The sequence below is a fragment of the Paenirhizobium cremeum genome, assembly GCF_022884085.1.
Classification (GTDB): Bacteria; Pseudomonadota; Alphaproteobacteria; order Rhizobiales; family Rhizobiaceae; genus Allorhizobium; species Allorhizobium cremeum.
This window is the reverse complement of sequence record NZ_JAGGCS010000008.1, coordinates 170,442-228,112: the sequence shown is the minus strand read 5'-3', so window position 1 is coordinate 228,112 and position 57,671 is coordinate 170,442. Positions and strand designations below refer to the sequence as shown.

Annotated in this window: 51 protein-coding genes (2 of these 51 cut by a window edge); 33 read left to right on the top strand and 18 right to left on the bottom strand. The window is 61.7% G+C overall.

Features of this window, described 5'->3' with window-relative positions:
- The 4 genes from J5N58_RS16200 to J5N58_RS16185 all read left to right on the top strand — a co-directional run.
- Positions 1–154 carry the 3' portion of a fumarylacetoacetate hydrolase family protein gene (locus J5N58_RS16200; protein ID WP_244711629.1) on the top strand. 593 nt of this gene lie to the left of the window's left edge, so only the last 154 of its 747 coding nucleotides appear in the window; the start codon falls outside the window, past its left edge; it ends in the stop codon at positions 152–154.
- Between the two features lie 117 nt (positions 155–271).
- On the top strand, positions 272–622 hold the full coding sequence (locus tag J5N58_RS16195) for an MbcA/ParS/Xre antitoxin family protein (RefSeq protein ID WP_113339952.1): 351 nt from the start codon (positions 272–274) through the stop codon (positions 620–622).
- A gap of 2 nt (positions 623–624) precedes the next feature.
- A complete protein-coding gene (locus tag J5N58_RS16190; protein ID WP_112829864.1) occupies positions 625–1,134 on the top strand; it encodes an RES family NAD+ phosphorylase in 510 nt (169 codons plus the stop codon).
- 43 nt (positions 1,135–1,177) lie between these two features.
- Positions 1,178–2,122 (top strand): sugar kinase, encoded by a 945-nt coding sequence (locus J5N58_RS16185; protein WP_244711627.1) that lies wholly within the window; start codon positions 1,178–1,180, stop codon positions 2,120–2,122.
- Positions 2,123–2,261: 139 nt separating this feature from the next.
- On the opposite strand, the gene J5N58_RS16180 is transcribed toward J5N58_RS16185, so the two are convergent.
- The 4 genes from J5N58_RS16180 to cysP all read right to left on the bottom strand — a co-directional run bounded on the left by J5N58_RS16180 (position 2,262) and on the right by cysP (position 6,084).
- On the bottom strand, positions 2,262–3,305 hold the full coding sequence (locus J5N58_RS16180; protein ID WP_113444256.1) for a sulfate/molybdate ABC transporter ATP-binding protein: 1,044 nt from the start codon (positions 3,303–3,305) through the stop codon (positions 2,262–2,264).
- Positions 3,302–4,186: a sulfate ABC transporter permease subunit CysW gene (gene cysW / locus J5N58_RS16175; protein WP_113466085.1), complete on the bottom strand. Its 885-nt coding sequence runs from the start codon at positions 4,184–4,186 to the stop codon at positions 3,302–3,304. The genes J5N58_RS16180 and cysW overlap by 4 nt, the downstream gene beginning before the upstream one ends.
- Before the next feature lie 3 nt (positions 4,187–4,189).
- A complete protein-coding gene (gene cysT, locus J5N58_RS16170) occupies positions 4,190–5,011 on the bottom strand; it encodes a sulfate ABC transporter permease subunit CysT (protein WP_112829860.1) in 822 nt (273 codons plus the stop codon).
- Positions 5,012–5,082: 71 nt separating this feature from the next.
- Positions 5,083–6,084 carry a thiosulfate ABC transporter substrate-binding protein CysP gene (gene cysP / locus J5N58_RS16165; protein ID WP_113466086.1) on the bottom strand — a complete coding sequence of 334 codons (1,002 nt, stop codon included), beginning with the start codon at positions 6,082–6,084 and terminating at the stop codon, positions 5,083–5,085.
- A gap of 408 nt (positions 6,085–6,492) precedes the next feature.
- On the opposite strand from cysP, the gene J5N58_RS16160 reads away from it, so the two are divergent.
- The 9 genes from J5N58_RS16160 (at position 6,493) to J5N58_RS16120 (ending at position 16,531) form a co-directional block, all read left to right on the top strand.
- Positions 6,493–8,139, top strand: a complete 1,647-nt coding sequence (locus J5N58_RS16160; RefSeq protein WP_113425596.1) for an ABC transporter ATP-binding protein — start codon at positions 6,493–6,495, stop codon at positions 8,137–8,139.
- Between the two features lie 321 nt (positions 8,140–8,460).
- Positions 8,461–8,949, top strand: a complete 489-nt coding sequence (locus J5N58_RS16155) for a MarR family transcriptional regulator (RefSeq protein ID WP_112829858.1) — start codon at positions 8,461–8,463, stop codon at positions 8,947–8,949.
- Positions 8,946–9,665: an SDR family NAD(P)-dependent oxidoreductase gene (locus tag J5N58_RS16150; protein WP_113438688.1), complete on the top strand. Its 720-nt coding sequence runs from the start codon at positions 8,946–8,948 to the stop codon at positions 9,663–9,665. The genes J5N58_RS16155 and J5N58_RS16150 overlap by 4 nt, the downstream gene beginning before the upstream one ends.
- Position 9,666: 1 nt before the next feature.
- On the top strand, positions 9,667–10,998 hold the full coding sequence (locus J5N58_RS16145; protein ID WP_112829856.1) for an NAD(P)/FAD-dependent oxidoreductase: 1,332 nt from the start codon (positions 9,667–9,669) through the stop codon (positions 10,996–10,998).
- Positions 10,999–11,143: 145 nt separating this feature from the next.
- The gene (locus J5N58_RS16140) at positions 11,144–12,808 is read left to right on the top strand and encodes a peptide ABC transporter substrate-binding protein (protein ID WP_113444253.1); all 1,665 of its coding nucleotides are present in this window, start codon (positions 11,144–11,146) and stop codon (positions 12,806–12,808) included.
- 107 nt (positions 12,809–12,915) lie between these two features.
- The gene (locus tag J5N58_RS16135; RefSeq protein ID WP_113438690.1) at positions 12,916–13,866 is read left to right on the top strand and encodes an ABC transporter permease; all 951 of its coding nucleotides are present in this window, start codon (positions 12,916–12,918) and stop codon (positions 13,864–13,866) included.
- Positions 13,867–13,876: 10 nt separating this feature from the next.
- Entirely contained in the window at positions 13,877–14,767 is an 891-nt protein-coding gene (locus J5N58_RS16130) for an ABC transporter permease (protein ID WP_113339963.1), read from the top strand.
- A gap of 9 nt (positions 14,768–14,776) precedes the next feature.
- Positions 14,777–16,102: an NAD(P)/FAD-dependent oxidoreductase gene (locus J5N58_RS16125; RefSeq protein ID WP_244711623.1), complete on the top strand. Its 1,326-nt coding sequence runs from the start codon at positions 14,777–14,779 to the stop codon at positions 16,100–16,102.
- A gap of 81 nt (positions 16,103–16,183) precedes the next feature.
- Positions 16,184–16,531, top strand: a complete 348-nt coding sequence (locus J5N58_RS16120) for a cupin domain-containing protein (protein WP_112829851.1) — start codon at positions 16,184–16,186, stop codon at positions 16,529–16,531.
- Positions 16,532–16,623: 92 nt separating this feature from the next.
- Here the strand turns inward: J5N58_RS16120 and aptA are convergent, their stop codons facing one another.
- Entirely contained in the window at positions 16,624–17,958 is a 1,335-nt protein-coding gene (gene aptA, locus J5N58_RS16115) for an omega-aminotransferase AptA (protein WP_244711621.1), read from the bottom strand.
- 145 nt (positions 17,959–18,103) lie between these two features.
- Here aptA and J5N58_RS16110 point away from each other — a divergent pair, with 145 nt between their 5' ends.
- A complete protein-coding gene (locus J5N58_RS16110) occupies positions 18,104–18,652 on the top strand; it encodes a cupin domain-containing protein (RefSeq protein WP_099061186.1) in 549 nt (182 codons plus the stop codon).
- Between the two features lie 159 nt (positions 18,653–18,811).
- Here J5N58_RS16110 and J5N58_RS16105 read toward each other — a convergent pair whose 3' ends face one another.
- Both J5N58_RS16105 and J5N58_RS16100 read right to left on the bottom strand, forming a co-directional pair.
- Positions 18,812–19,807 (bottom strand): MDR family oxidoreductase, encoded by a 996-nt coding sequence (locus tag J5N58_RS16105; protein ID WP_244711619.1) that lies wholly within the window; start codon positions 19,805–19,807, stop codon positions 18,812–18,814.
- 41 nt (positions 19,808–19,848) lie between these two features.
- On the bottom strand, positions 19,849–20,610 hold the full coding sequence (locus tag J5N58_RS16100; protein WP_112829848.1) for a FadR/GntR family transcriptional regulator: 762 nt from the start codon (positions 20,608–20,610) through the stop codon (positions 19,849–19,851).
- Between the two features lie 133 nt (positions 20,611–20,743).
- Between J5N58_RS16100 and J5N58_RS16095 the strand changes: the two genes are divergently transcribed.
- The 3 genes from J5N58_RS16095 to J5N58_RS16085 are packed head-to-tail and all read left to right on the top strand — an operon-like array spanning position 20,744 to position 26,725.
- The gene (locus tag J5N58_RS16095) at positions 20,744–22,219 is read left to right on the top strand and encodes an FAD-binding oxidoreductase (protein ID WP_244711617.1); all 1,476 of its coding nucleotides are present in this window, start codon (positions 20,744–20,746) and stop codon (positions 22,217–22,219) included.
- Entirely contained in the window at positions 22,216–25,704 is a 3,489-nt protein-coding gene (locus J5N58_RS16090; RefSeq protein ID WP_244711615.1) for an indolepyruvate ferredoxin oxidoreductase family protein, read from the top strand. Before J5N58_RS16095 ends, J5N58_RS16090 begins: the two co-directional genes overlap by 4 nt.
- Positions 25,705–25,747: 43 nt before the next feature.
- Positions 25,748–26,725, top strand: coding sequence for a nucleoside hydrolase (locus tag J5N58_RS16085; protein WP_244711661.1), 978 nt, complete (start codon positions 25,748–25,750; stop codon positions 26,723–26,725).
- Positions 26,726–26,811: 86 nt separating this feature from the next.
- Here the strand turns inward: J5N58_RS16085 and J5N58_RS16080 are convergent, their stop codons facing one another.
- The 3 genes from J5N58_RS16080 to J5N58_RS16070 are packed head-to-tail and all read right to left on the bottom strand — an operon-like array spanning position 26,812 to position 29,754.
- Positions 26,812–27,636 (bottom strand): enoyl-CoA hydratase/isomerase family protein, encoded by an 825-nt coding sequence (locus J5N58_RS16080; protein ID WP_113446890.1) that lies wholly within the window; start codon positions 27,634–27,636, stop codon positions 26,812–26,814.
- Between the two features lie 24 nt (positions 27,637–27,660).
- The gene (locus tag J5N58_RS16075) at positions 27,661–28,602 is read right to left on the bottom strand and encodes a pseudouridine-5'-phosphate glycosidase (RefSeq protein WP_244711613.1); all 942 of its coding nucleotides are present in this window, start codon (positions 28,600–28,602) and stop codon (positions 27,661–27,663) included.
- A gap of 33 nt (positions 28,603–28,635) precedes the next feature.
- On the bottom strand, positions 28,636–29,754 hold the full coding sequence (locus J5N58_RS16070; RefSeq protein ID WP_113425608.1) for a carbohydrate kinase: 1,119 nt from the start codon (positions 29,752–29,754) through the stop codon (positions 28,636–28,638).
- A gap of 130 nt (positions 29,755–29,884) precedes the next feature.
- Here J5N58_RS16070 and J5N58_RS16065 point away from each other — a divergent pair, with 130 nt between their 5' ends.
- From J5N58_RS16065 to J5N58_RS16045, 5 genes are all read left to right on the top strand, one after another.
- Positions 29,885–30,853 (top strand): isopenicillin N synthase family dioxygenase, encoded by a 969-nt coding sequence (locus tag J5N58_RS16065; RefSeq protein WP_244711611.1) that lies wholly within the window; start codon positions 29,885–29,887, stop codon positions 30,851–30,853.
- Between the two features lie 65 nt (positions 30,854–30,918).
- Entirely contained in the window at positions 30,919–31,956 is a 1,038-nt protein-coding gene (locus tag J5N58_RS16060) for an ABC transporter substrate-binding protein (RefSeq protein WP_112829841.1), read from the top strand.
- 140 nt (positions 31,957–32,096) lie between these two features.
- The gene (locus J5N58_RS16055) at positions 32,097–33,155 is read left to right on the top strand and encodes an ABC transporter ATP-binding protein (protein ID WP_244711608.1); all 1,059 of its coding nucleotides are present in this window, start codon (positions 32,097–32,099) and stop codon (positions 33,153–33,155) included.
- On the top strand, positions 33,152–34,012 hold the full coding sequence (locus tag J5N58_RS16050; RefSeq protein WP_244711606.1) for an ABC transporter permease: 861 nt from the start codon (positions 33,152–33,154) through the stop codon (positions 34,010–34,012). The genes J5N58_RS16055 and J5N58_RS16050 overlap by 4 nt, the downstream gene beginning before the upstream one ends.
- Before the next feature lies 1 nt (position 34,013).
- The gene (locus J5N58_RS16045; RefSeq protein ID WP_113438697.1) at positions 34,014–34,796 is read left to right on the top strand and encodes an ABC transporter permease; all 783 of its coding nucleotides are present in this window, start codon (positions 34,014–34,016) and stop codon (positions 34,794–34,796) included.
- Between the two features lie 101 nt (positions 34,797–34,897).
- Here J5N58_RS16045 and J5N58_RS16040 read toward each other — a convergent pair whose 3' ends face one another.
- The 4 genes from J5N58_RS16040 to J5N58_RS16025 form a co-directional block, all read right to left on the bottom strand.
- The gene (locus tag J5N58_RS16040; protein ID WP_244711604.1) at positions 34,898–36,181 is read right to left on the bottom strand and encodes a dihydrolipoamide acetyltransferase family protein; all 1,284 of its coding nucleotides are present in this window, start codon (positions 36,179–36,181) and stop codon (positions 34,898–34,900) included.
- A gap of 3 nt (positions 36,182–36,184) precedes the next feature.
- Positions 36,185–37,198, bottom strand: coding sequence for an alpha-ketoacid dehydrogenase subunit beta (locus J5N58_RS16035; RefSeq protein ID WP_113339979.1), 1,014 nt, complete (start codon positions 37,196–37,198; stop codon positions 36,185–36,187).
- 1 nt (position 37,199) lies between these two features.
- Positions 37,200–38,432, bottom strand: coding sequence for a 3-methyl-2-oxobutanoate dehydrogenase (2-methylpropanoyl-transferring) subunit alpha (locus J5N58_RS16030; protein WP_244711602.1), 1,233 nt, complete (start codon positions 38,430–38,432; stop codon positions 37,200–37,202).
- A 63-nt stretch (positions 38,433–38,495) separates the two neighbouring features.
- Positions 38,496–39,683: an acetyl-CoA C-acyltransferase gene (locus J5N58_RS16025; RefSeq protein WP_244711600.1), complete on the bottom strand. Its 1,188-nt coding sequence runs from the start codon at positions 39,681–39,683 to the stop codon at positions 38,496–38,498.
- 213 nt (positions 39,684–39,896) lie between these two features.
- Here J5N58_RS16025 and J5N58_RS16020 point away from each other — a divergent pair, with 213 nt between their 5' ends.
- From J5N58_RS16020 to J5N58_RS15970, 11 genes are all read left to right on the top strand, one after another.
- Positions 39,897–40,370 carry an Lrp/AsnC family transcriptional regulator gene (locus J5N58_RS16020; RefSeq protein ID WP_113339982.1) on the top strand — a complete coding sequence of 158 codons (474 nt, stop codon included), beginning with the start codon at positions 39,897–39,899 and terminating at the stop codon, positions 40,368–40,370.
- 88 nt (positions 40,371–40,458) lie between these two features.
- Positions 40,459–41,631 (top strand): isovaleryl-CoA dehydrogenase, encoded by a 1,173-nt coding sequence (locus tag J5N58_RS16015; RefSeq protein WP_244711598.1) that lies wholly within the window; start codon positions 40,459–40,461, stop codon positions 41,629–41,631.
- A gap of 7 nt (positions 41,632–41,638) precedes the next feature.
- Positions 41,639–43,240 (top strand): carboxyl transferase domain-containing protein, encoded by a 1,602-nt coding sequence (locus J5N58_RS16010; RefSeq protein WP_280519991.1) that lies wholly within the window; start codon positions 41,639–41,641, stop codon positions 43,238–43,240.
- 7 nt (positions 43,241–43,247) lie between these two features.
- Complete coding sequence (locus tag J5N58_RS16005) at positions 43,248–45,236, top strand: acetyl-CoA carboxylase biotin carboxylase subunit (protein ID WP_244711595.1); 1,989 nt, start codon at positions 43,248–43,250, stop codon at positions 45,234–45,236.
- Between the two features lies 1 nt (position 45,237).
- Positions 45,238–46,164 (top strand): hydroxymethylglutaryl-CoA lyase, encoded by a 927-nt coding sequence (locus J5N58_RS16000; protein WP_244711593.1) that lies wholly within the window; start codon positions 45,238–45,240, stop codon positions 46,162–46,164.
- Positions 46,154–46,924 (top strand): enoyl-CoA hydratase-related protein, encoded by a 771-nt coding sequence (locus tag J5N58_RS15995; protein WP_113339986.1) that lies wholly within the window; start codon positions 46,154–46,156, stop codon positions 46,922–46,924. Before J5N58_RS16000 ends, J5N58_RS15995 begins: the two co-directional genes overlap by 11 nt.
- A gap of 247 nt (positions 46,925–47,171) precedes the next feature.
- On the top strand, positions 47,172–47,564 hold the full coding sequence (locus J5N58_RS15990) for a hypothetical protein (protein WP_162748329.1): 393 nt from the start codon (positions 47,172–47,174) through the stop codon (positions 47,562–47,564).
- A 99-nt stretch (positions 47,565–47,663) separates the two neighbouring features.
- A complete protein-coding gene (locus J5N58_RS15985; protein WP_112829826.1) occupies positions 47,664–48,359 on the top strand; it encodes a Crp/Fnr family transcriptional regulator in 696 nt (231 codons plus the stop codon).
- Between the two features lie 34 nt (positions 48,360–48,393).
- Positions 48,394–49,500, top strand: a complete 1,107-nt coding sequence (locus J5N58_RS15980) for an ABC transporter substrate-binding protein (protein WP_112829825.1) — start codon at positions 48,394–48,396, stop codon at positions 49,498–49,500.
- Between the two features lie 11 nt (positions 49,501–49,511).
- A complete protein-coding gene (locus J5N58_RS15975) occupies positions 49,512–50,561 on the top strand; it encodes a FecCD family ABC transporter permease (protein ID WP_244711591.1) in 1,050 nt (349 codons plus the stop codon).
- The gene (locus J5N58_RS15970) at positions 50,558–51,382 is read left to right on the top strand and encodes an ABC transporter ATP-binding protein (protein ID WP_113425609.1); all 825 of its coding nucleotides are present in this window, start codon (positions 50,558–50,560) and stop codon (positions 51,380–51,382) included. Before J5N58_RS15975 ends, J5N58_RS15970 begins: the two co-directional genes overlap by 4 nt.
- A gap of 131 nt (positions 51,383–51,513) precedes the next feature.
- Here J5N58_RS15970 and J5N58_RS15965 read toward each other — a convergent pair whose 3' ends face one another.
- The 4 genes from J5N58_RS15965 to J5N58_RS15950 form a co-directional block, all read right to left on the bottom strand.
- Positions 51,514–52,176, bottom strand: a complete 663-nt coding sequence (locus tag J5N58_RS15965) for a hypothetical protein (RefSeq protein ID WP_113425610.1) — start codon at positions 52,174–52,176, stop codon at positions 51,514–51,516.
- 549 nt (positions 52,177–52,725) lie between these two features.
- A complete protein-coding gene (locus tag J5N58_RS15960) occupies positions 52,726–53,286 on the bottom strand; it encodes a TetR/AcrR family transcriptional regulator (protein WP_244711589.1) in 561 nt (186 codons plus the stop codon).
- Positions 53,287–53,912: 626 nt separating this feature from the next.
- Positions 53,913–57,053: an efflux RND transporter permease subunit gene (locus J5N58_RS15955; protein WP_113444234.1), complete on the bottom strand. Its 3,141-nt coding sequence runs from the start codon at positions 57,051–57,053 to the stop codon at positions 53,913–53,915.
- A gap of 2 nt (positions 57,054–57,055) precedes the next feature.
- Positions 57,056–57,671: the 3' portion of an efflux RND transporter periplasmic adaptor subunit gene (locus J5N58_RS15950; RefSeq protein ID WP_244711587.1), read on the bottom strand. It continues 536 nt past the right edge of the window; the window shows 616 of its 1,152 coding nt (coding positions 537–1,152); its start codon lies beyond the right edge, outside the window — the gene reads right to left on this strand; the stop codon is at positions 57,056–57,058.

The window sequence follows — 57,671 nt, the reverse complement described above, 5'->3', positions numbered from 1 at the left end:
GGCCAATCGGACGGACCGGCCGGAAAATTCGCTTGCTGCGGGAGAAATCATCACGACCGGCAGTCTTTGTGGCGCCGTCCCTCTTGCCAGGGCCGCCGCACTGACCATCGTGCTCGACGCCACCCACCGCCTGACGGCGGATTTCGCGGCGTAAACGAATGGTCGCGTCGTTCCGACGAAATCCCACCATTTTTTCCCGACTATTGAACAACTCTTTTCTTGACGCTATATTGCGTCAAAATTAGAGGCTTATTCTGTCGAGATCGATATCATGGGGCTGGCACAGTATTCGGATAACGGGATGTTCGCACCACGGAAGATCGCCGACACGCTACGGACGACAAGCGAGGAAGTTGCCCGCACCGTAGGGCTGGGCAGGGATGCTGTTCAGCGCAAGGATCGTGTGCGTTCGGACAGGACGCAGCGTCGTCTTCGCGAGATGGTCGAGATCCTCAACAAGGTCGAGCCGCGCTTCGGCTCCGCCCTGATGGCGTATGCCTGGTATCGTTCCGAACCTCTGCCTGGTTTTTCCGGCCAGACCGCCATGCAGCTTGTGCGCAATGGCAGGGCCGAGGACGTACTCGACTATATCGACGCGATCGATGCCGGCGTTCACGCCTGACCATGCCGTTATCCTTTAGCGGCAAGCTCTATCGCGCCCTCAACCCGATCTACGCCCGCGAACCGCTGTCAGGCCGCGGCGCGGAACTCTATGGTGGACGCTTCAATCCAAAAGGCATGCAGGCGCTCTACGCATCGCTCTCCATCATGACAGCATTGCGGGAAGCGAACCAGGTCGGCAATCTCCAGCCGACCACGCTCGTTTCCTATGACGCCGAGATCGACAGGGTTCTGGACGGCCGCGAGGCCTCGGAACTGGCGGCATTCGGAATGGATGCCGCGGCCTTGGCTGCTTCAACCTGGCGTGACGAAATGAAAGCCCATGGCGAGGCAAGAACGCAGGCATTCGCCAGGCAGGCGACGGCCGCAGGCTATCATGCCCTGCTGGTCCGCAGCTTCGCGCCAGGCGCAACGGACGACGATTTCAATCTGGTCCTGTGGCAATGGGGCGATAAGGCACCTTCCAGGCTGAACCTTATCGATGACGAACACAGGCTCTCCCGGTTGCCATAGAAGGCACGGCCAAGCGGACAGCTAAATACGACAGGACGGCAATATGAAGCGAATGCTATCGATCGGCGAATGCATGGTGGAACTCCGCCAAGCGGAGGGAGGGCTTCTGAGCAAGGGATATGCGGGGGATACCTTCAACACCGCCTATTACGCCCGTCTCGAGGCCCCCGATGACTGGGTGGTCAGCTATCTGAGCGCCGTCGGAACGGACAAGATATCCGAGGAGATGCTGTCCTTCATTGAAGGCACCGGTGTCGAGACCGCTTTTATAAGGCGCGTCACCGGCCGCACGCCCGGCCTCTACATGATCCATCTCGATAATGGCGAACGCAGCTTCTCCTATTGGCGCTCGGCATCCGCGGCGAAGACCCTTGCGGACGATCCGAACCATCTGCGGGCCGCGATTGAACAATCGGATGTGCTCTTCTTCTCGGGCATCACGCTCGCAATATTGAGCCTCAATGCCGCCGGTACCCTGATCTCTGAGCTTCGGGCAGCAAGGGCGGAGGGCAAGACCGTGGTCTTCGATCCGAACATCCGTCCCCATCTCTGGCAGGACAAGACCGCCATGCTGGAAACCGTCACCGAAGGGGCTTCAGCCGCGAACCTCGTCATGCCGAGCTTCGACGACGAAGCCACACATTTCGGCGACGCCGATCCGGAAGCGACGATTGCCCGATACAGGGCGCTTGGCGCCGACGGCGTGGTGGTCAAGGACGGCGCGAACGGGATCACTCTTGGCTTTGCGGGTAAACCCGTGGAGTTCATCCCTGCCGCCCGGGTCGAAAAGATCGTCGACACCACAAGCGCCGGCGACAGCTTCAACGGCACCTTTCTCGCCCACTACATTCAGGACGGCGACGCCCGGACGGCAGCCCACGCCGCAGCCCGGATCGCCGCCGCCGTCATCGGACATCACGGCGCGCTCGTCCCGCGGAATGCACTCCTTGCAGCGACAGGCGAGACAGTTGTTCCGCCATCGGCCTGACCGCGAAGTGCCCCACAGTTTAGGGGCAAACTGCGCGCTGATCCTGACTTTGCAACAAGCCCGGCGAAGGTCGTGGCTGCATGGCCCGCACCATAGAATAGCACCGGTACTTCGTGGGTGAGGTTATGTAGTCGATAGCTTACGCTGCGGAGCGCGCGTTCAGGGAAAAAATCCGGTAGTTGCGAATGCCGATCGATCCGGAAGCCCCTGATACGACTTCAGTCGTTGAAGGCACCCGGATCTCGAAGCTCTCGCCGGACTCTGCCGTGACAAGGAGGTTGCGTTCTCCGGGACGATCCATGACCCGGTTTACCGTTACGGCGATATCCCCCTCCCCGTTGACCGACCATTCGGCCTCGGTAGGACGGAAAAACACCTCAGCCGGTCCGTCCGCCAGGCCATCCGCCTCGATCTGCCCCTTGCCCAGACGAGCACGTCCGCCGACGACTTCCGTCCGCAGGACATTCGTGTCTCCCAGGAAGCGCATGACGAAAGCCGAGCCCGGATTGCGGCAAATTTCCGAAGGGCTGGCCGCCTGGACGATTTTTCCTTCATTCAGAATGACAACGCGATCAGCAAGATCCAGCGCCTCTTCCTGATCGTGGGTGACGAAAAGCGTGGTGATGCCGAGCTGGTCGTGGATCTCCCGCAGCCATCGGCGCAGGTCCCGGCGCACCTTCGCATCGAGTGCACCGAAGGGTTCATCGAGAAGCAGCACCTTTGGATCGACGGCCAGCGCACGGGCCAGAGCGACCCGCTGGCGCTGGCCACCCGAAATCTGGCCCGGGAAGCGGCCGCCCAGCCCTTCAAGGCGCACAAGCCCCAGAAGCTCCTTCACCCGAGCGTCGATCTCCTCCCGGCTCCGTTTGACGGCGCGTGCAGTCGTCATGCCGAAGGCGATGTTTTCGGCGACGGTCATATGCGGGAAGAGAGCGTAGTGCTGAAAGACAAACCCCACTCCGCGCTCGCGCACGGGAATTTCGGTTGCATCCTGGTCTCCGAAATAGATCTGGCCGCCATCTGCGAATTCAAGGCCGGCGACCATGCGCAGGATGGTAGTCTTTCCGGAACCGGATGGCCCCAGCAGGGCAACCAGCTCTCCGCTGGCGATATCGAGGGAAACGCCGTGGACGGCGCGAAACGTGTCGAATGTCTTTACGACGTTGTCGAGGCGAATTTTCATGCGGTCTGTTCCCCGGCGGTTTCAGCGGCGGCGACCGGCCGCCTCTTGCGCCCGGCGCCGCGGCGTTCCAGCAGCACCTTTGCGATAATGGTAAAGATTGCGATGACGGCAAGAATGGAGGCCGCAGCAAAGGCACCCGCCGTCTGGTAGTCGTGGTAGAGCAATTCGATATGAAGCGGCAGCGTATTGGTCTGGCCGCGGATATTGCCAGAGACGACGGAAACGGCACCGAATTCGCCGACCACGCGCGCATTGCAGAGCACGATGCCGTAAAGCAGCGCCCATTTGATGTTGGGGAGTGTCACCTTCAGGAACGTCCGCAACCCCGATGCGCCGAGCGATGTGGCCGCTTCCTCGAGATCCCTGCCCTGCGCCTGCATGAGAGGAATGAGTTCGCGTGCCACGAAGGGAGCCGTGACGAACATCGAAGCCAGCACGATGCCCGGCAAGGCGAAGAGCACCTTTATCCCGGCGTCCTGGAGAAGAGGGCCGAACAGCCCCTGAAGACCGTAGACGAACAGATAGGAAACACCCGCGACAATCGGCGAAATCGAGAACGGAATCTCTATAACGACGATCAGGAGACGGCGCAGGGGAAAATCGAACTTGGTGATCGCCCACGCGGCGCAAATCCCGAAGACCGTATTCAACGGCACTGCGACGAGGGCCGTCAGGACGGTCATCAGAATGGCGCTGCGCGTATCGGGATGGCTGACCGCCGCCCAATAGACATCCGCTCCCTTCGAAAAAGCCTCGATGCCGATGACCACGAGAGGCGCAAGGATGAACAATGCTCCGATCAGGAGGACCCCACCGATCAGACTGCGGCGGACCAGCGGTGTGTCCCCGACGCGCGGCGCGCGTCCGTTCGCGTTTTGCATGGCTCAACTCCGCTCCGTGTAGCGCAATGCGCGATTTTGCAATGCGTTCGTGACGGCAAGCATGGCGAAGGCAGTGATGAGGAGCACGGAGGCGATGGCCGCGGCCGCCTGATAGTCATACTCCTCGAGGCGGATGAAGATGAGCAGAGCCGTGATCTCCGTCTCGAATGGCTGGTTGCCCGCGATGAAAATGATCGCACCGAATTCGCCGAGACTGCGGGCGAAGGCCAGAGAGACACCCGCGAGCAGCGCGGGTTTCAGCAACGGCAGGATAACGCGGGTGAAGACTTCGCGATCCGAGCCACCGAGCGACTGGGCGGCCTCTTCCAGCGCAGGATCGATCTCTTCAAGAACGGGCTGAACGGTACGGACGATGAAAGGAAGGCTGGTGAACGCCATGGCAATCATGATGCCGAGCGGCGTGTAGGCGACCTGGATGCCGAGCGGATCGAGAAAACGACCGAACAGGCCGCCCGGCGCAAAGAGGGTCGTCAGAGAAATACCCGCGACCGCCGTCGGCAAGGCGAACGGCAGGTCGACGACGGCATCGACAAGGCGTCGACCGGGAAACCGGTAGCGCGACAAGACCCACGCCAGCGCCAGCCCGAAGAACAGATTGAAAACGGTGGCCGCCAAGGCGCAAAGAACGGTGACGCGATAGCTCGCGACGGCCCGCGCGGAGGAAATGATCGACCAGTAATCGGCGGGCCCGAGGCTTGCGGCCTTGAATACGAGCGCCGTCAGCGGCAGGACGACGATCAGCGCGACATAGAAAACGGTCACGCCGAGCGAGAGCGAAAATCCGGGCAGGACACGGCGTTTCAAACGGCAACCTCTTCAAACATAAATCGCCCGACAGCCGAAGCCGTCGGGCCGGCAGATAACCGCGCTTGTTCTTAACGTTGACCGTAAAGCTCGTCCAGCAGCCCGCCCGAGGCGAAATGCGTTTTCTGGATGTCACTCCAGGAACCGAATACGTCCTCGACCTTCTGGAGTTCCACGGCCGGGAACTGATTCTTGAACTCGGCGCTGACGGCAGGGTCGTTCACACGGTTGCCATTCTGAGCGAGAATACGCTGCCCTTCCGGTGTGTAAAGAAAGTCCAGATAGGCCTTGGCGAGGTCGCGCGTGCCACGGGCATCGGCAACCTTGTCGACGATCGCGACCGGAAACTCCGCCAGAAGGCTGGTGGGCGGCGTTACGGTTTCCAGCTTGTCCTTGCCGAATTCCTTAACGATGCCGCGCGTCTCGGCCTCGAATGTCACGAGCACGTCGCCGACATTGCGCTCCACGAAAGTCGTCGTCGCGGCACGTCCGCCCGTATCGAAGACCGGAACGTTGTCGAAGAGCTTGGTAACGAACGCCTTCACCTTGGCTTCGTCGCCACCATAGGCTTTCTTGGCAAATGCGGTCGCCGCCAGATAGGTGTAGCGCGCATTGCCGGAGGTCTTCGGGTTCGGGAAGATCACCTTGACGTCGTCCCGGACAAGGTCGTCCCAGTTCATGATGTTCTTCGGATTGCCGGCCCTGACGAGGAAGGACGGGAAGGAATAATAGGGCGAGGCGTTATTGGGAAAATTCTTCTGCCAATCGGCCGAAACGAACCCGCCCTTGGCAAGCGTCTCGACGTCGATCACCTGGTTGAAAGTGACGACGTCCGCCTCAAGTCCCTCGAGAATGGAGCGCGCCTGTTTCGACGAGCCTGCGTGGGATTGATCGACCGTTACATCCTTGCCGGTATCGGCCTTGTACTTCGGAACGAAAGCCTGGTTCACAGCCGCGAACAGCTCACGCGAAATGTCGTAGGAGGCGTTGAGGATCTTGTCCTCGGCCCGACCGACCGAAGCGCCTGCGAGTACCGCCGCCACAACGATCGAAAGCGAAAAAATGCGCTTCATCCAGTAAATCCCGATAGAAATGTTGATGCTGAAACAAACATATAGGTCAAGGGATGACCGAACGAGGCGAGATTGCCTCGGCATGGCAGGCAAACGGGAATGATTTTCCGCGGTTCGGGAGAGTGAAGGCAGAGATTTTCGGATGCCTTCCCGATGGTCTGGGAAAGGATGATGGAACCGGCCTCAGTCCTTGCGGGCGGAACGTTCAGCCGTAACGCGGTTTGCAACTATATTGCTCCCATGCGGCGCCCCGTGCCCGCTTACGATCTTTCTCTACGGAAGAAACCAAAACGCCCTTTCCAAACTCTCTGGACAAAATAGTGGATACGATCCACTATTTTGTGGCCGACGACGGTCAAAAGGCCGCGCGGCACAATCAGCGACGAAGCCAGAAAACAAGGGGAACCCATGTCGCAAGCCTCCATGCCTCCCAACGTGGTGCTATCGGTGCGTCATCTGACAGTCAGCCTACCTCCCAAGATGGAACGCGCCCATGCAGTCCAGGACATCTCATTCGATCTCAATGCCGGTGAAATTCTTTGCATCATCGGCGAATCCGGCTCCGGCAAATCTGTAACCGCCAACGCCATCATGGGCTTGCTCGCGCCGTCGATCAAAGTGACGGGCGGACAAATCCTCTTCAAGGGCATGGACATCGTCTCCACTCCCGAGGAGAAAATCAGGCCGCTGCGCGGGCAGGCTGTCTCGATCATCTTCCAGGACCCGCTCTCGGCGCTGAACCCGTTGATGACCGTCGGCGACCAGATCGCCGAGGTTATGGCGGCCCATGGCGTCGGCACTCCGGAAAGCCGAACCGCCAGGGTGCTCGAACTGCTGGAGGAGGTCGGCCTTCCCGACCCCGCGCTCATGCGCCTGCAATATCCCTTCCGCCTCTCCGGCGGCCAGCGGCAGCGCGTCATGATCGCCATGGCGCTGGCGCTCGATCCCGATGTCCTGATCGCCGACGAACCGACGACCGCGCTCGACGTCACCACACAGGCACAGATTCTGGAACTCATCCGCAAGATCCAAAAGCGGAAGAATATGAGCGTGATGTTCATCACCCACGACTTCGGGGTGGTCGCGGAGATCGCCGACCGCGTCGTGGTGATGGAAAAGGGGATACTGGTCGAGCAGGGCAAGGCCGAAGACGTATTGACCCGCCCGTCGCATCCCTACACCCAGCGCCTCGTGGCCGCAGTGCCGCGCATGCGCGGCGACGACCGATCCGCAGTCGAGGACGCACCCGTGGTACTTCAGGTGGAAAACCTGCAGAAGGAATACCGCACGACCGGTTCATTTCTCAGCAAGGGCCGTGTGGTGAAAGCGGTCAACGATGTCAGCTTCGTCATTCACAAAGGCCAGACCCTCGGTGTCGTCGGCGAAAGCGGTTCGGGCAAGTCTTCGCTTGGCCGCGTCCTTTTGAAACTCCTGGAACCCGATGCGGGGCGAATCCTCTTCGACGGCCGGGATGTGGCAAACATGCCCGAAGAAAGTTTTCGCCTGCTCCGGCCCTATATCCAGATGATCTTTCAGGACCCGTTTGCGTCGCTCAATCCGCGCCACACGATCGGCAGGATCCTGACGGTCGGGCCGGTTGCCCACGGCCTTGCCGTCCATGAAGCGAAGACCAAGGCCTTCCGCCTGCTGAAGCTGGTCGGTCTCGACGAAGCGGCCTACGACCGCTTTCCACATGAGTTTTCCGGCGGACAGCGCCAGAGGATCGGCATTGCACGCGCATTAATGTTCGATCCTGTCCTGCTTGTCGCGGACGAGGCCGTCTCGGCCCTCGACGTCTCCATCCAGGCACAGATCCTCGAATTGCTGGCCCGCGTGCAGAAGGAAATGAAGGTCGCAATGATCTTCATTACCCACGACCTGCGTGTGGCAAGCCAGATCTGCGACGACGTGATCGTGATGTACAAGGGAAGCGTGGTTGAACACGGTCCGCCCTCCAAGATATTCCGGGCACCCGAGCACGAATATACGCAGCGGCTGGTTTCAGCCATTCCCGGCGCGGACTGGGAACCAGCGGCAAGGGCCGCGGAAGCCTGACGGGCTTCCTCAAGGAGATTCGCCTTAAACGACCCGCCTGCCCGTTCTCCTAACGGGCGGCGGGTGCGTTACGGCCGAAGCAAAAAACATGGGAAAAACCGACCGGACCCCAGGGAATCCGGAGTGTTGGTTGTTGCCTCAAAAACTTTCCGGAAAAGAGAAAAAATTTCTTATCAGGACAACAATATAGTTGCATTCATCCACCATTTGTCCTTTCCTACCGCCACGACGACACACGACATGAATGCCGGACAGCATGGGCAGGCTGCAGATACCGCAGGCCGCCGGCGGTTCTTCATGTCCGCAAGAGACAGGAACAGAATGCCGAAAATACCAGCAAAACCGCCAACGACCGTCGAGGAGGTCGATCTCGACGTCCTTAAGGACACGCTGAGCTTCTACATCCGGGCAATCAATCTCGCAGTATCCCGGGATCTCGACGAATGTCTCGAAGGTCTCGACGTCGCCAAAGGCACCGGCAAGATCACAACGCTACTTCTCGTCGACAGCCATCCTGGCATCCGCCCCTCCGTCATCGCCCACCTGACGATGAAGGACCGCTCCGCAATGGGACGCATCATCGACCAGATGGAAGCGCACAATCTGCTACGGCGCGAAACCTCCCCCGAAGACAGCCGCGCTCAGGAGCTTTACATCACGGCGGCCGGCGCTGCCCTGGCCGTTAAAGTCCGCGAACTCGTCCCCAAGCAGTCGCGCGAATTTTTCGACTTCATCCCTGAAGACGAGCAACGACAACTCATGGACATCCTGCGGCGGGCATATCGCCGGATTGTAGGGCTTGCGGAATGACCATCAAAACCGGACGGCGCGTTGCGCTGATTTCAGGAGCGAGCAGGGGCATAGGCGATCACATCGCCGCGGAACTGTTCCGACAGGGTTGGGCGGTATCGCTCGGGATGCGCAAGCCGACAATACCCTACTGGGCCAGCTCGGGAGACCAGGCGAATTCCGTGCATCTTGCACAATACGATGCAAATGACCCCGGCGCCGAAGCGCGCTGGGTCGCGGATGCCCTCCGCCATTTCGGACGGGTCGATGCCATCGTCGCCAATGCCGGCATCATGATCCCCAAGACGGTGATTGAAGCGGAAGACGAAGACATCGACGCGATGCTCGCTGTCAACGTCAAGGCGCCGCGCCGTCTTGCAAAGGCCGCATGGGAACCGCTCTGCGAAAGCGGCCAGGGACGCGTCATCATTCTCGCATCGCTTTCCGGCAAACGCGTCAAGTCGGCGGGATCGGGCAGCTATTCCGTCTCCAAATTCGCGGCTGTGGCACTTTCCCATGCGATCCGGCAGGCCGGTTTCGACAAGGGTGTACGCGCCACCGCCGTCTGCCCCGGTTTCGTCGCAACCGACATGGCTGCCGGCCTGACCGACCGGCCAGCCGAACAGTTGACCCAGCCAGACGACCTCGCCCGCATCGTCGCATTGCTCGTTTCCCTTCCGAACGAGGCCTCCGTCGCCGAGTTCGCCATCAATTGTCAGCTTGAGGAGTTTTTCTGAAATGCCCGGTCCATATGTCGTTCCCGTCCATGGCGACGAGGAACTGCCGAAAGAGGTGGACGTCGTCGTGATCGGCGGCGGGATCATCGGAACCTCCACAGCACTGGAACTTGTCGATAGCGGTCTTCGCGTCGCGCTTTGCGAAAAGGGCGGGATCGGCCACGAGCAATCCAGTCGTAACTGGGGCTGGGTGCGCATCTCCCGCCGCGACCCCCGCGAAGTACCGCTGATGGCGGAATCCCTTCGTATCTGGGCCGACCTCAACCGGCGCACCGCCCGTGAGACCGGTTTCAAACGATCCGGCATCGTCTTCACCTGCGCCGACGACAAGCAGTTCGATGAGCACGAACGCTGGAACCGCAACCTTGAAGGCTACCAGATCGAGTCCCGCATGCTGAGCGCAGCGGAGTTCAAAGCGAAATACCCCGACTCCAACATGAACATCGCCGGCGCGCTCTACACCGCCGGCGATTGCCGCGCGGAGCCCCAACGGGCCGCGCCGGCGATCGCGGAAGCTGCCCGTGACAGGGGCGCCCATATCCTGACCGAATGCGCGGTACGCGGCCTGCAGCTCTCCGCCGGCAGGGTTTCCGGAGTCGTGACAGAGCGCGGGGAGATCGCATGCAAGGCCGTGGTTCTCGCAGGTGGCGCGTGGTCGAGCCTCTTCCTCGGCAATAATGGCCTCGATCTTCCGCAGCTGAAGGTCATGAACTCCGTGCTGCGCACGAAACCGCTCGAAGGCGGCCCGGAAGAGGCCTTGTGGTCGAATGGCTTTGCCATTCGCAAGCGGCTCGACGGCGGCTACACCATTGCCGACGGTTTCCAGAACATCGTTGACATCGTACCCGCCTCCTTCCGCTACGCGACGAAATTCCTGCCGGCGCTGGGGCACGAGTGGCGTTCGCTCCGCTTCCGCTTCGGCGGCAGGTTCTATGACGAGTTCCGCATGCCCCGCCATTGGGCGCTCGATGAACCCTCTCCCTTCGAGTACAACCGCGTCCTCGATCCGATCCCCTCGAAAGCGATGACCGACAGCGCGCTCGCCAAACTGAAGAAGGCCTTCCCTGTCTTCGAAAAGGCGGAAATCGCGCAGCGCTGGGCGGGCATGATCGATGTCACGCCCGACGCCATCCCCGTGATCGACGCGATCGACGCCATTCCCGGCTTCCATGTCGCGACCGGCTTTTCCGGTCACGGCTTCGGCATCGGCCCCGGGGCCGGTCGACTGATGGCCGACATCGTGACCGGCCGTCCGCCGCTCGTCGAGCGCGAGAACTTCCGTTTCAACCGCTTTTCCGATGGATCGAAGATCGAGCTGATCAGCGGTTTCTGACTGGTTTTGCCGCCGGCCGGAATGCCGGCGGCACCGGAACAGGCGGTGAAGAACGGTTCGCCGCCTTGCTGCGAAAACTGCCCGGAGAGGCGGCGCAGAAATGCAAACTGACGTTTCATCATATCCAACAACAAGGGGAACTGACATGTCTGACCACAACAACCCGTTCATGAAACCGACCCGCCGGCAGGCGCTTGGCCTGATGGCTCTGGGAGCCTCGGGGCTCGTTCTTTCCGGCATGCCTGGCATGGGCAAGGCGCTCGCCGCTCAGCCGAAAACCATCAAGGGCCAGCTCACCGTCGGCTTCTCGCAGGAGCCGACCGTCTTCAACCCGCATATGCCGCACATCGAGGTGGATGAGGGTATCCACTTCAGCATTTTCGACACGCTGTTTTTCGTAGATCCCGAGGGCAAATTCGTTGCCGCCCTGGCGGCCGAGGTGCCGACCGTCGAGAATGGCGGCATTTCCGCCGACGGTCTGAACTGGAAGGTCAAGCTGCGCGACGACGTCAAATGGCACGACGGCAAGCCGTTCACCGCCGAGGACGTCAAGTTCACCATCGAGCTCTTGGTCGATCCCAACTTCCGCAGCTGGCGCAAGACCGGCCACGAACTGGTGCGCGACCTGACCGTCGTGTCGCCGACCGAGATCACGTGGCGCATGGAAAAGCCGTTCGCACCCTATCCGTCTATTCTCGCTTCGACCTTCATCACGCCGAAGCACATTCTTGGCGCGGAAGCCGACAAGAACACTGCCGCCTTCAACAACGCCCCCGTCGGCACCGGTCCGTTCAAATGGTCCGAGCGCGTCGCCGGCGACCATATCCTGCTTGAAGCCAATTCCGACTATTTCGGCGAAGGCCCCTATGTCGAGAAGCTGATCTACAAATACGTTCCCGACCTCAACGTCATGTACACCCAGTTCAAGACCGGAGATATCGACGTCGTCGGCCTGCAGTGGATCACCCCCGATCATTACGACGAGGCGAAGGGGCTGGAAGGCAAGAACGTCAACGTCGTGCCGGGGTCGACGATCGAATCCTTCACCTTCAACATGGAACGTCCGCAGTTCAAGGATCCAGCCGTGCGCGAGGCGCTCTACCACGCCATCGACAAGCAATCGATCATCGACGCGCTCTATTATGGCCTGCCCTCGCCGACCGAAAGCTACGTGCCGCAGCAGTCCTTCTATTTCAACCCGGACCTGCCGAAACACGAATACGATATCGAGAAGGCCAAGAAGCTTCTCGATGATGCCGGCTGGGCTCCCGGTGCCGACGGCATCCGCGCAAAGGACGGCGTGAAGCTCTCCTTCACCTGCTCCACGACCGCCGGCAACCATATCCGCGAACAGGTGCAGCAATATATGCAGCAGTCTTTCAAGGACCTCGGCGTCGAGATGACCATCTCCAACCTGCCGCCAGCCGTCATGTGGGGCGATTACTGGATGCTGTCAAAATTCGACACCGTCATCGTCGGCCTCGACTTCCTGACCGGATCGGACCCGGATACCTCCGATTACTTCCGCTCCAATTCGAGCCCTGCCAAGGGTGGCGCCGGCCAGAACACCTGGCAGTTTGCCAATACGGAAGTGGACGACTTGCTGACCAAGGGCGGCGAGATCTTCGTGCCGGAGGAACGCAAGGCGGTCTATCTGAAGATCCAGGAAATCATGCGCAAGGAACTGCCGTTCCTGCCGCTCTTCCAGTATGCGACGGTTCGCGGCCACAAGCAGGGCGTCGAGAACGTCGTCCCCAACGTCAACGTTCGCATCGACACCTGGAACGTCGCGACCTGGCGCTGGGCCTGAAGCTGAAGACCCGGCCGGCGCCGCATCGGCTCCGGCCAAGGAACCTCGACCGGCCGTGCGACAGGCGGCCGGCCTGACGTGTCCCTCAGTGATCCCGGAGCCCGCACATGCTATCCTACCTTCTTCAGCGGCTGTGGCAGAGCCTTGTGCTCTTGCTGCTCGTCTCGGTCATCGGATTTGCCATCCTCAACCTCGCCCCCGGCGGGCCCTTGTCGCAATATGCGCTGACCCCCGGCATGACCCGCGAGGCGCTCGACCGCATCGCCCATCAGATGGGTCTCGACCGTCCCTTGCCCATTCAGTATCTTGACTGGATCTGGAGACTGCTGCAGGGCGATTGGGGCAAATCCTACCGCGACCAGAGACCGGTCCTGGAGATCATCTCCGGCCACCTGTTCGCCACCCTGCTTCTGATGCTATCCTCGACGCTGATCTCGGTCCTGATCGGCACATGGATCGGCATAAAGGGCGCAACCAGTCGCTATTCGGTCTTCGACTATGCGGCAACCGTCGGTGCGATGATCGCCCTTTCGATCCCGACCTTCTGGTTCGGCCTCGTCGCCATCTACGTCTTCTCGCTGAAGCTCAAATGGCTGCCCGCCGGCAACATGTACACGATCGGCGATGGTTCGTTCTATGACTACGCGATCCATCTCGTGATGCCGAGCCTTGTGCTGGCGCTGGTCAACATCGCGGTGTGGAGCCGTTACATGCGGACGGCCACCCTGGATGTCATCAACCAGGACTTCGTGCGGACGGCCCGTGCTAAGGGGCTGAAACCCAACAGGGTGCTGATGAAGCATGTGGTCGGCAATGCCCTGCTTCCGATGATTACACTCGCCGGACTGCAGCTTCCGACCATTCTCGGCGGCGCACTGGTCACCGAAACCGTGTTCACTTGGCCCGGCATGGGACGCCTGTTCCTCGACAGCCTCGGCTACCACGACTACCCGGTCGTGATGGGGCTCCTGATGTTTTCCGCCATTCTCGTTCTGCTCGGCAGCCTGATCGCCGACCTGCTGGTCGCCTTTGTCGATCCGCGCATCCGCCTCGGATAGGAGCCGCATCATGTCCGCAACGACGCTTCCCTCCCCGGACCTTGCACCGCGTTCCCGCTGGTGGAACAACCGCACCGTCCGCCGCTTCGCTCGCCACAAGCTGGCCGTCGTCGGCCTCGTGATGATTACCGTGCTTGTCATCGCCTGCGTGGCCGGTCCCTATCTTCTGCCCTATGACGAACTCTATATCGACCTCCGGGCCCGCTTCGCACCGCCGTTCACCGGCTACCACATCTTCGGTACCGATCCTCTCGGACGCGACCTTGCCGCGCGGCTCTTCAATGCCGGTCGCATCTCGTTGCTGGTCGGCTTCTTCGCCATGGTGCTGTCCACGGCACTCGGAACGGTGATCGGAATCATCGCGGGATATTACGGCGGTCGTCTCGGCGCCATACTGATGCGTCTCGTCGATGCCTTCCTCTCCTTCCCCAGCATTTTCCTGCTGCTCGCGCTTGCGGCATTCATCAAGCCGAGCCCCTTCATGATAACCGTCATCATCGCCGTGACGAGCTGGATGGAAATCGCCCGTCTGGTGGAGGCGGAGGTCCGCTCGCTGCGCGAACGCGACTTCGTGCTCGCCGCCCGCATGCTCGGCCTTTCCAACGCCTGGATCATGTTCCGCGAACTGCTGCCCAATGCCATTGGCCCGATCATCGTCGCCGCGACGCTGACCGTTGCCCGCGCCATCCTGCTCGAGGCCTATGTCAGCTTCCTCGGCTACGGAATACAGCCACCCTTGCCGAGCTGGGGCAACATGCTGAATGGCGCCCAGCAATATCTCGACAGCGCCCCGTGGCTCGCCATCGTTCCCGGCATCGCCATCACGCTTGCGGTAACCAGCTTCAACTTCATCGGCGACGGGCTACGCGATGCCCTCGACGCCCGCAGCGACCTGAACTGAGGTGTTCCGATGGCCGCATTTTCTCCCTTCGACGTGACGCTGTGGTATGCGACGGCTGCCACCGCGCCGAAAACCGAACCGCTGGAAGGCAGAGTACAGGCGGATGTCTGCATTGTCGGAGCCGGCTATACAGGCCTGACGACCGCCCTCGAGCTTGCCCGGGCCGGCGTCAAGGTCGTGCTGCTGGAGCGGGCAGAAGCCGGCTTCGGCGGCTCCGGCCGCAATGCCGGCCACTGCACCCCCACCTTCACCCATTACAGCCTGCCCGAACTGCGCAGGATGTTGGGCGAACCTTGGGCAGAACGGCTGATCGAGCGCCAGACGCGGGCAAACGACCGTGTTTCCAGCATGATCCGCGACTACCAGATCGATTGCGAATGGGTACAGAACGGCTATGTCATGGGCGCGCCCTACAAGGGGGCGCTGGCAGGGCTCGACAAGAAGGTCGAAACCTACAATGCCGTTGGCGCCCGCACCCGTTTTCTCGACCGGGACGAGGTGGAAGCCATGACCGGCAGTCCACGTTTTCACGGGGGCTGGCTGCACGAGGAAGGCGGGCATCTCAATCCGCTCGGCTATGCGCGCGGTCTTGTCCGCGCCGTCATTCAGGAAGGCGGCATCATCCATACTGGCTCGGCGGTCATCGCCTGCGACCGCAGTCCGACTGGCGGTTGGTCCGTGAAGACGGACAACGGGGAAGTGATCGCTGACAAGGTGATCTTCTCCACCGGCGCCTACACCGTGGGCGGATGGCCGAAGCTCGACCGCACCTTCAAGATCCAGAGGGTTTTCGTTGCGGCGACCCAGCCGTTGGACGAGGAAACGCGCCGCACCGTCCTGCCGAAAAACACGACGATCCACGACGGACGCGGCGACATCTACGTCTACAAATACAATGCCGAGGGACGCATCGTCGCCTCGATGTTCCCGATGGGTCGGCGCGGCCGCGACATGGCCTATACACGGCAGGTCATGAGCGACCGGCTGAAATGGCTGCATCCGCAGATCAAGGGCGAGATCCGCTGGGAATACTTCTGGTTCGGCGAACTCGATATGCAGTACCGCACCGTACCCCGCTTCTATTCCATCGCCCCCGGTGTGGTGGCGCTGACCGGTCTTTCCGGACGTGGGGTTCCGACCGGTTCCATGCTCGGCTCCATCCTGTCGGAATGGGCGCTCGGCAAGCCGGAAAACGAACTGGCCCTGAAACTCGAACCCCTGACGGAAGCACCCTTCTACATGAGCTTCGGCCCGGCCCTGACTCTGCGCTACTACCGGATCAGGGACAATATCGCAGCCAGGCTTTCAGGCGCGCCGCTGCCGCCGCACGCCTGAGCGTCTTTCATCGCATCATGACAACCATGGCCGCTGGGCTCAGCCCGTGGCGCTCATCAACGTCAAACAAGGGGACCAACCATGAACATGCCGATTTTCAATATTTCCGATGACATTGACCTGACTCCAGGACTGCCGGCGGATGGCCGTGACAGCGGCTCGTACAGGCGATCCATCTGGCAGGATGATATCGAGAATGGCACCATCGTCGCCGTCTGGAAGGCCGAACCCGGTACATACAGCTATCCGGGCCGTGATCTTGAGGAAACCTTCGTCGTGGTCGAAGGCGAGGCGCTTTATTCGCAGGAAGGCTCGGAACCCGTGAAGATCGGTCCCGGCTCCATCGTGCGCGTCGCCAAGGGCGTCGCCAGCCGGCTGGAGATCCTGTCGACCTTCCGCAAGCTCGCGACCGTCGTGCCGAAACCCTGACATACCAGCGGGAACGGCCGGTGTTTCACACCGGCCGTATTTAACAATCATATCTTCACCGTCGAAACGGCGAGGAATTCCGCCATTTTCTGTCAGGCAGCGCGCTTCAGCGCATCGGCAAGCGTCGAAACGATCCTGTCGATCTGGTCCTTCTCGACGATAAGGGGCGGAGACAGTGCGATGATATCGCCCGTGACGCGGATCAGGGTACCTTTCCGGAAGCAATCGACGAAGACATCGTAAGCGCGGATGCCCGGAGCCCCGTCACGAGGGGCCAACTCGATCGCGCCGACGAGCCCGATGTTGCGGATATCGATCACATGGGGCAGGCCTTTCAGCGAATGCAGCGCCTCCTGCCAATAGTCCGCAAGGCCTGCGGCCCGTGTCAGCAGTCCCTCTTCCTCGTAGATTTCCATGGTTGCGAGACCTGCGGCGCAGGCGACGGGGTGACCGGAATAGGTGTAGCCATGGAAAAGTTCGATGGCGTTTTCCGGACCAACCATCAGGCCGTCGTAAACCTTGCGGCTGGCGAACACCGCGCCCATCGGGATCGTACCGTTGGTGATGCCCTTTGCCGTGGTGACGAGATCGGGCGTCACGCCGAAGTAGTCGGTCGCGAACGGGGTGCCGAGTCGGCCGAAGCCGGTAATGACTTCGTCGAAGATCAAGAGGATACCGTATTTGTCGGCAATGGCACGCACACGTTCCAGATAACCCTTTGGCGGCAGGATGACACCAGCCGAACCGGACATGGGCTCAACGATAACGGCGGCGATCGTTTCCGCGCCGTGCAGTGCGACCAGCCGCTCCAGGTCCTCCGCCAGCTCGACGCCGTGTTCCGGGAGCCCCTTTGAAAAGCCATTGCGCTCGATGTCCAACGTGTGGCGCATATGGTCGGCGGGGATCTGCGGGAACATGCGGCGGTTGTTGACGAGCCCGCCGACCGAGATGCCGCCGAAGCCTACGCCATGATACCCCTTTTCGCGACCGATGACGCGGGTGCGCGTGCCCTGGCCGATTGCGCGCTGATAGGCAATGGCGATCTTCAGCGCGGTATCGACGGATTCGGAGCCGGAACCAGTGAAGAACACGCGGTCGAGCCCGGCGGCGGCACCGCCCGGTGCATTGGCTGCAAGCTTGGCTGCGAAATCGAAGGCGACCGGATGCCCCATCTGGAAGGTCGGCGCGAAATCCAGGGTCCGGAGCTGCCGTTCAACGGCCTCGACGATCTTCTTGCGGCCATGGCCGGCATTGCAGCACCACAGGCCGGCGGTGCCGTCGAGCACCTTGTTGCCGTCGATATCGGTATAGTACATGCCCTCCGCCTCTGCCAGCAGCCGGGGTGTGGCCTTGAACTGACGGTTGGCGGTAAAGGGCATCCAGAAATTGTCGAGGACGGGGGCGTTGGATTTGCTTCGGTGGTCCATGCGAGATCTCCTTTAAGATACCCTGAGTTCAGCGATTTTCTCCAACCGAACAAGTCCTTTTCTTGATATTTTTAAGCCATTGATATTCAAGCGCCGATTGGCATAGGTTTCGATATTTCGAACACCTTCAACACCCGGGTGCCTTATGACGGTCGATATCGGAAACAGGCTTCGCCATCTGCGCATGGCCCACAATCTTTCGCAGCGTGAACTCGCCAAGCGGGCGGGAGTAACCAACTCGACGATTTCGCTGATCGAATCGAATGCCTCGAACCCTTCCGTCGGTGCGTTGAAGCGGATTCTGGACGGTATTCCCATCGGACTTGCAGAGTTCTTCGCTTTCGAACCGGAAAAGCCGCGCAAGGCGTTCTATGCCGCGGAGGAACTGGTGGAGATCGGCAAAGGAGCGATTTCCTACCGGCAAATCGGCGAGAGCCTTTTCGGCAGGAGCCTGCAGATCCTCAAGGAATGCTATCAGCCGGGTGCCGATACGGGCAAGGTTCCGCTGGTGCATGAAGGCGAGGAAGGCGGCATCGTTCTTTCCGGACGGCTGGAGGTGACGGTGGACGACGAGAGACGCATTCTGGGGGCGGGCGACGCTTATTACTTCGAAAGCCGTCGACCGCACCGGTTCCGCTGTGTGGGGCCGGTTCCCTGCGAGGTCATCAGCGCCTGCACGCCGCCGACGTTTTGAAGAAACGCGCGTCAGGTTTACGGCAGGTTGCGAACGATCTGACCCCGGCGGTAAAGAAGGGCTCGAACACGTTGTTCTTCCCGGTTCCGGCAATGGCCATCCGGCCTCCCCTTTGTTTTACCCCGAGACCAATGCTTGACCGGTCAGGAAGCGCCTGTCTCAGCGTCTGACGTCGATGACCACGCGGCCCCGAATCTGGCCGGCGATAATGGCATCGGCGAGTTCGGGAAGGTTCGACATCGGCTCGACTTTCGTCAAGGCCGAGAGATGCTTGATGTCGAGCGATTCCGAAAGGGTCTGCCAGGCGCGCATGCGCTTCGCCATGGGAGCCATGACGGAATCGACGCCCAGCAGGGCAACGCCGCGCAGGATATGCGGTAGAACGGTTGCCGGAAGATCCGCACCACCGGCAAGACCGCAAGCTGCAACTCCGCCGCCATAGACCGTCTGGGCAAGAACATTGGCGAGCGTGGTCGAGCCGACGCTATCCACCGCGCCGCTCCAGCGCTCCTTCTGCAAAGGACCACCCTTCTCGGCAAGGCTCGCGCGATCAATGAAGGCGGAAGCACCGAGCGAGGCGAGGTAGTCATGAGTTTCGGGACGTCCGGTCGAAGCGGTCACCTTGTAACCCCGCGCCGCCAGAAGGCTGATCGCAACCGAACCGACGCCACCTGCCGCGCCTGTTACGAGCACTTCGCCCTCACCCGGCTTGATGCTGCCCCAGTCCTCGAGTGCGTTGACACAGAGTGCCGCGGTGTAACCGGCGGTTCCGATGGCCATCGCCTGTTCGAACGAAAACGTCTCCGGCAAACGCATCAGCCATTCGGGCTTCAGCCGCTGGAAGCGCGAATAACCGCCCCATTCCGTTTCCGAAAGACCGAAACCGTTGACGACGACCTTGTCGCCGGTCTTCCACAGCGGTGAACGGGACTCGACGACCGTGCCGGCGAGATCGATGCCGGCCACGAGCGGCGTGCGCCGCGCAATCCGTCCCTTGCCCGACACGGCAAGACCGTCCTTGTAGTTCAGCGTCGAAAACGCGATCTCGACCAGCACGTCATTGTCCGGCAGGTCGGAGATGGAAAGCTGGCGGAATTCCGGCTTCGGCTTTCCATCCACGGCATCGATAACGATCGCGGTAAAGGTTTCGCTCATGGTAGGGAGATGCTCCTGGCCTTGGACAATGGTGGTTGAATTCATGCAGGGGCGTGGCCAGAGGAAGCCGCACGGCTCTCGCGCGCGGAAACGGCCGTCGCATAGGACTGGCTGACATAGTCGAGGAGATCACCAAGCGCAACGATGGCCCGGTCGGCCTGCCGCTGACGAACCGCATCGAGAATTTCCCGATGGAAGGCCGCAACCTGACGACGCTCGCGCACCCGGAAAACGATCATGTTGGTGACCGGGATGAAGGATTCGATGACGGTATACATCATCAGCTTCAACGGTCCGTTGCCGGTTGAATCCACAAGCGCACGATGGAAACGCACGTCGGACGCACAGAAATCCTCGTCGCTGATCGTTTCGTCTTCCTGCACCCGGATCTCGTCTTCCATCAGCGCGAGATGCTCGTCGCTGCGGTTCTCGACCGAAAGCCGGCAGCAGATCGTCTCGGTTTCCCGGCGCGCCACGACGATCTCGTCGATATCGAAGGCGCCAACGCCCACCAGCAGCGTCGCAGCACCCGTGATCGCCTTGGAAAGCCCTTCCGGGTCCGGCCGCTTGACGAAATTGCCGCCGGTCGGACCGCGCTTGGAATGAATGAGGTTCTGGGCGGCAAGTCGCTTCAGCGCCTCGCGCACCGTCGGGCGGGAAATTCCAAAGCTGCGCGCAAGCTCTTCCTCGCTCGGCAACCGCTCGTCGATCTTCAGTCGTCCATCCATGATTGCCGACCGGATATTGTCGGCCACCTGTTTGGCGATGCCCGTTCGCACGACCTCGTCATATCTCAGGATCATTACCCGTCTCTCCCCGTGATTTTTGCGAGCATGCCATGATTGCCATGCGAACACCATAGCTTTTAAATATAGGTTTGACAAATATAGGAACCTGTATAACGATGCCCCTAACCATTCAGGGGAACAAGAAAAAATGAATAGCGGGACGGGCTCAGACCCGGCCGTTGGCGACGCGCGCCCGGCAACCAGCGACGCCACGGAGGCGAAACTCTCGGCGTTGATCGGGAGGATTTCGACGCACCTCGATCAAGGCGCGTTGCTGATTGGCGCCGATGTCGGCGACGGTTATCGCAGCGACGCCACCGACGAGCGCGGCCCTCGCCCGGCTCTGGTTTTGAGGCCGCGCCACACCGCAGACGTTTCACTCATTCTTTCCACCTGCAATGATCTCGGCCAGCCCCTGGTGATCCAGGGCGGTAGGACCGGCCTTTCCGGCGGCGCCCGCCCGCGCGAGGGCGAGGTGTCGCTTTCGCTGGAGCGCATGACGCATCTTGAGAGCGTGGACCAGCGAGCCGGAACAATCGTCGCGGAAGCTGGCGTCACCATGCAATCGGTTCAGGAGGCGGCAGAGGAAGCCGGTTTTCTGTTTGGCGTCGACATCGGCGCCCGCGGTTCCTGCACCGTGGGCGGCAACATCGCCACCAATGCCGGTGGCATTCGCGTCCTCCGATATGGTATGTACCGCGCCCAGGTCCTCGGACTGGAAACGGTCCTGCCGGATGGCTCCGTGCTCTCCTCGCTGAAGGGCCTGCCCAAGGACAATTCCGGCTACGACCTCAACCAGAGCTTCATCGGCTCCGAGGGCACGCTTGGCGTCGTCACGAAAGCCTGTCTGCGTCTGCATCCGCTGCCACCTTTGCAGGTCAATGCCCTGTGCGTGCTGCCCTCGCTTGCCGCGGCTCAGGCGCTGCTTGCGCGGCTTCGTCAGGAACTCGGGCCGCTGCTGTCCGCCTTCGAGGTGATTTTCCCGGAGGTCTATGCGGGTGTAGCTGCCGGCGGTTTCGCCACGCCGCCGCTTCCCGTGGGCGCCGGTCTATATGCCCTCGTCGAAATTCAGGGGCAGGACGAAAGCGAGAACCACGAACGTTTCGCTACAACGCTGATGAGCGCGGTCGAGGCAGGCCTCGTGGACGATGTGGTCGTGTCGCAATCACCGAGGGATTACCGCGGCATCTGGGCGCTTCGCGAGGCCTGCAGCGCCTTCATCTTCAGCATGGACCGCATGGTCGGCTTCGACGTCAGCATTCCCTTGGCCCGCATGCAGGATTTCCTGGCCGATGCGGCGGTCCGACTGCTTGCGATAGACAGTTCCGCCCGTCCTTACGTCTTCGGCCATCTTGGTGACGGAAACCTGCATTATATGGTCAGGACGGATCGTGACGAGGACATCGCCGATGCCGTCTTCGCAGTCGTTGCCGAGACGGGCGGAGCCATTTCCGCCGAACACGGCATCGGGCTCGACAAGAAGAAATGGCTGCCGCTGGTGCGCAGCGCCTCCGAGATTGCCGCCATGCGCCGCATGAAACGCGCATTCGACCCCAATCTCATCCTCAATCCGGGTCGCGTCTTCGACATGGAGACCGAAGCCGCTGGAAAGGCCACAAGATGAACCTTCCCGTCGCTCTGTCGCGCATTGCCGCCAGCCACCAGATCAACGAGAGCATCGACCTCGACGACCGCTACCGGCTGGAGGAGGGTCGCATCCTCGTCTCCGGCACGCAAGCCCTCGTCCGCCTGCCGATGATCCAGCGCGAACGCGACCTCGCCGCCGGCCTCAACACGGCGGGCTACGTTTCAGGCTATCGCGGCTCTCCCCTTGCCGGCTTCGACCGGGAAATGGTCAAGGCCCGTAAATACCTCGAAAAGGCGCATGTCAAATTCCAGCCGGGCCTGAACGAGGACATGGCGGCAACCGCCGTCTGGGGCACGCAGCAGACCGGCATGTTCAAGGGAACCCGCTACGACGGCGTCTTTTCCATGTGGTACGGTAAAGGCCCCGGCGTCGATCGCAGCATGGACGTCATCCGGCATGCCAATGCCGCCGGCACCAGCCAGCATGGCGGCGTTCTGCTTCTCGTCGGCGACGATCATGGCGCCGCCTCCTCCACCCTGCCCCATCAGAGCGAACACAACCTGATCTCCGCCATGGTGCCGCTGCTTTCGCCGGCGGGCATTGCAGAATACATCGATTACGGCCTCTACGGCTGGGCCATGAGCCGCTATTCCGGGGCATGGATCGGCTATAAATGCCAGACGGAAATCGTCGAATGCACTGCGACGGTGGAAATCGGCTCCGGCCGTCCCTCGATCATCCTTCCCACGGACGGACCGGCACCGGGCGAACTGTCGCTACGCTGGCCCGACGGACCGCATGCGATGGAACTGCGGCTGGAACGCAAGATCGAGGCCGTGAAGGCCTTCGCGCGGGCCAATCGTCTCGACCGCCGGTCCGGCGCACCGTCACGCGGCCGGCTCGGCATCGTCTCGACCGGCAAGTCCTGGCTCGATCTCCTCGGCGCGGTCGCGGCATTGGGGCTAAGCGAAGACGATCTCGAACGACTCGGCATCGGCCTCTACAAGGTCGGCCTGACATGGCCGCTGGAACCGGAAGGCATCTCCCGCTTCGCCCTCGACTTCGACGAGATTTTCGTTGTCGAGGAGAAACGCCCAGTGATCGAGGAGCAATTAAAGGCCCTGCTCTTCAACCTGCCGGCCGACCGGCGGCCGCGCATCTTCGGCAAGACCGGAGATGCCGGCGAACGGTTGCTGCCCTCGATCGGCGAAATTTCGATGGTCGCGGTTGCCCGCGCGCTTGTCCAGCGTCTCGGCGGCAATGACGGTCCGCTCGGTCCTGCCGCTCGACGGCTCGAGGAAATTGCCGGCGCGGTTACGGACGATACTCCCGCACTCAAGCGCGAGCCCTATTTCTGCTCCGGCTGTCCGCACTCCATCTCGACGCGCATCCCTGATGGCAGCCGCGCCACGACGGGTATCGGCTGTCACATGATGATTATCGGCGTCGAGGATCGCAACACATCGACCTTCACCCAGATGGGTGGCGAAGGCGGTGCCTGGATCGGCCTTTCGCCTTTCACCGACGAGAAGCATATCTTCGTCAACATGGGTGACGGCACCTATTTTCATTCCGGCCTTCTCGCCATCCGGGCGGCCATCGCCGCCAAGGTCAATGCCACCTACAAGATCCTGTTCAACGACGCGGTCGCCATGACCGGCGGCCAGCGCCATGACGGCGAACTGAGCGTTCCCGCCGTTGTCAGCCAGTTGCTGGCCGAGGGTGCGCGACGCGTCGTGGTCGTGGCGGAAAATCCGGATGCCTGGATAGGCCGCCTGCCGCGTGAGGTCTCCATTCATCCGCGCGACGAACTCGATGCCGTGCAGCGAGACCTGCGCGAGACCGAGGGCGTGACCGCACTGATCTACGATCAGGTTTGCGCCGCCGAAAAACGCCGCCGACGCAAGCGCGGCGCATTCCCGGTGTCCGACAAGCGCGCCTTCATCAACGAACTCGTTTGCGAAGGTTGCGGAGACTGTTCCGCTGTCTCCAATTGCATTTCCATCGAGCCGAAAGAGACGGAATTCGGTCGCAAGCGGCGAATCAACCAGTCAAGCTGCAACACCGACCTTTCCTGCATCAAGGGCTTCTGTCCGAGTTTTGTCACGGTCGAGGGCGGCAGGATCCGCAAGCCCGCGGGACGTGCGACGAGCATCGACGCTTCCAATCTGCCGCTGCCCGTGATCGAGGCCGATCTCAGCCAACCCTACAATATGCTGCTTGCCGGCATCGGCGGTACCGGCGTCATCACGGTCAGCGCCATATTGTCGATGGCTGCCCACATCGACGGACTTGCCGTTCTGACCCTCGACCAGACCGGGCTTGCCCAGAAGAACGGCGCTGTCGTCTCTCACCTTCGCATTTCCGCCAATCCCGAGGCGCTGAACACCGTGCGCATCGGCCCCGGCGAAAGCGATGTTGTGCTGGGCTTCGACGTCGTGGTATCGGCCGGACGCACCGCGCTGCCGACCTTCGTCAAGGGCCGTACCCGCGCCGTCATCGACGACCACTTTGCCCCGACCGCGGCCTTCGTGCAGAACACCGCAATCGACCTTCGTCAGGAAGCCACACTGCGTGCGCTGAAGAAGGCAGCCGGGGAGGATGCGCTTACGCTGGTGCCGGCGACGACCGCCGGAACCGCGCTCCTCGGCGATGCCATCGCCGCCAACATGCTGCTGCTCGGCAACGCCTGGCAGCGCGGCTTGATCCCGATCAGCCTCGACGCCATCCAGCGCGCCATCGAACTCAACGGCACTGGCGTCACGATGAATCGCGCCGCCTTCGCCTGGGGCCGCCGCCTCGCCGTGGAACCCGATGCGGTCGCCAAGGCCGCAGGCCTCTCACAGGAAGCACCCGAGGTAGAAAGCCTCGGCATGCTGATCGACAAGCGCACCGTATTCCTGACCAACTATCAGGATGCGGCTTATGCCAAGCGTTACCGCACACTGGTGGAACGGGCACGCGTCGCGGAAGCGGCCATCGGCGGCAAAGGCGAATTCGCCGAAACCGTCGCCCGCAACGCCTTCAAGCTCATGGCCTACAAGGACGAATACGAAGTGGCCCGGCTTCACCGCGATCCGTCCTTCGCCAAGGCGATTTCCGAACAGTTCGAGGGCGATTTCCGCATTCGCCATCATCTGGCGCCGCCGTTCCTTTCGCGGCGCATCGACGCGCGCACCGGCCGACCGGCAAAGCTTGCGTTCGGCGCGTGGATCAGCCCGGTCTTCGGCATCCTGGCAAAGCTGAAGGGCCTGCGCGGCACCCGTCTCGACCCCTTCGGGCGTACCGAGGAGCGTCGCATGGAACGGCGCATGATCGAGGACTATGTGGCGCTCGTCGAGGAACTCTCCGCAAATCTATCCCGGGCGAAGCTGAATTCCGCCATCGAAATTGCCGGCCTGCCGGACATGGTGCGCGGGTTCGGACCGGTGAAGCTTGAAGCCGCCCGCCGATACGAAGCGCACAAGAGCGAGTTGCTCGGACGCTGGCAGAGCGAAGCGCCGCTTTCCCAGAGCGCATGAAGAGGAGGCGTCGAGGATGAAACTGGTACCGAAGGACAAGCTCATGGCTGAGAAAATCATCATCGACACCGATCCGGGTCAGGACGACGCCTTTGCCATTCTACTGGCGCTTGCCAGTCCCGAGGTGGAGGTGCTGGGCATCACAACCGTCGCCGGCAATGTTCCGCTCAACCTCACTCACCGCAATGCGCGCCAAGTGCTGGAACTTGCCGGCCGCGCCGACGTCCCCGTTTTCGCCGGCTGCGCAAGACCGATGGCCGCACCGCTTGTCACTGCCGAACACGTGCACGGCGCAAGCGGACTTGACGGCGCCGATCTGCCTGAACCCATTATGCCGCTGCAGGATCGCCACGCCGTCGACTTCATCATCGATACGCTGATGAAGGAGCCCGAAGGGTCCGTGACGCTTTGCCCGCTCGGCCCGCTCACCAATATCGGGACAGCGCTGACCAAAGCCCCGAAAATCGCCTCACGCATCCATCGGATCGTGCTGATGGGCGGCGGGCTGTTCGAAGGCGGTAACATTACCCCTGCCGCGGAATTCAACATCTTCGTCGATCCGCAGGCGGCGGCCATTGTCTTCGCCTCCGGCGTCCCGATCGTCATGATGCCGCTCGACGTCACGCACAAGGTGCGCACGACGCGCGAACGGGTAGAACAGATCCGCGCGCTGGAAGGCGAATTCGGCACGGTGGCTGCCGGCTGGCTCGACTATTTCGAGCGTTTCGACGAGGAGAAATACGGAACCGACGGCGGCCCGCTGCACGATCCGAATGTGATCGCCTACCTGATCCGGCCGGACATATACGGTGGACGCCACTGCAATGTCGAGATCGAAACCGAATCCGAATTGACCAAGGGCATGACCGTGGTCGACTGGTGGAAAGTCAGCGGCCGCCCGGCCAACGCGCTCTTCATTCGCGACGTGGATGACGCGGCATTCTTCTCGCTTCTCACGGAGCGTCTTGCGGTGCTGGCGTCTGCGACATCCAATGCACCGCGCCAGCGGGTCGGCGCATGAACCGAAGGAAAGAGGGAGCGGTGCCGAAAGCTACCGGACACCGCCCCAAAGACCGGCCTTCGGGGGATGAGAAGGCCGGGGGAAGCTTAGTCGTCAAGCCCCTTGAACGGCGCGTCACGCACCTCGAGATATTCCTTCAGGGACATCCTGCCGAGATTGGCCATCCACTCCTGACCCTTGCGGCTGACGTGAAGTGCAGCGATCGCATGCACGTTGTAGTCCATCGAGGTCATCAGGCCGGCGGCGATCTGCTGGTTGTTGATCGAAGCCTTGGCGTATTTGATCGCCGGAACCGGCATGCGCGCCAGTTTCCGGGCGAGGTTTTCGGTCTTTTGCTTGAGTTCGGCGGCGGGCACGACCTTGTTGACGAGATGCATGCGCAATGCTTCCTCGGCATCCACGAGATCGCCGGTATACATCAGCCAGCGGACATCGCGGGTGGCAAGCAGCCAGGGCATGAACAGCGACGGCGGACCGGAATTGTGCCGCACTTCCGGTTCGCCGAACTTGGCGGTGTCGGCCGCAATCGCAAGGTCGCAAGCCATCATCAGTTCGAGAGCGCCGGCAAGCGCGTAACCGTTGACGGAAGCGATGACCGGGATCGGCGCCTTCCAGATGTTAAGCAGCGCCTGGGTGTTCTCACCCATATCGGCATGCCAGTCCTCGATATCGACGTCGTAGTCGGCGCCCTGCAGATCATAGCCGGCGGAAAACGCCCGGCCGGCGCCGGTGATGACCAGCGCATTGATATCCGGATCCGCGACGGCCGCAGCCACGGCAGCGTCGATCTCGCGGATCGCCGTCTTGTTCATCGCGTTCAGTTTGTCGGGCCGGTTGAGGGTAATGGTTGCGAACTTGTCGGTCGCGTCCTTCTCGAAAAGAATGGTCTCGAAAACAGGCATGTCGCTCATGGGGGCGTTCCTTTCGTGAAATCTCTAGCGACCGCTGGCCAACACACTTGGGGCCAACGCTCTGATCGCGACGGCGATCTTCGCGGCAAACGCGGCATTGTTCATCACCAGCGCGATATTTGCCTTGAGGCTGCGGCCCTCGGACAGTTCGTTGATCCGGGCGAGCAGGAAGGGCGTCACGTCCTTGCGGGTCACGCCGCGCTCCTCGGCTTCGGTCAGAGCATCGGCAATCGTCGCATTGATGAAGGCTGGGTCGAGTGCCGCCTCTTCCGGAATGGGATTGGCGATGAGCAGACCCGTTCCCGAACCGAGCGCGTGATGGCTGACGATGGCCCTGGCGATCTCCTCGGCGCTGTCGAAGCGATGATCGGCCTTTTCTCCGCTATCGCGAGTGAAGAAGGCGGGGAAGGCATCCGTGCCATAGGCGATGACCGGAACCCGCTGCGTCTCGAGGAATTCCAGCGTCTTCGGGATATCGAGGATCGACTTTACGCCAGCGCAGACGACGGCCGTGCCGGTCCTGCCGAGTTCGGTCAAGTCGGCAGAGATATCGAAGCTCTCCTCGGCGCCGCGATGCACGCCGCCAACGCCGCCGGTCGCAAAAACCGGAATGCCGGCAAGCTCGGCAATGCGCATGGTGGCCGAAACCGTCGTGCCGGCCGTGCCGCCACGCGTCATGACCGCGGCAAGGTCGCGGCCGGAAGCCTTGACCGCGCTCTTGTCAGCGGCAAGCGCGGCAAGCGTGTCGCGATCGAGGCCAGCATGCAGCTTGCCGCCGATCACGGCGATGGTCGCAGGTACCGCGCCGTTCGCCCGGATGGTGTCTTCCACCGCAATCGCGGTCTCCAGATTGGCCGGATACGGCATACCATGGGTGATGATGGTCGATTCGAGCGCGACGACAGGACGACCTTCAGCCAGGGCTGCGGCAACTTCGGCGCTCATTTCGGGTTTCAGAAGGGGCATTATTTCCGAGGTTCCTTTCAGTATGCGGGCGCGTCAATCTTGGAGGCGATGGAGGTTCGCCTCGATGAAATGCGCCGAAAGAGCGGGGTGAACGCTGGTAGTGCATTCGGTGGTCAAAGTGCCCATGAGACTGCCGATGCGAGCCGCGCGGACGATATCGTCGCCGGAAATGATCCGGTGGAGCGTCGCCGCGATCATCGCGTCGCCCGCACCGGTCATATCGACCGGCAAGGCCTGAACGGCTGCGAAACTGGCAATCCCGTCCTGCGCGGCAACGGCAACACCGGTGGACCCCAGCGTGACCACGGCTTCAGTGGCGCCCGCAGCCTGAAGAGCCCGCGCGGCCTCGCACGCCTCGTCCAGAGACGCGCCGGATGCCGGCATCTGCCAGCCAAGGAAGGCGTTTGCCTCGGCAATATTCATGAAGATGATATCGACGCCGGAAAGATCCTTCGGCAGGCGGGCGACCTTCGGCGTCGAAACGGCATCAATCGCAAGTTTCGCACGCGAGCCGCGCTTGCGCATAATGAGCGCCTCGAGGGTTTCAGCCGGAAGGTTGCAGTCGGCAAAAATCCAGGTGGCGGAACCGATATGCGACCAGACGCGGTCGAGCACGGCCGGTTGGAATTCCTCGAAGATCGCCATGTCGGCAAGGCCGAAGCGCAGGGCGCCGGTCGATTCCAGCAGCGCCACGTATTCGGCGGTGCGGCCCTTGTCGCTGATCTGCACCTGACTGACATCGACGCCCCGCTCGCGCAGATGATTGAGGATCTCCCGGCCTGGTTCGTCATTGCCGATGATCGAGATGAAGCTCGTTTCCGTGCCGAGCAGGGCAAGATTTTCCGTCACGTTGCGGGCCACGCCGCCGCTGGTACGCGATCCCTGGACGGGGTTGGAGGTATCCTCCACAAGCGGATCGAGGGCGCGGTACTTGCGATCGAAGACGGCGCCGCCGAGACAGGCCACGCGCCGGGTCGCCGGCAGCACATAGCCGCGACCGAGGATGTAGCCCTTCTGAATGAGCTGGACGATGTGAGCCGCCACGGTGGAGCGCGCCAGCCCCATCATGGTGGCGATCTCCTGCTGCCCGGCAAACGGATTGGCCTTCACCAACTCCAGAACCGCGCGTTCCTGCTCTCCGAGTTCTTCCATCCGTACCCGACCGCGTTTTTCGAAAAATTGCTGCTGTCAGGATATGGACAACAACAGATGTTTTTGTCAACATCTGTTTATAAAAGGAACGACAAGCAAGATCGCTCCATACCAGAGAGAAATCGTCGTCATGCAGCGTGAGACAACACCACAGATCTCCGGACAGGCCATTCCGGTCATAGATGTCGCCCCATTCATCGCAGGAGGGGATGGCGCTTCGGACGTGGTTCGCCAGCTTGAAAAAGCTGCGCGTGACACAGGTTTCTTCCTTGTCACCGGCCACGGTGTCTCGCCTGATGTGACCAGGCGGCTCTACGATCTTGCCCGTAAGTTCTTCGATTATCCGCAGGAATGGAAAGTCGCACAGGGCCGGGCCGCCGACATCGAAGGCGGCGTTGCCTTTTCGCCTATCGCGGACGAGGCGCTTGCCGCGACGCTCGGCATCAAGACCCCCGGCGACTACAAGGAAAGCCTGAACTTCGGTCCCCGCCTCAAGGGCGGCGCGTGGCCCGACCAGCCGCCCGGTCTTCAGCAGGCCTTCATCGACTATTTCGGCGAGATGGAACGGCTGGCCCTTCATCTTCGCCGGGCGTTCTGCGCGGCAATCGGCCTGCCGTCCGAATACTTCGAGCCTTCCTTCGTCGATCACCTCTCCGCGCTCCGGGTCATCAACTATCCGGAACAGGAGGAAACACCCCTGCCCGGCCAGATGCGTGCCGGCATGCATACGGATTACGGCTTCATGACCATCCTGCGCTCGGAAGCCTCCCCCGGCGGGTTGCAGGTCCAGCGCCGCGACGGAGAATGGCTGGATGCACCCAATATCGATGGCGCCTACGTCGTCAACATCGGCGACGCCTTCATGCGCTGGACGAATGACGAATGGGTCTCGACGCCGCACCGGGTGGCAAATCCGCCGGGCGATCGCAAGGGCAACGCCCGGCGCCAGTCCATTCCCTTCTTTCTGAATCCGAACGCCGAAACGGTGATCGAGTGCCTCGAACCCTTCACCCGGGGTGGCAAGACGGCGAAATACCAGCCGATCACCTATGGCGAATACATCGCGCTGAAGACCAGCCAGGCCTTTTCGAAGTCCTGACTGGGGGAATGCAAGACCCGCAAATACGCATGCACTGAACGACCTGAACAACAAGGGGAACTGAAATGACGAATTTGACGAGACGCCAGACGCTTTCGGCGATGGCCGGATTTTCCGCAGCCGCCATGTTCGGTCTGCCGGCGCGCGCGCAGCAGAAGACCCTGGTGGTACCGACCCTCGGGGGCGCCTGGGAGCAGTTCTGGCGCACAACACTTGCGCCGGCCTTCACCGCCAAGAGCGGAGCCGCGGTAACGCTTGACGCTGGCAACGGCCGCGTCTGGAGCGCCAACCTGCGCGCCGCGGGCGTCGACAAACCGCCCTATTCGTTCCTCATGACCAACGAGGCCTTCGCCAACAGCCTGCGCAAGGAAGGCTTCTTCGAAAAGCTCGACCTCACCAAGCTGCCGAACTACGCAGACCTCTATCCGCTGGCGAAGAAGACCGATGGCTGGGGCGCGGTTGCCATGGTTTCGCCGATCGGGCTTGCCTACCGCACGGACCTCGTATCCACGCCGCCGAAAGGCTGGAAGGACCTGTGGAACAATCCGGAATTCAAGGGCCGCATCGGCCTCTACAATTTCGCGAACACCGCCGGCAAGATGGAGCTGATGCTCTTCTCCAAGATCTTCGGCAAGGATCAGTACGATGTCGATGCCGGCTTCAAGGCGCTCGAAAACCTCGGGCCCGTGATCCAGGCGGACTTCAACCTCTCCACCGGCATCGCCGCCGGCGAATTCGTCGTTGCACCCTTCGACTTCGGCGAAGTCGCCCGCCTGCGCAAGCAGGGTCTGCCGATCGATATCGTCGTGCCGGAGGAAGGCATGCTGATGTTCGACCAGACGCTGAACATCCTCGTCAACGCGCCGGAAAAGGAACTCGCCTACGAATACGCGAACTTCATGCTGTCGCCCGAGGCACAGACGCTGCTGATGAAGGAATTCTTTGTCTCGCCGACCAATTCGAAAGTAGTCGTTCCCGACGATCTCAAGGCCGACGTGCCGATTTCCGGCACCCAGATGGACAATATCCTGACCTGGGACTGGGAATTCATGAACAGCAAGCAGGCGGAATTCGCCGAGACCTGGGCAAAGACCGTCAAGTAACCTTGCCGGAAGGGCGGGTGATACGTGCGCGCATCCCCGTCCTCATTGCATGCCAGGCCGGCATTCCCTCCTCCGGCCTGGACTTTCGACATCGAGGCATGCCCGCGCTTTTCTGCGGGCCATAGGGAAAGTTGGACACCATGACAGAGGTTAGCATCGAACGGCTGACCAAGGACTACGGCAGCTCACGTGCCGTGGACGGGATCTCCATCCGCATCGCCGAGGGCGAATTCGTCTCGCTGCTTGGACCTTCCGGTTGCGGCAAGACCACGACGCTGAAGATGATTGCCGGTTTCGAGGATGTCTCGAGCGGCGCGATCCGCTTCGACGGCAAGGATGTCGTGCACGTGCCCGCCGAAAAACGCGATATTGGGATGGTGTTCCAGAATTACGCGCTGTTTCCCCACATGACTGTTGCCGGCAATCTCGCCTTCGGGCTGGAGATGCGCAAGGTGCCGAAGGCCGAGATGCGCGACCGCATCGCCAAGGTGCTCGACATGGTGCAACTGTCCAACCATGCCGACCGCTATCCCCGCCAGCTTTCCGGTGGCCAGCAACAGCGCGTGGCGCTTGCTCGCGCGCTGGTCATCGAACCGAAGATCCTGCTGCTCGACGAACCGCTCGCCAATCTCGACGCCAAGCTGCGCGAGGAAATGCGCGTCTTCATCCGTGACATCCAGCGCCGCGTCGGCATCACCACCGTCTACGTCACCCACGATCAGGCCGAGGCGATGACCATGTCCGACCGCGTTGTCGTCATGTTCGGCGGACGGATCGCCCAGTGCGGCAGCCCTTCGGATATCTATGAGCGTCCCGCCAGCACCGAGGTGGCGAAATTCGTCGGCCAGGTCAACCTCCTGCCAGCAACGGTCGAGACGGTTGCTGGCGATGGCCGCTACGGTGTGAAGAGCGCGCTCGGCCCGGCCGAAATCGCCTGCGAGCGGACCTTGAGGCAGGGAGAGACGATCACCCTTGCCGTCCGCCCTGAGGGCATCGAGATCGCCACCTCCGGCGAAGGGACCGCGGCGACCGTCCTGTCCAGCTATTATTCCGGCAGCCTCATGGATTACCGCCTGAAGCTCGACGGCGGCACCGAAATCGACGTCCAGACCTTCCCGCGCCACCGTTTTGCCGATGGCGAGCAGGTGAAGCTGACCGTCCCCGCCGATCGCTACTGGGTGCTGGAGGCCGGCGCATGACGGAGGCAAGTTTCAAACGTCACGCCCCGCTTCTCTTGATCGCGCCCGCCGCAATCCTGCTCTTCGTCTTCATCCTATTGCCTTATCTTACCATCGTCGTGATGAGTTTTCGCACGCCGGGACAAGGCGCGCCCTATGGCGAAGGCTATACGCTGGCGAACTACATTCGCTTCCTGTCCGACAGCTTCTACATCGGCCAGACACTGAACACCCTGATGATCGGCTTCATCTGTACGGTCGCCTGCCTCGTGCTCGGCTTCCCGGTTGCCTGGCAGCTTGCCCGCGGCAATTCGCGTTTTCGCGGCCTTGCTTATGGCATCGTGCTTTCTCCACTTCTCGTTGGCATTGTCATCCGCAGTTACGGCTGGACGATCCTGCTCGGCAATAACGGCGTCATCAACCGCACGCTGATGAACCTCGGCATCGTCGACCGTCCTGTCGGCCTGATGTACAACACGCTCGGTATCGTGATCGCGCTTTCCCACGTTTTCCTGCCCTTCATGATCCTGCCGATCATGAACGCCATCCAGGGCATCGATCCATCGCTGGAATCCGCAGCCCGCTCACTCGGCGCTTCGAAGGCGACCATCTTCCGGCGCATCATCCTGCCGCTCGCCACGCCCGGCATCCAGGCCGGTTGCATCCTGACCTTCGTTCTCTCGCTGTCGGCCTATGTGACGCCATCCCTGATCGGCGGTTCCAAGGTGAAGACCATGGCTGTCTCGGTCGTCGATGCGCTCGTCGATACCTTCCAGTGGCCGTTCGGCTCCGCGCTGGCCCTTGGCCTCGCCGTCACCGGCGGCCTGATCGTCGTTGCCTTCTCGCTGGCGACCCGCATGAAATGGAAGGCGAACTGAGATGTCCAAGCGCTTTTTCACCGTCTATTGCCTGTTCATCTATGTCTTTCTGCTGGCGCCGATCCTCGTGGTCGTCGGCGCTTCGTTTAACGCCGGCGCCTTTCTCACCTTTCCGCCGCAGGGCCTGTCGCTGAAATGGTACAACGTCTTCTTCCATAACGAGGTCTTCCTCCGGGCAATCAAGACCTCGCTGTGGGTCGCCGCCGTATCGACGGTGATCTCCGGCGTCATCGGCACCATGGCGGCGATCTACTTCGTGCAGTTCGCCGGTCGGCTGAAGGAAGCGGTGCGGATCACCATGATGGCGCCGTTGCTTCTTCCCGAAGTGCTGACCGCCATCGCACTGCTGTTCTTCGTCTATACGATCGGCATCGGAACCCAGACCATGTTCGCCATGATCGTCGGGCATGTGCTGATTACCCTTCCCTTCGTGTTCATCAACGTTTCCACATCGCTTGAAAGCTACGATACGGCTTGGAGCATGGCAGCCCGCAGCCTAGGCGCAGGCGCATTCACCCGCTTCCGCCGCATTATGCTGCCGCTCATCAAGCCGGGCGTCATCGGCGGCTGCCTCTTCGCCTTCATCATCTCCTTCGACATCTTCACTATCTCGTTCATGCTGAAGAGCGTCGGGACGGCGACGCTGCCGATCCAGCTTTACGACTACCTGCGCACCAACTTCACGCCGGAAGCAGCCGCGGTCTCCACGATCTCGGTGGTTCTGACCTTAATCGTCGTGGTGGTGACGGAGAAATTCCTCGGCCTCAAGATCCACCGCTTCTGAGAGCAAAACGCCGGCGGTTAAATTCGCCGGTCTGAAATCCCGCGAAAAATCTTCGGTGCTCTCTCGGACATCGACGCGATTTCTGCAACAGAAAGAACCCTTCAGTCCTCGACGAAGATCAGCGCCGGTGTTTCGAGCAGGGTCTTGAGCCGCTGGACGAAGGTTGCCGCGTCCCAGCCGTCGACCACCCGGTGATCGAAGCTGGAGGACAGGTTCATCATCCTGCGGGGGATAAACTGTCCCCTGCCATCCCACATCGGGCGCGTGACAATCTTGTTGACGCCGATGATCGCCACCTCCGGGTGATTGATGATCGGCGTCGAGACGATGCCGCCCAGCGAGCCAAGCGAACTGATGGTGATCGTGGAGCCTGTCAGTTCCTCGCGCGCGGCGCGACCGGTTCGCGCGGCCTCCGCAACGCGGCCGAGTTCAGCCGCGCACCCCCATAATCCCAGAGCTTCGGCGTGACGCACCACCGGCACGGAAAGTCCGGCCGGCGTCTGCGTTGCAATGCCGACATGCACCGCGCCATACCGGGTGATGACGCCCGTCTCGTCGTCAAACGTGGCATTCATCGCCGGCTGATCTTCCACCGCCCGAACCAGCGCCCGCATCAGAAACGGCAGGATCGTCAGTTTGGGCTGATCCGGCCTGCGCCCGCCATTCATCGCGGCCCGAAGCCCCTCCAGATCGGTTACATCGACTTCCTCGACATAGGTGATGTGGGGGATGCGCGCGGCGGAAAGGGCCACCTTCTCGGCGATCTTCCGCCGCAAGCCGGTGATCCTGATCTCCTCGACCGCCGTGTTCCGGCCGAAGCCCGTCGCCGTGCCCGGCATGCGCGGTCCGCTTGCCAGGAAGGCGTCGAGATCCTCATGTGTGATGCGCCCCTCCGGCCCGGTCCCTTTTACCTTGTTCAGGTCGACACCGGAGGCCTGTGCCCGATGCCGCACGGCCGGAGCCGCCAGCGGCTTTGCTTCCGCCTCGTCGGCTGGCATCGGCAGGGGTTCGATCTTTCGAGGCTTTTTTGAAGGCTCCGGCTGAACGATGTCCTGAGCGGGTGCGACCTGAACCGGGAGCGCTGGCATTTCGGCTTTCGCAACCGGCTGCGGTTCCTCCACCGGTGCGGGCGCAACCGAACCGGAAGCGATCTCAATCCTGACCAGCGGCGCCCTGACCGCCACCGAGTCTCCCACTTCCGCGGCGAGCCATGTCACGATACCGGCGACGGGCGAGGGAATTTCAACCGTCGCCTTGTCAGTCATCACCGCAGCCAGCACCATGTCCTCACGGACTGGATCGCCGGGCTTCACGTGCCATTCCACCAGTTCGGCTTCTGCGACACCTTCGCCGACATCGGGCATATTGAGAACATATTCGCTCATGGGTCACGCCTTCATGATTTCTGCGAGCGCCCTGCCGATGCGCTGCGGGCCGGGGAAATAGTCCCATTCCTGGGCGTGCGGATAAGGAGTGTCCCATCCGCAGATGCGGATCACGGGCACTTCCAGATGGTAGAAACAATGCTCCTGCACGAGCGATACCACCTCCGCGCCGAAGCCCGAGGTCAGCGTCGCCTCATGCACCATGATGCAGCGGCCGGTCTTCGAGACGGATTGCACGATCGTATCGAGATCGAGCGGCAGCAGGCTTCTAAGATCGATCACCTCGGCATCGACGCCCGTCTCCTCGACGGCGGCGAGCGCCACATGAACCATGGTGCCATAGGCGATCACGGTCACATCATTGCCCGGCCGCCGGACCTTGGCCTTGCCGATCGGGACGGTGTAGTGCCCCTCGGGGACGTCGCCGAGAGGATGGGTGGACCATGGAACCACCGGACGGTCGTGATGGCCGTCGAACGGGCCGTTGTAGAGCCGCTTGGGTTCCAGGAACATCACCGGGTCGGGGTCCTCTATCGAGGAGATCAGCAGTCCCTTGGCGTCGAAGGGGTTCGACGGAACGATGACCTTCAGGCCGCAGACATGGGTGAACAGCGCCTCAGGGCTCTGGCTGTGCGTCTGGCCGCCGAAGATTCCGCCGCCCGTCGGCATTCTCAGCACGATCGGACAGGTGAAATCGCCGTTGGAACGATAGCGGATACGCGCCGCCTCCTGGGTGATCTGGTCGTAGGCGGGAAACATGTAATCGGCGAACTGGATTTCGACGCACGGCTTCAACCCATAGGCCGCCATGCCGATGGCCGTGCCGACGATGCCGGATTCACTGATCGGCGTGTCGAAGCAGCGCGTCTTGCCGTATTTCGCCTGAAGCCCCTGCGTGGCGCGGAAGACGCCGCCGAAATAGCCCACATCCTCGCCGAAGACGACGACGTTGTCGTCACGCGCCATGGAGATATCCATGGCGCTGCGCACCGCTTCGATCATGGTCATTCTGGTCATGTCAGCACCCCGCCATCCTGCGTTGACGATGGAGATGGGCCGGCATCACGGCATAGACGCCCTCGAAGATATCGCGCACGGACGGTTTGCCTCCCGCATGCAGGGTACCGTGGCTTTCCGCCTCCTTCTGCGCCTCGATCACCGTGTCCATGATCTCGGCTTCGGCCTGCAGGTGCCGCTCCTCCGACCAAACCCCGCGCGCGATGAGATGCTTCTTCAGCCGCAACACGGGATCACCGAGCGGCCAGGCTTCCGACTCCGTCTTCGGGCGGTAGGCGCTCGGATCGTCCGAGGTGGAATGGGCGCCGACGCGGTAGGTGACATATTCGATCAAGGTCGGTCCGAGATTGCGCCGCGCCCGCTCGACCGCCCAGCGCGCAACGGCGTGGACGGCGAGATAGTCGTTTCCATCGACCCGCAGCGCCGGAATGCCGAAGCCGAGGCCACGGGCGGCGAATGTGCCGGACCCGCCCCGGGCAATACCCTGGAAGGTGGAAATGGCCCACTGGTTGTTGACCACATTGAGCACGACCGGCGCCTTGTAGGTCGAGGCGAAAACCATGGCCGAATGAAAATCCGATTCCGCCGTCGATCCGTCACCGATCCAGCCGGCCGCGATCTTCGTGTCTCCCTTGATGGCGGAAGCCATTGCCCATCCCACCGCCTGCACAAACTGAGTGGCGAGATTGCCGGAAAGTGTGAAAAAGCCGTGCTCCTTCGACGAATAGAGCACCGGCAACTGCCGGCCATGCAGCGGATCTCCCTCGTTGGAGAAGATCTGGTTCATCATGGTCACCAGCGGATAGCCATCCGCAATCAGCAATCCGGCCTGGCGATAAGTGGGGAAGTTCATGTCGCCCTTGGAGAGCGCCTTGCGGAAGGCGCAGCTTACCGCCTCCTCGCCAAGATGCTGCATGTAGAAGGACGTCTTGCCCTGCCGTTGCGCCATCAGCATGCGCGCATCGAAAGCGCGCAGCAGCAGCATGTGCCGAAGCCCGGAAAGAAGCTCCTCATCGGACAAAAGACCAGCCCAGGGACCGACGGCATTGCCCTCATGATCGAGCACGCGAATGATCGAATAGGCGAGTTCGCGCATGCTCTCGGGCGCGGCGTCGATCTCCGGTCGCGGCACCGAGCCGGCCTTCGGAATCTTGACGTTGGAAAAGTCCGGCTGGTCGCCCGGCCGAACTGCCGGCTCCGGCACATGCAGGCTCAAATGCGTGCTTTCGGTCATTCCCTGTGCTTCCTCCCTACTCTCGCCGCCTCCTCTGGACGGCTTGCCGAAAAGTTCCGCTCTTCAGCAAAGTTCGACAGCGACCGCGGTGGCCTCCCCGCCACCGATGCAGATCGTCGCCATTCCTCGTTTGAGACCGTGCTGCCGCAGTGCGGAGAGCAGCGTCACCACGACGCGGGCGCCCGAGGCGCCAATCGGATGGCCAAGCGCGCAGGCGCCGCCATGGACGTTAACCTTGTCATGCGGCAGCTCGAGGTCACGCATGGCCGCCATCGCAACCACGGCAAAGGCTTCGTTGATTTCGAAGAGATCGACGTCGTCCAGCTTCCAGCCGACCTTTTCGGAAAGCCGCTCGAGCGCTCCAATGGGAGCGGTGGTGAACCGGGCGGGCGCCCGTGCATCGGTCGCGTGCCCCATGATCGTGGCCAAGGGTGCAAGCCCACGCCGCTCGGCCTCAGACCGGCGCATCAGCACCAACGCTGCCGCACCGTCGGAAATCGAACTGGAATTTGCGGCCGTAACCGTGCCGCCCTCGCGAAAGGCTGGCTTGAGGGTCGGGATCTTTTCCGGTCGCGCCTTGCCCGGCTGCTCATCGATGGCGATCACCTGCTCGTCCCGACCAACGGGAATCGTCACGGGTGCGATCTCCCGGTCGAACCTGCCTTCGGCTATGGCCTTGCGTGCACGTTCCAGCGAGGCGACAGCATAGGAATCCTGCATGTCGCGCGTGAATTGGTAGGCTTCGGCGCACTCTTCAGCGAAAGTGCCCATCAACCGGCCCTTGTCATAGGCGTCTTCGAGACCGTCGAGGAACATGTGGTCGATGACCCTGCCATGGCCCAACCGATAACCTTTGCGGGCGCGGTCGAGCAAATAAGGTGCATTGGTCATGCTCTCCATGCCGCCTGCGACCACGATGGACGAACTGCCGGCAATGATGAGATCGTAGGCCAGCATTGCGGCTTTCATGCCGGAACCGCACATCTTGTTGATGGTCGTCGCACCGGTCGAACTGGGAATGCCGGCCATCATCGCCGCCTGCCGCGCAGGCGCTTGTCCTTGTCCCGCCGACAACACGCAGCCGAACAGCACCTCATCGACCTGATCTCCAGCAAGACCGACTCGTTCAAGCGCGGCACGAATAGCGACGGCACCGAGAGCCGGAGCGGCCACGGATTTCAAATCGCCCTGAAAACCACCCATGGGCGTACGGGCGGAACCGACGATAACGACCGGATCATGCTCAGTCACTTTCCACCTCCCTGGAAAGAGCCTTGCTCGCATCACGGCTCCTCCAAGCCGGGACGCTTACCACCGGGACATGAGATCAAACGATCTGAAAACTCCCGACTGAGCGAACGGTATCACTATCCCCATTTCATTTCAAAGCTATTTTGATTGACAGATTTGACAACAGCGATATCTTTGATCCATCAACTCCAAGAACTATAGATCATTTGATCCATGGAAACGCTCGACGCCTTCGATCAGAAAATCCTGCATGTTCTCGGCGAGGACGGGCGGATTAGCTGGCGTGATCTCGCATCCCGGATCGGACTGTCGTTCACCCCGACGCTGAGGCGCGTGCGCAAGCTGGAGGAATCGGGGATCATTCGCGGCTACACCGCCGTCTTCGACGAAAACCGGCTTTTGGGCACGATGGGCGTGTTCATCTCCGTTACGCTGGAACGGCAGATCAAGGACGCGTTGACGACGTTCGAACATAGCGTCGCCTCCATTCCGGAGGTGGTCGGCGGCTACCAGACCAGCGGAAGCTCGGACTACCTGATCCACGCCATGGTGCGCGACCTGCCGCATTACCAGGAGCTTCTGGACTTCCTGACGACGGTTCCGGGTGTGGCGCGCATCCAGTCCAATTTCGCCATCAAGACTTTCGTGCGCCGGTCGGCCGCCTTCACCGGAGGTACGGAAACATAGAGCGGGGCGGCCGGCGTGGAGGAGACGCCGGACCGCCTTTAACAACTGAAGACGGCTGCATGAAATCCGTCGGGAGGAGGGATATGCGATGAGCCTGGATCTTGCCGCAGTTTTCGACGCCGATCTCGGGGAGGAGATCGGGGCGCTGCGCGACAGCGTGCGCAAGTTCGCTGATGACAGGATCGCGCCGCTTGCTGCGGCCATAGACCGGGAGGATCGTTTCCCGAGACATCTCTGGCCGGAGATGGGCGCGCTCGGCCTGCATGGCATCACGGTCTCCGCAGAATATGGTGGCGCGGACATGGGCTACCTCGCTCATTGCGTCGCCATGGAGGAAATCAGCCGCGCCTCGGCATCCGTCGGCCTATCCTACGGCGCCCATTCCAACCTCTGCATCAACCAGATCCACCGCTGGGGCACGGGCGGGCAGAAACGGCTATACCTGCCGAAGCTCATATCCGGGGAGCACGTCGGTTCGCTTGCGATGAGCGAGACGGAAGCGGGCTCCGATGTCGTATCCATGCGGCTGAAGGCGGAGCGAAAAGGGGACCGCTACCTCCTGAATGGCTCCAAGATGTGGATCACCAATGGCCACGAAGCCGATACGCTGGTCGTCTACGCCAAGACGGACATGGCTGCCGGCCCGCGCGGCATTACTGCCTTTATCATCGAGAAGGGCTTCAAGGGCTTCCGGCCGGCGCAGAAGCTCGACAAGCTCGGCATGCGCGGTTCTCCGACGTCCGAACTCGTTTTCGAGGATTGCGAAGTGCCCGAGGAAAACGTGCTGGGCAAGGTGAACGACGGCGTTACCGTGCTGATGAGCGGTCTCGACTACGAACGCGCCGTGCTGGCGGCGGGCCCGATCGGCATCATGCAATCGGCGCTCGATCTCGTTCTTCGCTACACCCGTGAACGACACCAGTTCGGCAAGGCGATCGGCGAATTCCAGCTCGTGCAGGGCAAGATTGCCGACATGTACACCGCGATGAACGCCTCGCGCGCTTATGTTTATGCGGTGGCCCGCGCCGGCGATAACAGTCGTCTCACTCGGCAGGATGCGGCAGGTGCGATCCTGTTTTCCGCCGAACGCGCGACGCAGGTGACGCTCGATGCGATCCAGCTTCTCGGCGGCATCGGCTACATGAACGAAAGCCCCGCCGGGCGGCTCTTGCGCGACGCCAAGCTTTACGAGATCGGCGCCGGCACCAGCGAAATCAGGCGCATGCTGATCGGTCGTGAATTGTTCAAGAGTCATGCGTGAGGGAATGATGCGGCTCAAATCCAACATCACGCGCGACGCCAGCTATCACGCCAACACCGCCTTCATGCGCGGCCTTGTCGATGACCTCAATGCAAAGGCTTCCGGGATCGCCATGGGCGGCGGTGAAGCGGCCCGCAATCGTCACACGGCTCGTGGAAAGCTCCTGCCTCGCGACCGGGTGGACGCGCTTCTCGATCCCGGCACGCCGTTTCTGGAACTGTCGCAGTTCGCCGCCTACGACGTTTATGACGAAGCCGTGCCGGCCGCAGGCATCCTCACCGGTATCGGCCGGGTGGCCGGCCGGGAATGCATGATCGTCGCCAACGATCCGACCGTGAAAGGCGGGACTTACTATCCCCTGACGGTCAAGAAGCATCTACGCGCCCAGGAAATCGCGCGGGAGAACCGCCTGCCCTGCCTCTATCTCGTCGATTCCGGCGGCGCATACCTGCCGCTTCAGGACGAGGTCTTTCCTGACCGGGATCATTTCGGCCGTATCTTCTACAACCAGGCGACCATGTCGGCGGAGGCCATACCCCAGATCGCCGTCGTCATGGGAAGCTGCACCGCAGGCGGCGCCTATGTGCCCGCAATGAGCGACCAGTCGATCATCGTGAAAAATCAGGGCACGATCTTTCTCGGCGGCCCGCCGCTCGTGAAGGCCGCCACCGGCGAAGTGGTGACCGCCGAGGAACTGGGCGGGGCCGACGTTCATTCCCGCATTTCGGGCGTGACCGATCACTACGCCAATGACGACCGTCACGCGCTGGCGCTGGCGCGCCGGATCGTCGGCACGCTCAACCGTGCGAAACGCGTCGACATCGAAATCCGACAGCCTGCCGAGCCGCTTTATCCGGCAGAGGAGTTGTACGGCATCGTGCCCAACGACACGAGAAAACCCTTCGACGTTCGCGAGGTCATCGCCCGCATCGTCGACGGTTCCGAATTCGAAGAGTTCAAGGCGCTCTACGGCACAACGCTGGTCTGCGGCTTCGCCCATATCTTCGGCTATCCCGTCGGCATCGTCGCCAATAACGGCATTCTGTTTTCGGAGTCGGCGTTGAAGGGAGCCCATTTCATCGAACTCTGCTGCCAGCGTGGAATTCCACTTGTCTTTCTGCAGAACATCACCGGTTTCATGGTCGGAAAGAAATACGAGGCGGGAGGCATCGCCAAGGACGGCGCCAAGCTGGTGACGGCTGTCGCCTGCGCAAGGGTGCCGAAATTCACAGTCATCATCGGCGGCTCCTTCGGGGCGGGCAATTACGGCATGTGCGGCCGGGCCTATTCGCCGCGCTTCCTCTGGATGTGGCCGAATGCGCGGATTTCGGTGATGGGCGGCGAGCAGGCGGCGTCCGTGCTGGCACAGGTCCGGCGCGACGGCATGGAAGCCCAGGGCAAGGACTGGCCGACCGAAGAGGAAGAAGCCTTCAAGGCGCCGATCCGCAAGAAATACGAAACCGAGGGTCATCCCTACCATGCCAGTGCACGGTTGTGGGATGACGGTCTGATCGACCCGGCGGACACTCGAATGGTGCTTGGCCTTGGTATTTCCGCGGCTCTGAACGCCCCTGTCGAGCGTACGCAATTCGGCATATTCAGGATGTGAGGCGGCGATGTTTTCAAAGATTCTTGTTGCCAATCGCGGAGAAATCGCCTGTCGTGTCATTCGCACGGCAAAACGCATGGGGATTGCGGCGGTCGCCGTCTATTCGGAAGCGGACCGGGATGCCGCTCATGTCGCCATGGCCGACGAAGCCGTTGCCATCGGCCCGGCACCGGCACGCCAATCCTACCTTGATGGCGACAGGATCATCCAGGCCGCGTTGACGAGCGGAGCCGAGGCCATCCACCCCGGCTATGGCTTCCTCTCGGAAAACGCCGACTTCGCCGAAGCGTGCGCGGCAGCCAGTCTTGTTTTCATCGGCCCACCGGCTGCAGCAATCCGCGCCATGGGCGGCAAGAGCGCGGCAAAGGCCCTGATGGCCGTGGCCGACGTGCCGCTGGTTCCCGGCTATCACGGCGATGACCAGTCGCCGACGATCCTTGCCTCTGAAGCGATGAAGATCGGCTACCCCGTGCTCATCAAGGCCTCCGCCGGCGGTGGCGGCAAAGGCATGCGGATCGTCGCAAAGGCAGAGGATTTTGCCGCCGAACTGGCAGCGGCAAGGCGGGAGGCACTCGCTGCCTTTGGCGACGAGCGGATGCTCGTCGAGAAATACCTCGCCCGTCCCCGCCATGTGGAAGTGCAGGTCTTTGCCGACAACCATGGCAATTGCCATTCGCTGTTCGAACGCGACTGCTCCATCCAGCGCCGGCACCAGAAGGTGATCGAGGAGGCTCCCGCTCCCGGTCTGACGCAGGCGATGCGGAAGAGGATGAGCGAGGCCGCCATCGCGTGTGCCCGCGCAATCGGTTACTCCGGCGCCGGCACGGTGGAATTTCTGCTCGATGCGGACGGCAATTTCTACTTCATGGAGATGAATACCCGCCTTCAGGTAGAGCACCCCGTCACCGAATTCATCACCGGCCTGGATCTTGTCGAATGGCAGGTCCGGGTTGCGGCGGGCGAGTTCCTGCCGGATAACTGGGCCGATCTCAAAATCCAGGGCCATGCGATAGAGGCGCGGCTCTACGCAGAGGACCCGGATCACGGCTTCCTGCCATCAATCGGCCGGATCGGCCATCTCATCCTGCCCGAACGGGACGGCCATGTTCGTATCGACAGCGGCGTGAGGGCCGGCGACGCGATCACGGTGCATTACGACCCGATGATCGCGAAACTGATCGTATGGGATGTCGACCGTCCCACGGCCGTCCGCAGGCTGCGTGCGGCACTCCACGAAACGGTCATCACCGGCGTGACAAGCAATACCGGCTTCCTGGCGCGGCTCTCAGGACTTCCGGATTTCGAGGCCGCAGATCTCGACACCGGGTTCATCGCTCGCAATGAAGCCGGATTGCGATCAGACCGTACTCCCGACGGAGGGATGGCGGCACTCGGGCTCTTGCTTGCGCACAAGGCGGATATGCAGTGCCGGGCGATGGCGACGACCGATCCTCATAGTCCATGGGCGATGACCAATGGCTTTCGGCTCAACCGTCCGGCACGGCAGAGACTGCAACTCATCATTGCCGGGAAGCCCTTGGAAGTGGATGTCCTTTATCTCCAACGCAGTTTCGAGATCGGCATCGGCGGTGAAACAGTATCTGCCGAGGGTCGGCTGGCCGAAGATGGAAGGCTCTCGACGACCATCGGGGGGAGGAAACGCACAGGCTATTTTCTCCCGAATGGAGATGGTTTCGATCTGGTGGTCGACGGAACCGTCCATCACGTGACCACCCCCGACCTCGCCGGGTTCGCAGCGCCCGAAGCATCGACCGGCGGGCTGGCAGCGCCGATGCCGGGCGTCATTCGTGCGATCCTGACCGATGCGGGTAACCGCGTCGAGGCGGGCGAAGCGCTTGTCATCATGGAAGCGATGAAGATGGAACACACGATCCGAGCGCCCGCCGCCGGGCTAGTGGTGACCCTCAACTGCGCGGAAGGGGCAATGGTCGAGGCAGGCACGGTGCTGGTGGATTTCGAAGCGGAGGCCGGCTGACATGCGGATGCCGGAAAGAGTGAGGGTCGTCGAAGTCGGACCCCGCGACGGATTGCAGAACGAGAGCACACAGGTGCCTGTCGCCGTAAAGGTCGAGTTGATCGAACGTCTCGCAAAGGCCGGATTGCCGGCAGTGGAGGCGGGCGCGTTCGTTTCGCCGAAATGGGTGCCGCAGATGGCCGATTCCGCCGAGGTCTTCCGCACTCTTCAGAAGCGACTGGGCGTGACCTATCCGGCTCTCATACCCAATCTCAAGGGTCTGGAAGCAGCAATTGCCGCAGGCGTCAGCGAAATTGCGGTGTTCGTTTCGGCGTCGGAAGGCTTCAGCCTGAAGAACATCGCCTGCTCGAGAGCCGAAAGCCTCGCCCGGCTTCGTGACGTCTTCGATCTCGCCATTACCCGGGGCATCCGGGTTCGCGGCTATGTTTCCTGCATCGCCGGCTGCCCCTATGACGGCGACGTGCCGCCGGCCGAAGTAGCGGCCATGGCGCACGAACTGCTTGTCATGGGCTGTTACGAAATCTCGCTGGGCGACACGATCGGCGTAGGCACGGCGGGGCAGATCCGCAACCTCATCAGCCAAGTCGCGACAACGATACCGCGTGAACGGATCGCGATGCATTTCCACGACACTTACGGGCAGGGCATCGCCAATGTGCTGGCGAGCCTTGAGGAAGGAATTGCCGTCTTCGACAGTTCCGTCGCGGGCCTGGGAGGCTGCCCCTATGCGCCGGGGGCGAGCGGCAATATCGCAACGGAAGACCTGCTCTACCTGCTTCACGGCCTAGAGATCTCGACCGGGGTCGAGCTGCAGGCTATCGCCGAAACCGGCGACTGGATCAGCCGTCTGCTGGGACGACGCAATGAATCGCGGGCTGGCCGGGCAGTGCTCGCCAGACGACACAGCGGAGGACAGGATGGCCGATGAACTGCTGCGAGAGCGTAAGGGACAGACATTGTGGCTGACGCTCAATCGCCCGGAGGTGCATAACGCCCTCAATGCCGTCTTGGCGAAACATTTGGTCGAGGCGTTCGAAGACGCTTCCGCTGACACGACCTTGCGGACAGTGGTGCTGACCGGCGCCGGTGAGCGGAGCTTCTGCTCGGGCGCCGATCTCAAGGAAAGCTCTGGCGGGGTTTTCCGGGCAGACGACGGCGGCAACCCGATCGCCGCGGTGCTGCGCGCCATCGAGGCCTGCAACAAGCCGGTGATCGCACGGATCAACGGCTCCGTTCTGGCGGGCGGCATGGGTCTGGTCGCCGCCTGCGATCTCGCCTACGCCGCCGACCATGCGAAATTCGGCCTGCCGGAGGTCCGGGTCGGTCTTTTTCCGATGATGGTCGCCGCGAGGTTGACGACCCAGATACCCCGACGGCATTTGCAGGAAATGGCCTATCTCGGCGAAACCATCGATGCGACGACGGCACGGCAATACGGCCTGGTCAACGGCATTGCGCCTGCCGATGTCCTGGACACGGTTGTTGCAGACGTTCTGGACAGGCTCGCCCAGAATTCTCCGGATGCCATCGCCGCCGGCAAGCGAGCCTTGAGGGAAATGCGCAACATGGCGGAGGGGGACATTCTTACCTTCGCCGAGAGGAAGATCGCCGAACTCGCCGACACCCCGGACGCACACGAAGGACGTCAGGCATTCGCGGAAAAGCGCAAGCCGCGATGGGCGGAGTAGCGGCAACGCCCGCAACCAGTCCGGCTTCATCATGCCTGTGGGGTCATCCGATTGCGCGGTCCTTCGCCAAAATGAGCGAGCCGGGCAACACGACAGTTCTTATGCCGGTTGCAGGACTTTTCGGGACCATCGCCTGATCCCAGCTGCGCGTCGGTCGAAGCGACAAACGGACCGAAGTTTGATTTGGCGCAACAAACATATTCCATCGGCTGGATATCTTTTCTAAGATCAAGCAAGGGAGACTGATTTGAAACGGATCTGCGACAAATGGCGGATGGCTGTGCGCATGCTTTGCGCCATTGCCCTGTTGTCTGTCGGATTCGCTCACAAGGTGCCTGTTGTCTTCCCGGCTGAGGTCGCCGCCGCCGACCTCGCGGCCTATGTCCTGCCGGACGGCACGTTGCCCGACATATGCCTAACCACAGAACACGGCAGCGATCAGGATCACGCTTATTCCGGCGACTGCGAGGCATGCCGCCTCGGTGCCTCGATCCTTCTGCCCCAACCCGCCGATATGGTGGGAGAGCGCATCGCGCTTGCCGGGGGACCGCTTTTCGAACCGCGTAGAACCGTCGTCCCGCGGCTTATACTGGCCCCCAACGCATCGCCGAGGGCCCCTCCGGCCGACCTGATCGTCTGAGACCTGCGGCGCAAGCGCGTCCGCAGACATCATTCGTCACGACCGCGCGATGCCCCAACCTTCCTGCGCAACGCGACGGTCGAAAGCCGGAGTATCATTATGCTCGACCTGCCAGCCGCTTCCTTGGTGGCACGCGGACTGCCGCCTGAATTCCAGGCCCAGCCGCCAATCGCAAGACCGCCGTTCTCGCCGCGCCGCCTCATCGCCCCCGGCGCCCTGATCTACACCGAAGGCGCCGAACGATCGCCGATCCTTCGCCTGAAGGACGGCTGCGTCGTGCTCACGCAATCGCTTGACGGAAAAAGACGCCAGATCCTCGACGTGATCGGCCCGGGCCGCCTGTTCGGTCTTGCCCACGGCAAGACCAACCACTGCAGCGCCGAGGCCTGCACCTACAGCGAAATCGAAGCGGTGGACCCGCAGAGAGAACGCCTGAACGTGGAGGACGCGCTGCTTCACAGCCTGAAACGCGCGCAGAAACATGCAACCCTTCTCGGCCGCAAGACCACGATGGAAAAGATCGCGGCGGCGATTGCCGATCTTGCCCTTCAATTCGGTCGACCGGGATTTGTAGGAAGTCGCCGGGCCGAAACCTTTCATCTCTACCTCACCCGCAGCGATCTGGGCGATTGGCTGGGGCTGACGATCGAGACCGTCAGCCGATACCTCAACCAGTTGAAGCGAGGCGGAATCATCGATTTTTCCGATCCGCAGATCGTCAGCATCCTCGACGCCGACAAATTGGCCGCGCTGGCCGGTGGCGGCGCAGTCGATGGCACGCTGTGTATCGCCTGATACCCCTCTATTCTCCAATCGAAAGAAACACGTCATGAAAAACGCTTTCAGACTGCTTGCCGCCGCCACGATCCTCATCCTGTCCGGCAAGGCATTTGCCGAAATCCGGGTAACGGATGTGAAGGGACGTGAGGTTTCACTCGCCGAGCCCGCCAAGCGCATCGTCCTTGGCTTTTATTATGAGGATTTCATTGCCGTTGCCGGGCCGGGCGCCATGGACCGGGTGGTTGCGCTTTCCCTCTCGACCTGGAAGGACTGGCGCCCGAACCAGTTTGCCACCTATGTCCGGGCAATCCCGGGAATCGAGAACATCCCCGATATCGGCGACACCGAAAACGGCACTTTCTCCGTTGAGAAGGCGATTGTCACCAAGCCGGATCTCGTCATCCTCGCCGCCTGGTCGTATGACGCGCTCGGCGATGCCGTAAAACAGTTCGATGCCGCCGGCATTCCGGTGCTTACCCTCGACTACAATGCCCAGACGGTGGAAAAACATGTGCAGTCCACGCTGCTGCTCGGCAAGGTCACGGGCTCCGAGAAGCGCGCCGAGGCGCTCGCGGCCCAATACAAGGCGGCTATGGAGGATATAGACGCGCGCATCCACAAGGCTGCCCCGACAACCAAGAAAGTCTATGTCGAACTCGCACAGAAAGGTCCGTCGGAAGTCGGAAACAGCTACGGCAACGGCATGTGGGGCACGCTGATCGAAAAACTCGGCGGCATCAACATCGCCAAAGGGCAGGTGGAGAACTGGGGCCCTCTCAGTCCCGAATACGTGCTGGCGCAGCAGCCGGACCTGATCTTCCTTGCCGGCTCCGAATGGCTGAACAGGCCGCAAGCCGTCACCGTAGGCTTCGGAGCCACGGATGAACTTGCCCGAGAACGCATGAAGGCCTATCTCGGACGACCGGGCTGGGATCAGCTGCCCGCCGTCAGGAACGGCCAGGTGCACGCCATCTATCACGGCGGCGCGCGCACGCTTTCCGACTATGTCTACGCCCAGTACATCGCCAAGCAGCTCTATCCAGAGGCGTTCAAGGACATCGATCCGGCCGCCGAAATCCGGCGCTATTACGACACATGGATGCCGATCAAGGCCGATGGCGTCTTTGTGCTGCCCTACAAGGCACTCGGACAATGACAGCCGAGGCCATGTCCATTCACACTCTGCGTGGCGGCTATCGCCGCGCAGCCATTGCCCGACTCACCGCCCTCATCTTCGCCATGGCGGCTCTCGCCGCCCTGCTGCTCTTCGATCTGGTCAGCGGCCCATCCGGCATGCCACTCGCCGACGTCTGGGCGGCGCTCGTCGCCGGGCCGGCAGGCGAGGACCGTATGGCTGCCACCATTCTCTGGCAGCTGCGCATGCCGCAAACCATCATGGGCGTGCTGGTCGGCGCCTGCCTCGGGCTTGCCGGCCTTCAGATGCAGACCATTCTCGCCAATCCGCTTGCAAGCCCGTTCACACTGGGTTTTTCGGCAGCAGCCGGCTTCGGCGCGGCGCTAGCCATCATGTTCGGCGGACTCCTTCCCCTACCCGGCTTCATCAGCGTGCCGGCCTCTGCCTTTCTGATGACCCTCGCTGCCTGCGCGCTCGTCTATTTCGTCGCCCTGCTGCGCGGTTCCACGCCGGAAATTCTCGTTCTTGCCGGCATTGCCGTCCTTTTCTTCTTCCAGTCCATGCAATCCCTCCTGCAGTTCATGGCCTCGCCGGAGGTTCTGCAGGAGATCGTCTTCTGGCTGTTCGGGAGCCTTCTGAAAGCGTCATGGACCTCTGTCACGGTTACCGCCGTGATCCTGGTCGCCTGCCTGCCCTTCATGGTGCGCGACAGCTGGAACCTCACCCTCCTTCGCCTCGGGGAAGCCAACGCTGCCAGCCTCGGTCTGTCGGTCGATGCCCTGCGCAAGCGCAGCTTCCTGCTCGTCGCACTGCTGACTGCGGCAGCGGTATCCTTCGTCGGGACGATCGGTTTCGTCGGCCTGATCGCCCCACATGTGGCGCGGGCAGCCGTCGGCGAAGACCACCGCTTCGCCCTGCCGCTTTCCGCCCTCACCGGTGCGATCATCCTGATCGGTGCCTCGGTTTTCGGAAAACTCATCTCGCCCGCCGCAGTCATTCCAGTCGGTATCATTACCGCCGTCGCCGGCGTCCCCATGTTGTTCGTCGTCATCGCCCGCCGCGGCAAAGGAGAAATCGCATGACCGATCGCCTCACTCTCAGGAACGTCAGCGTCAACCGGGGAAGAACGCAGGTGATAGACCGTGTTTCACTGTCCCTGCATGCGGGCCAGATCGTCGCGCTGATCGGACCGAACGGTGCCGGCAAGTCATCACTTCTCAATACCATCGCCGGTTCGATCCCCCATTCCGGACGCATCCTCTGGGACGGCATGCCTGTCGACCGCAAATGCATCGGCTTTATGCCGCAGAACTGCGCGGTCAAAGCAGAGCTATCCGTGTTGCAGACACTGCTTCTCGGGCGGCATGAGCAGCTAGGCTGGCGGATCGGTGGCCACGATATCGATGCCGCCGGCCGGATGCTGGAAGAGTTCGGCCTCAAACATCTTGCGGAGCGATGCATCAACACACTATCGGGCGGGCAGCAGCAACTGGTATTGCTGGCGCAAAGGATGATGCGGCAACCGCGGCTGCTGATTCTCGATGAGGCAACATGTGCCCTGGATCTGCGCCATCAGTTGGTCGTCCTCGACCGCCTGCGAGCCTATGTGAAGCGCACCGGCGCGCTCGTTCTGATGGCGATACACGACCTGAACCTTGCGGCCCGGAACGGCGACACCCTGCTGCTCCTGCATCGCGGAAGGCTCGAGGCTACCGGCAGCGGAGCGGAAGTCCTCACATCGGCCCGCCTGCGCGCGGTCTATGGCATCGAGGCTCACATCGTCGAACACGGACAGCATGGTTCCTTCATCCTTCCCGTTTCCCCCTTGGCCGAGTCGACGATCCTAACGGCTGCATTGTCTCCCCAAACGAATACTCTCTCCGCACTCCCGCAGGCATCGTAGACAGGAATTCATGCTCACCCTTTGTGGAGGACCCCGCAATTGCTGTAACTCACCCCGGCAATTCCGGCAGCGGACCGACCAGGACGTCACGCGGAACTCCAGGCTCCATGCAAGCACCCCACGTCAAAGGTTCACTCCATCTTCGAAGGGGGATGACGCAAGGCAAGTCCGAAGCCGACGATCGAGATTCCCGTGAGCAGGAGATCGGTCGCCACGATGACATCGGAGGCCACGCCGATTGCGGCGAAACGGTCGATGACGGCCCATGCGACGCAGAACAGGCTCGTCAACCCGCCGGCCATCAGGGAGGCGGCTCCCTTGCCAGGTTCCAGTGTCGCGCCAATCCAGAGCCTCACTGTTCCGAGAGCGGCGAACAGAATACAGAACAGCGCGAATGCCGACATGGCCGCCAACTGCGGCTCCCCTGAAAGGATGAACCCAAGTCCGATCTGCAGGATCCCGGTTGCGATCCAATCCATGTAAAGTGCCGGTCGCGCTACCCGGATGGTGATGATGCCGGTGAGCAATCCTCCAAAGACGGCACCCATCCCCGGCCGATAACCGTTCATGCCCCAGCCGGACAGTGTGTTCAACAAGGATAGGGCCGCAAGATCGATAAGAAGGATGCCGAGCGCGACCAGACGTATCCAGTCCGAGGGTTGCCGGAAGCGGTTGGAGATGGCCCTGCGCCGGTTTGATATCGCGGCACGAAAGATACCGAAGAAAGTTGGGACGCGCGCAGCGGAGAGCGCGCGTCCCGATTGATGTCCGAGATCGGGGGAACCCACGGACATCACCGACCCTGATCCGCGGGGCTCCGAATAAGAGTCGGTAAGCGGAAAATTCCTGTGAAGCGGCCTCTTTGCTTTCGCCGATGGCTCGCAGCGATGGCACGACGACGGCTCCCCGCCGTTGCGGTTATCGCTTCGTCAGCAATGGTCTCGCTGTGTTCCGACATCTCCAGTTCACCTCCACCCCATGGCGCAAGAACCAGCCGCGCCGCCTTTGACCCCATCGGACGGGAAGGCGACGAAGCCGCACCGTGCAGAAGCGACCAAACCTTCGAACCGCGCTCGCTGGACGATTGGTCTCGTTTATACATACAAACACAACGTTTGTAAATTTGAAATAGCAAGCTTTCTGCGTTGCGCGGACCAAAGGTGGAAGTCGCTCAACTCGACCGGAATGTCTTGGATACCTGTGAGAAACCGAATGGATAGAAAGAAAGGCGCAGCGCCGTCGACCAGGCAGGTTGTCGAGACGACGCAGATACCTGCGCGTACCTTCACACGCGTTCGGCCAAAGAGGTGAAACCGCCACTATTGGCGGCCCCCCTCCGTCAATCACTTTGTCAGACTGGAGAGAATTGTGCGGACGAACAGACTTCCGTCGGGAGAGATGTGAAAGGCACCCTTCCCCAGGGCCCATTCGAAAACGAGGCCGCTTATGGTGGCGCTTAGCATGGAGGCAGCCGTATGTGGTGTCCATGGCGGCGGCATTCCGGTGTCGCGTTCAACCGCCTGAAATAGCCGTACAAAGATACCGTTCATCTCAGCACGGAAAGTGGTACCACCCGGTTCGTCCTTTTCGGAAAGCGCGATATCCAGCCGTATCATGCCGCGCAGCAGAGCCTGCTGGCGAGGATCGTTTTCGAGCCGGTCGAAAATGTCCGCGAAAATGTCCCCGAACTTTTTCAGCGAGGCGGCCCCATTGCTGGCTGCCAGTTCATCGGCCAATACGCGGAACGGCTCCTGCGCCGCATCGCGTAATGCGAGCAGCAGGCCTTGCTTGTTCTTGAAATGCCAGTGCACCGCTCCGCGCGTCACACCTGCGAGTGCGGCGATCTCTTCGAGAGTGACATCCTCGTAACCCTTCTCGAGGAAAAGATCCTCCGCCGCCTGCAAAATTTGCCGGCCGGTTTCCGCCGCCTGTTCTTTGGTTCGCCTCACTGTGTTTCTCCATTTTCTTTTTTTGCAGCAAGAAGAAGGCTGGATATGGAACGTCTTCCATCGATAACAGAACCGCCGCAGTTATCATTGATGAAACGCCAGTGCGGCATAGCTTTATCCAGTGTCCTGTCAAGCTTTACAGCTCCAACACCGCATCCGATTGTGACTGACAACGGGTCGCAATCACTACGACGACCAAACTGTCAACCGAGACCGCCCGATCTCTTCATTGCACGTCGCAGAAGATGAAGCGGGATGCAGTCTGCCCGCCGCCCTTCCTTGCCGGCAACAACGAACGAAACAGAAAATTTCGAAATGAAGCGCGAACATCGGGCGGGTCGCCGAGGAAAGCTGCTGTCGTATCCGAGGCGATCCGTTGTGGGAAAAGGTTCGAACGCACACGCGTACTTTTTTCTGTGCCACCGCTTAAGGGCAACGCTTGCACGGAGCCACTCTTCTTTCCCGCATTCGACCTTCGGAATTGAACTGACGGACTGCTTTCAGCCTCGACATTTTCGAGGAAGCGGAGGTTTCGCGGTCCCGGGCGGAAGACAAGCCCGGGACCGCAGGTAGCGATGGCCTCAGACGGTCGCCTCCACCGCCGCCTCCGATCTGCGACGGCTAAAGAGGCGGTTCACCAGAACGAAGAACACCGGTACGAAGACGATGGCGAGCAGCGTTCCGGTGACCGTTCCGAAGAACGTCGCGAAGCCGATCGCCTGGCGTGCGCCCGCACCTGCCCCGGTCGACACGACCAGGGGAACGACGCCGAGACCGAAGGCAAGCGACGTCATCAGGATCGGCCGGAAACGGAGCTTTGCTGCCTCGTAAACCGCTTCGAAGGCGGTCTCGCCGAGCTTCGCCATCCGCTCACGGGCGAATTCGACAATCAGGATACCATTCTTGCCGGTAAGACCCACCACTGTCAGCAATCCGACCTGGAAATAGACCCCATTGGACTGTCCGCCGATCTGGGCTCCGATGAGCGCACCCAGAATGCCGACGGGCATAGCGAGCAATACCGCGATCGGAATTGTCCAGCTCTCGTAAAGCGCGGCAAGGCACAGGAACATGGTTGCCAGGGCAAGAGCGTAGAGCGGCAGCGCCCCTGCCCCGGAATCCTTTTCCTCCAGCGAAAGGCCTGTCCATTGCAGGCTGAAGCCCGGAGGGAGCTGCGCGGCAAGGCGTTCCATTTCGGCAAGTGCGTCACCGGAAGAAAAGCCCGGCGCCGACGAGCCTTCGATCTCCATCGCCGGCAACGCGTCGTAACGGCTGACCTGCTGGGGACCGAAAACCCAATCCTGCGTGGCGAAGGTGGAGAAATCGACAAAATCCCCGTTCGAATTCGGCACGCGCCAGAGCGCCAGGTCTTCCGGCCCCGTACGTGCCCAGGGCTCACCCTGGACATAGACGCGCTTCATACGGCCCTCATAGAGGAAGTCGTTGACATAGGAACTCGACCAGATGGTAGTGAGGAACGAACCGACGTCCGACGCGCTGAGACCGACGGCCCCAGCCTTGCCCCAATCGATGTTGAGTTCGAATTGCGAAGCATCCTCAACACCGCTCGGCCGGACGGCCATGAGCTTGTTGCTTTGCGATGCCATCCCAAGCAGGGCGTTGCGTGCTTCAAGCAAGGCCTCGTGGCTTTGGCCCGAGCGTGCCTGAAGGAAGGCGGTGAACCCGTTCGAGTTGCCCAGTTCCATGACGGCAGGCGGGACGATCGGCACCACGATGGCCTCGCGGATGCCGCCCATGAGCGGCCCGAAGGCGCGGCCCGCAATGGCCTGGGCCGAGTTTTGGGGTCCGTCCCGTTCGTCCCAGTCCTTGAGCTTGATGAACATCATGCCCATGTTCTGTCCCTGCCCGGCGAATGAAAAGCCTCGCACGGAAAACACCGAGTCCACGTTCTTGCCTTCGGCATTCATGAAGTAGCCTTCGACCTGGCGCAGCAGTTTCTCTGTATTTTCCGCCGTGCCGCCGGACGGGGCCTGGACGATCGTAAACATCGTGCCCTGGTCCTCATCCGGAAGGAACGAGGTGGGGGTGCGCAGGTAAAGACCGACCATCCCTGCGACCAGAACCAGGTAGACGACGAACATCCGCAGCGGACGCCGGGCCGTCATACCGACAACACGACCATAGATCGCGGTCAGGCGGGAGAAATACCGCTCAAACCAATTGCCAAACCGTCTTCCCAGCCCCTTGCCGCTATCATGTGAATGCGCCTTGAGCACGGTCGCGCAGAGCGCCGGAGTGAAGATCAGCGCGACGAGAACCGAAAGGGCCATCGCCGAAACGATGGTGACGGAGAACTGCTTGTACATTTCTCCCGTCGAGCCGCCGAAGAAGGCCATGGGCACGAAAACGGCGGAAACGACCATCGCAATGCCGACGAGGGCTCCCGAAATCTCGCCCATCGATTTCTTCGTCGCCGCAACAGGATCGAGATGTTCGTCGCGCATGATGCGTTCGACGTTTTCCACCACCACGATGGCATCATCGACCAGCAGCCCGATGGCCAGCACCATGGCGAGCATCGTCAGCGTGTTGATGGTGAAACCGAGCGCCGCCATGATGCCGAAGGTTCCAAGAAGAACCACCGGAACCGCAAGCGTCGGAATGAGCGTTGCCCGGAAGTTATGCAGGAACAGCAGCATCACCAGGACGACAAGGGCGATCGCCTCGATGAGCGTGTGGATCACCGCCTCGATGGAGAGGCTGACGAAGGGCGTCGTATCATACGGGATGACATAGCTGACGCCGGCCGGCAGGAATTCGGCGAGATCCGCCACCTTTGCCTTGATGAGTTCGGCCGTTTCGAGCGCGTTCGCGCCCGAAGCGAGCTGGATTGCCATGCCCGCCGCGGGCTTGCCGTTATAGAAGCTGGAAATTTCATAGTTCTCGGAGCCAAGCTCGGCACGGGCGACGTCCCGCAGCAGGACAAGCCCGCCGTCCGTGTCGGCGCGCAGCACGATCCGCTCGAAATCCTCCGGCGTCTTGAGCAGCGACTGGGCGGTTACGGTCGCATTCAGCTGCTGGCCTTCCGGCGCGGGCATTGCACCGAAGCTGCCTGCGGAAATCTGCGCGTTCTGGGCGCTGATCGCAGAGACCACCGTATCGGGAGACAGGTCGTAATATTTCAACTTTTGCGGATCGAGCCAGATCCGCATCGCATACTCCGAACCGAACACCTCGACCTTGCCCACGCCCGACAGGCGCGAGACGGGCTCCACCATATAGGAATTCAGGTAGTCGGCGAGATCGATGGCGGTGCGCGAGCCGTCTTGCGAGATCAGACCGATGACCATGAGATAGCCGGTCGCCGATTTTTCCACGGTAACGCCCTGGCGGGTAACCTCCTCGGGAAGATTGGCCTCCGCCTGGCTGAGCTTGTTCTGGACCTGCACCTGAGCAATGTCGGGATCGGTGCCGAGCGTGAAGGTCAGCGTGATCGTTGCGCGGCCGGTCGATGTGGTCGACGAGTCGATGTAGCGAAGCCCGTCGAGACCGGTCATCTCCTTTTCGACGATCTGTACGACGGTGTCGGCCACGGTTTCGGCCGAGGCGCCAGGGTAGTTGGCACCGATCACGATGGATGGTCCCGCGATCGAGGGATACTGGGAAATCGGCAACCGCAGGATGGAAAGCACCCCGAGGCCCATGATGATGATCGCGATCACCCAGGCAAAGATCGGGCGGTCGATGAAGAAGCGCGCCATGTTCAGTTGCTCCCGCTTGCAGCAGCCTGCCGCTCAGCCGAGGGTTCGGCAGCTATCTGAACCGCTGCACCGGGCGCGATCTTCTGGAAACCCGAGGTAATCAGTGCGTCGCCAGCCTTCAGCCCGCTGCTGGTTACCCAGAAGTTTCCGGAACCGGTCAGGATGGTCAGCGGTCGTACCGCAACCTTGCCATCTTCGACAATCCAGGCGAAGGCCTCACCCTTGGCGTTTCGCATCACCGCGCTTTGCGGAACCAGCACGGCGTCCTTCGCGGTATCCTGCGGCAGTTCGACCTCGACGTAGAGGCCCGGCAGCAACAACTGGTCGGGATTGGCGAAGGTGATGCGCAGCGTCACCATGCCGGTGGTCGGTTCCACCTGCGGTTCGGCGGCCTTGAGGTCCCCCTTCAGCGGATATGCCTCGCCGTTCGGCAGGATCATCGTGGCAACGCCGGTCGCCCGCGCAGAACCGGACTTGTTGAGGGCGTTCCACCGCAGGAGATCGGTCGCCGACTGCGTGACATCGACGTAGATCGGATCAAGGGCGCGGATCGTGGTCAGCGCCGTTGTCTGCTGGGCCGCGACCAGCGCACCCGGGGTCGTCTGGGAAAAGCCGATC

Coding starts and splice junctions, on each gene's coding strand:
- J5N58_RS16015 (WP_244711598.1), top strand. CDS start 40,459: ATGAGCCTGGATCTTGCCGCAGTTTTCGACGCCGATCTCGGGGAGGAG.
- J5N58_RS16150 (WP_113438688.1), top strand. CDS start 8,946: ATGACCATCAAAACCGGACGGCGCGTTGCGCTGATTTCAGGAGCGAGC.
- J5N58_RS15975 (WP_244711591.1), top strand. CDS start 49,512: ATGTCCATTCACACTCTGCGTGGCGGCTATCGCCGCGCAGCCATTGCC.
- J5N58_RS16105 (WP_244711619.1), bottom strand. CDS start 19,807: ATGAGCGAAACCTTTACCGCGATCGTTATCGATGCCGTGGATGGAAAG.
- cysP (WP_113466086.1), bottom strand. CDS start 6,084: ATGAAGCGCATTTTTTCGCTTTCGATCGTTGTGGCGGCGGTACTCGCA.
- J5N58_RS16160 (WP_113425596.1), top strand. CDS start 6,493: ATGTCGCAAGCCTCCATGCCTCCCAACGTGGTGCTATCGGTGCGTCAT.
- J5N58_RS15955 (WP_113444234.1), bottom strand. CDS start 57,053: ATGGCGCGCTTCTTCATCGACCGCCCGATCTTTGCCTGGGTGATCGCG.
- J5N58_RS16060 (WP_112829841.1), top strand. CDS start 30,919: ATGACGAATTTGACGAGACGCCAGACGCTTTCGGCGATGGCCGGATTT.
- J5N58_RS16145 (WP_112829856.1), top strand. CDS start 9,667: ATGCCCGGTCCATATGTCGTTCCCGTCCATGGCGACGAGGAACTGCCG.
- J5N58_RS16120 (WP_112829851.1), top strand. CDS start 16,184: ATGAACATGCCGATTTTCAATATTTCCGATGACATTGACCTGACTCCA.
- J5N58_RS16000 (WP_244711593.1), top strand. CDS start 45,238: ATGCGGATGCCGGAAAGAGTGAGGGTCGTCGAAGTCGGACCCCGCGAC.
- aptA (WP_244711621.1), bottom strand. CDS start 17,958: ATGGACCACCGAAGCAAATCCAACGCCCCCGTCCTCGACAATTTCTGG.
- J5N58_RS16030 (WP_244711602.1), bottom strand. CDS start 38,432: ATGACCGAAAGCACGCATTTGAGCCTGCATGTGCCGGAGCCGGCAGTT.
- J5N58_RS16035 (WP_113339979.1), bottom strand. CDS start 37,198: ATGACCAGAATGACCATGATCGAAGCGGTGCGCAGCGCCATGGATATC.
- J5N58_RS16130 (WP_113339963.1), top strand. CDS start 13,877: ATGTCCGCAACGACGCTTCCCTCCCCGGACCTTGCACCGCGTTCCCGC.
- J5N58_RS16010 (WP_280519991.1), top strand. CDS start 41,639: ATGCGGCTCAAATCCAACATCACGCGCGACGCCAGCTATCACGCCAAC.
- J5N58_RS16125 (WP_244711623.1), top strand. CDS start 14,777: ATGGCCGCATTTTCTCCCTTCGACGTGACGCTGTGGTATGCGACGGCT.
- J5N58_RS15980 (WP_112829825.1), top strand. CDS start 48,394: ATGAAAAACGCTTTCAGACTGCTTGCCGCCGCCACGATCCTCATCCTG.
- J5N58_RS16100 (WP_112829848.1), bottom strand. CDS start 20,610: ATGATCCTGAGATATGACGAGGTCGTGCGAACGGGCATCGCCAAACAG.
- J5N58_RS16110 (WP_099061186.1), top strand. CDS start 18,104: ATGACGGTCGATATCGGAAACAGGCTTCGCCATCTGCGCATGGCCCAC.
- J5N58_RS15985 (WP_112829826.1), top strand. CDS start 47,664: ATGCTCGACCTGCCAGCCGCTTCCTTGGTGGCACGCGGACTGCCGCCT.
- J5N58_RS16095 (WP_244711617.1), top strand. CDS start 20,744: ATGAATAGCGGGACGGGCTCAGACCCGGCCGTTGGCGACGCGCGCCCG.
- J5N58_RS16195 (WP_113339952.1), top strand. CDS start 272: ATGGGGCTGGCACAGTATTCGGATAACGGGATGTTCGCACCACGGAAG.
- J5N58_RS16180 (WP_113444256.1), bottom strand. CDS start 3,305: ATGAAAATTCGCCTCGACAACGTCGTAAAGACATTCGACACGTTTCGC.
- J5N58_RS15970 (WP_113425609.1), top strand. CDS start 50,558: ATGACCGATCGCCTCACTCTCAGGAACGTCAGCGTCAACCGGGGAAGA.
- J5N58_RS16155 (WP_112829858.1), top strand. CDS start 8,461: ATGCCGAAAATACCAGCAAAACCGCCAACGACCGTCGAGGAGGTCGAT.
- J5N58_RS15995 (WP_113339986.1), top strand. CDS start 46,154: ATGGCCGATGAACTGCTGCGAGAGCGTAAGGGACAGACATTGTGGCTG.
- J5N58_RS16135 (WP_113438690.1), top strand. CDS start 12,916: ATGCTATCCTACCTTCTTCAGCGGCTGTGGCAGAGCCTTGTGCTCTTG.
- J5N58_RS16040 (WP_244711604.1), bottom strand. CDS start 36,181: ATGAGCGAATATGTTCTCAATATGCCCGATGTCGGCGAAGGTGTCGCA.
- J5N58_RS16005 (WP_244711595.1), top strand. CDS start 43,248: ATGTTTTCAAAGATTCTTGTTGCCAATCGCGGAGAAATCGCCTGTCGT.
- J5N58_RS15965 (WP_113425610.1), bottom strand. CDS start 52,176: ATGTCCGTGGGTTCCCCCGATCTCGGACATCAATCGGGACGCGCGCTC.
- J5N58_RS16190 (WP_112829864.1), top strand. CDS start 625: ATGCCGTTATCCTTTAGCGGCAAGCTCTATCGCGCCCTCAACCCGATC.
- J5N58_RS16050 (WP_244711606.1), top strand. CDS start 33,152: ATGACGGAGGCAAGTTTCAAACGTCACGCCCCGCTTCTCTTGATCGCG.
- J5N58_RS16065 (WP_244711611.1), top strand. CDS start 29,885: ATGCAGCGTGAGACAACACCACAGATCTCCGGACAGGCCATTCCGGTC.
- J5N58_RS16085 (WP_244711661.1), top strand. CDS start 25,748: ATGGCTGAGAAAATCATCATCGACACCGATCCGGGTCAGGACGACGCC.
- J5N58_RS16045 (WP_113438697.1), top strand. CDS start 34,014: ATGTCCAAGCGCTTTTTCACCGTCTATTGCCTGTTCATCTATGTCTTT.
- J5N58_RS16070 (WP_113425608.1), bottom strand. CDS start 29,754: ATGGAAGAACTCGGAGAGCAGGAACGCGCGGTTCTGGAGTTGGTGAAG.
- J5N58_RS16140 (WP_113444253.1), top strand. CDS start 11,144: ATGTCTGACCACAACAACCCGTTCATGAAACCGACCCGCCGGCAGGCG.
- J5N58_RS16055 (WP_244711608.1), top strand. CDS start 32,097: ATGACAGAGGTTAGCATCGAACGGCTGACCAAGGACTACGGCAGCTCA.
- J5N58_RS16185 (WP_244711627.1), top strand. CDS start 1,178: ATGAAGCGAATGCTATCGATCGGCGAATGCATGGTGGAACTCCGCCAA.
- J5N58_RS16075 (WP_244711613.1), bottom strand. CDS start 28,602: ATGCCCCTTCTGAAACCCGAAATGAGCGCCGAAGTTGCCGCAGCCCTG.
- J5N58_RS16020 (WP_113339982.1), top strand. CDS start 39,897: ATGGAAACGCTCGACGCCTTCGATCAGAAAATCCTGCATGTTCTCGGC.
- J5N58_RS16080 (WP_113446890.1), bottom strand. CDS start 27,636: ATGAGCGACATGCCTGTTTTCGAGACCATTCTTTTCGAGAAGGACGCG.
- cysW (WP_113466085.1), bottom strand. CDS start 4,186: ATGCAAAACGCGAACGGACGCGCGCCGCGCGTCGGGGACACACCGCTG.
- J5N58_RS16090 (WP_244711615.1), top strand. CDS start 22,216: ATGAACCTTCCCGTCGCTCTGTCGCGCATTGCCGCCAGCCACCAGATC.